49 protein-coding genes are annotated in these 46,247 nt (G+C 68.0%); 26 read left to right on the top strand and 23 right to left on the bottom strand.

All coding sequences use genetic code 11. The features are described 5' to 3' along the window. Window positions 1–42 precede the first annotated feature (42 nt). Window positions 43–258: a YgaP-like transmembrane domain gene (locus M1L36_RS11510; RefSeq protein WP_250873877.1), complete on the bottom strand. Its 216-nt coding sequence runs from the start codon at window positions 256–258 to the stop codon at window positions 43–45. A gap of 224 nt (window positions 259–482) precedes the next feature. Between M1L36_RS11510 and M1L36_RS11505 the strand changes: the two genes are divergently transcribed. Beyond that, window positions 483–1,421, top strand: a complete 939-nt coding sequence (locus M1L36_RS11505; RefSeq protein ID WP_250873876.1) for a phosphotransferase family protein — start codon at window positions 483–485, stop codon at window positions 1,419–1,421. Here M1L36_RS11505 and M1L36_RS11500 read toward each other — a convergent pair whose 3' ends face one another. Both M1L36_RS11500 and M1L36_RS11495 read right to left on the bottom strand, forming a co-directional pair. Next, window positions 1,422–1,790 carry a DCC1-like thiol-disulfide oxidoreductase family protein gene (locus M1L36_RS11500; RefSeq protein ID WP_250873875.1) on the bottom strand — a complete coding sequence of 123 codons (369 nt, stop codon included), beginning with the start codon at window positions 1,788–1,790 and terminating at the stop codon, window positions 1,422–1,424. 92 nt (window positions 1,791–1,882) lie between these two features. Further along, the gene (locus M1L36_RS11495) at window positions 1,883–2,359 is read right to left on the bottom strand and encodes a cupin domain-containing protein (protein WP_250873874.1); all 477 of its coding nucleotides are present in this window, start codon (window positions 2,357–2,359) and stop codon (window positions 1,883–1,885) included. Window positions 2,360–2,491: 132 nt separating this feature from the next. Between M1L36_RS11495 and M1L36_RS11490 the strand changes: the two genes are divergently transcribed. Then, window positions 2,492–2,830: a 4Fe-4S dicluster domain-containing protein gene (locus tag M1L36_RS11490; RefSeq protein ID WP_250873873.1), complete on the top strand. Its 339-nt coding sequence runs from the start codon at window positions 2,492–2,494 to the stop codon at window positions 2,828–2,830. Window positions 2,831–3,028: 198 nt separating this feature from the next. On the opposite strand, the gene M1L36_RS11485 is transcribed toward M1L36_RS11490, so the two are convergent. Then, window positions 3,029–3,193 (bottom strand): DUF6757 family protein, encoded by a 165-nt coding sequence (locus M1L36_RS11485; protein ID WP_250873872.1) that lies wholly within the window; start codon window positions 3,191–3,193, stop codon window positions 3,029–3,031. A 78-nt stretch (window positions 3,194–3,271) separates the two neighbouring features. Next, window positions 3,272–4,051 carry a PHP domain-containing protein gene (locus M1L36_RS11480; protein ID WP_250873871.1) on the bottom strand — a complete coding sequence of 260 codons (780 nt, stop codon included), beginning with the start codon at window positions 4,049–4,051 and terminating at the stop codon, window positions 3,272–3,274. A gap of 207 nt (window positions 4,052–4,258) precedes the next feature. Between M1L36_RS11480 and M1L36_RS11475 the strand changes: the two genes are divergently transcribed. Together M1L36_RS11475 and M1L36_RS11470 are read left to right on the top strand one after the other, a co-directional pair. Then, on the top strand, window positions 4,259–4,546 hold the full coding sequence (locus M1L36_RS11475) for a DUF5789 family protein (protein WP_250873870.1): 288 nt from the start codon (window positions 4,259–4,261) through the stop codon (window positions 4,544–4,546). A gap of 195 nt (window positions 4,547–4,741) precedes the next feature. Next, on the top strand, window positions 4,742–4,960 hold the full coding sequence (locus M1L36_RS11470; protein WP_250873869.1) for a hypothetical protein: 219 nt from the start codon (window positions 4,742–4,744) through the stop codon (window positions 4,958–4,960). A 27-nt stretch (window positions 4,961–4,987) separates the two neighbouring features. On the opposite strand, the gene M1L36_RS11465 is transcribed toward M1L36_RS11470, so the two are convergent. Next, the gene (locus tag M1L36_RS11465) at window positions 4,988–6,037 is read right to left on the bottom strand and encodes a DUF5784 family protein (protein WP_250873868.1); all 1,050 of its coding nucleotides are present in this window, start codon (window positions 6,035–6,037) and stop codon (window positions 4,988–4,990) included. 166 nt (window positions 6,038–6,203) lie between these two features. On the opposite strand from M1L36_RS11465, the gene M1L36_RS11460 reads away from it, so the two are divergent. Next, the gene (locus tag M1L36_RS11460; RefSeq protein ID WP_250873867.1) at window positions 6,204–6,377 is read left to right on the top strand and encodes a DUF5786 family protein; all 174 of its coding nucleotides are present in this window, start codon (window positions 6,204–6,206) and stop codon (window positions 6,375–6,377) included. 23 nt (window positions 6,378–6,400) lie between these two features. Here M1L36_RS11460 and M1L36_RS11455 read toward each other — a convergent pair whose 3' ends face one another. The 4 genes from M1L36_RS11455 to M1L36_RS11440 form a co-directional block, all read right to left on the bottom strand. Further along, window positions 6,401–7,147 carry a DUF7530 family protein gene (locus tag M1L36_RS11455; protein ID WP_250873866.1) on the bottom strand — a complete coding sequence of 249 codons (747 nt, stop codon included), beginning with the start codon at window positions 7,145–7,147 and terminating at the stop codon, window positions 6,401–6,403. Continuing rightward, a complete protein-coding gene (locus tag M1L36_RS11450; protein ID WP_250873865.1) occupies window positions 7,148–8,086 on the bottom strand; it encodes an NAD(P)H-binding protein in 939 nt (312 codons plus the stop codon). A gap of 84 nt (window positions 8,087–8,170) precedes the next feature. Continuing rightward, window positions 8,171–9,631, bottom strand: coding sequence for a M14 family zinc carboxypeptidase (locus tag M1L36_RS11445; RefSeq protein ID WP_250873864.1), 1,461 nt, complete (start codon window positions 9,629–9,631; stop codon window positions 8,171–8,173). A gap of 148 nt (window positions 9,632–9,779) precedes the next feature. Beyond that, a complete protein-coding gene (locus M1L36_RS11440; protein WP_250873863.1) occupies window positions 9,780–11,702 on the bottom strand; it encodes a beta-propeller domain-containing protein in 1,923 nt (640 codons plus the stop codon). A gap of 421 nt (window positions 11,703–12,123) precedes the next feature. Here M1L36_RS11440 and M1L36_RS11435 point away from each other — a divergent pair, with 421 nt between their 5' ends. Continuing rightward, a complete protein-coding gene (locus M1L36_RS11435; RefSeq protein ID WP_250873862.1) occupies window positions 12,124–12,336 on the top strand; it encodes a DUF7561 family protein in 213 nt (70 codons plus the stop codon). Window positions 12,337–12,409: 73 nt separating this feature from the next. Beyond that, window positions 12,410–14,140, top strand: coding sequence for a helicase C-terminal domain-containing protein (locus M1L36_RS11430; protein WP_250873861.1), 1,731 nt, complete (start codon window positions 12,410–12,412; stop codon window positions 14,138–14,140). Window positions 14,141–14,483: 343 nt separating this feature from the next. On the opposite strand, the gene M1L36_RS11425 is transcribed toward M1L36_RS11430, so the two are convergent. Next, window positions 14,484–15,599 carry a 60S ribosomal export protein NMD3 gene (locus tag M1L36_RS11425; protein ID WP_250873860.1) on the bottom strand — a complete coding sequence of 372 codons (1,116 nt, stop codon included), beginning with the start codon at window positions 15,597–15,599 and terminating at the stop codon, window positions 14,484–14,486. Window positions 15,600–15,713: 114 nt separating this feature from the next. Between M1L36_RS11425 and M1L36_RS11420 the strand changes: the two genes are divergently transcribed. After that, a complete protein-coding gene (locus M1L36_RS11420) occupies window positions 15,714–17,330 on the top strand; it encodes a gamma-glutamyltransferase family protein (protein WP_250873859.1) in 1,617 nt (538 codons plus the stop codon). A 68-nt stretch (window positions 17,331–17,398) separates the two neighbouring features. Here M1L36_RS11420 and M1L36_RS11415 read toward each other — a convergent pair whose 3' ends face one another. The 5 genes from M1L36_RS11415 to M1L36_RS11395 all read right to left on the bottom strand — a co-directional run bounded on the left by M1L36_RS11415 (window position 17,399) and on the right by M1L36_RS11395 (window position 24,282). After that, window positions 17,399–18,742, bottom strand: a complete 1,344-nt coding sequence (locus tag M1L36_RS11415) for an ABC transporter ATP-binding protein (protein WP_250873858.1) — start codon at window positions 18,740–18,742, stop codon at window positions 17,399–17,401. After that, window positions 18,735–19,922, bottom strand: a complete 1,188-nt coding sequence (locus M1L36_RS11410) for an ABC transporter ATP-binding protein (protein ID WP_250873857.1) — start codon at window positions 19,920–19,922, stop codon at window positions 18,735–18,737. The genes M1L36_RS11415 and M1L36_RS11410 overlap by 8 nt, the downstream gene beginning before the upstream one ends. Further along, window positions 19,922–21,319 (bottom strand): ABC transporter permease, encoded by a 1,398-nt coding sequence (locus tag M1L36_RS11405; RefSeq protein WP_250873856.1) that lies wholly within the window; start codon window positions 21,317–21,319, stop codon window positions 19,922–19,924. The genes M1L36_RS11410 and M1L36_RS11405 overlap by 1 nt, the downstream gene beginning before the upstream one ends. Continuing rightward, a complete protein-coding gene (locus M1L36_RS11400) occupies window positions 21,319–22,293 on the bottom strand; it encodes an ABC transporter permease (RefSeq protein ID WP_250873855.1) in 975 nt (324 codons plus the stop codon). Before M1L36_RS11400 ends, M1L36_RS11405 begins: the two co-directional genes overlap by 1 nt. A 75-nt stretch (window positions 22,294–22,368) precedes the next feature. Next, entirely contained in the window at window positions 22,369–24,282 is a 1,914-nt protein-coding gene (locus M1L36_RS11395; RefSeq protein ID WP_250873854.1) for an ABC transporter substrate-binding protein, read from the bottom strand. A gap of 257 nt (window positions 24,283–24,539) precedes the next feature. Here M1L36_RS11395 and M1L36_RS11390 point away from each other — a divergent pair, with 257 nt between their 5' ends. From M1L36_RS11390 to radA, 6 genes are all read left to right on the top strand, one after another. Continuing rightward, entirely contained in the window at window positions 24,540–25,802 is a 1,263-nt protein-coding gene (locus tag M1L36_RS11390; RefSeq protein WP_250873853.1) for an ABC transporter ATP-binding protein, read from the top strand. After that, window positions 25,799–27,097 carry an ABC transporter ATP-binding protein gene (locus tag M1L36_RS11385; protein ID WP_250873852.1) on the top strand — a complete coding sequence of 433 codons (1,299 nt, stop codon included), beginning with the start codon at window positions 25,799–25,801 and terminating at the stop codon, window positions 27,095–27,097. The genes M1L36_RS11390 and M1L36_RS11385 overlap by 4 nt, the downstream gene beginning before the upstream one ends. A gap of 81 nt (window positions 27,098–27,178) precedes the next feature. After that, window positions 27,179–28,039 (top strand): zinc metalloprotease HtpX, encoded by an 861-nt coding sequence (gene htpX, locus M1L36_RS11380; protein WP_250873851.1) that lies wholly within the window; start codon window positions 27,179–27,181, stop codon window positions 28,037–28,039. An 86-nt stretch (window positions 28,040–28,125) separates the two neighbouring features. After that, window positions 28,126–28,761, top strand: a complete 636-nt coding sequence (gene pspAB / locus M1L36_RS11375; RefSeq protein WP_250873850.1) for a PspA-associated protein PspAB — start codon at window positions 28,126–28,128, stop codon at window positions 28,759–28,761. Next, entirely contained in the window at window positions 28,762–29,196 is a 435-nt protein-coding gene (locus tag M1L36_RS11370) for a hypothetical protein (protein ID WP_250873849.1), read from the top strand. It abuts the gene before it with no gap. Between the two features lie 223 nt (window positions 29,197–29,419). Next, on the top strand, window positions 29,420–30,454 hold the full coding sequence (gene radA / locus M1L36_RS11365; RefSeq protein ID WP_250873848.1) for a DNA repair and recombination protein RadA: 1,035 nt from the start codon (window positions 29,420–29,422) through the stop codon (window positions 30,452–30,454). Between the two features lie 147 nt (window positions 30,455–30,601). On the opposite strand, the gene M1L36_RS11360 is transcribed toward radA, so the two are convergent. Further along, on the bottom strand, window positions 30,602–31,021 hold the full coding sequence (locus tag M1L36_RS11360; RefSeq protein WP_250873847.1) for an iron-sulfur cluster assembly scaffold protein: 420 nt from the start codon (window positions 31,019–31,021) through the stop codon (window positions 30,602–30,604). Window positions 31,022–31,197: 176 nt separating this feature from the next. Between M1L36_RS11360 and M1L36_RS11355 the strand changes: the two genes are divergently transcribed. Then, on the top strand, window positions 31,198–32,769 hold the full coding sequence (locus tag M1L36_RS11355) for an LVIVD repeat-containing protein (RefSeq protein ID WP_250873846.1): 1,572 nt from the start codon (window positions 31,198–31,200) through the stop codon (window positions 32,767–32,769). Between the two features lie 25 nt (window positions 32,770–32,794). Here the strand turns inward: M1L36_RS11355 and M1L36_RS11350 are convergent, their stop codons facing one another. From M1L36_RS11350 to M1L36_RS11335, 4 genes are all read right to left on the bottom strand, one after another. Beyond that, window positions 32,795–33,109 (bottom strand): hypothetical protein, encoded by a 315-nt coding sequence (locus M1L36_RS11350; RefSeq protein ID WP_250873845.1) that lies wholly within the window; start codon window positions 33,107–33,109, stop codon window positions 32,795–32,797. 260 nt (window positions 33,110–33,369) lie between these two features. Then, window positions 33,370–34,647 carry an aminotransferase class V-fold PLP-dependent enzyme gene (locus tag M1L36_RS11345; protein WP_250873844.1) on the bottom strand — a complete coding sequence of 426 codons (1,278 nt, stop codon included), beginning with the start codon at window positions 34,645–34,647 and terminating at the stop codon, window positions 33,370–33,372. Window positions 34,648–34,842: 195 nt separating this feature from the next. After that, entirely contained in the window at window positions 34,843–35,139 is a 297-nt protein-coding gene (locus M1L36_RS11340) for a DUF424 domain-containing protein (RefSeq protein WP_250873843.1), read from the bottom strand. After that, complete coding sequence (locus M1L36_RS11335) at window positions 35,140–35,904, bottom strand: tetratricopeptide repeat protein (protein ID WP_250873842.1); 765 nt, start codon at window positions 35,902–35,904, stop codon at window positions 35,140–35,142. Between the two features lie 58 nt (window positions 35,905–35,962). On the opposite strand from M1L36_RS11335, the gene thpR reads away from it, so the two are divergent. The 10 genes from thpR (at window position 35,963) to M1L36_RS11285 (ending at window position 44,913) form a co-directional block, all read left to right on the top strand. Continuing rightward, window positions 35,963–36,520: an RNA 2',3'-cyclic phosphodiesterase gene (gene thpR, locus M1L36_RS11330; protein WP_250873841.1), complete on the top strand. Its 558-nt coding sequence runs from the start codon at window positions 35,963–35,965 to the stop codon at window positions 36,518–36,520. Between the two features lie 96 nt (window positions 36,521–36,616). After that, window positions 36,617–37,465 carry a ZIP family metal transporter gene (locus M1L36_RS11325; protein ID WP_250873840.1) on the top strand — a complete coding sequence of 283 codons (849 nt, stop codon included), beginning with the start codon at window positions 36,617–36,619 and terminating at the stop codon, window positions 37,463–37,465. Between the two features lie 67 nt (window positions 37,466–37,532). After that, entirely contained in the window at window positions 37,533–38,732 is a 1,200-nt protein-coding gene (locus M1L36_RS11320) for a serine hydrolase domain-containing protein (protein WP_250873839.1), read from the top strand. 87 nt (window positions 38,733–38,819) lie between these two features. Further along, entirely contained in the window at window positions 38,820–38,972 is a 153-nt protein-coding gene (locus M1L36_RS11315) for a 50S ribosomal protein L39e (RefSeq protein WP_250873838.1), read from the top strand. Continuing rightward, window positions 38,969–39,244, top strand: a complete 276-nt coding sequence (locus M1L36_RS11310) for a 50S ribosomal protein L31e (RefSeq protein WP_250873837.1) — start codon at window positions 38,969–38,971, stop codon at window positions 39,242–39,244. The genes M1L36_RS11315 and M1L36_RS11310 overlap by 4 nt, the downstream gene beginning before the upstream one ends. 2 nt (window positions 39,245–39,246) lie before the next feature. Next, window positions 39,247–39,912: a translation initiation factor IF-6 gene (locus M1L36_RS11305; RefSeq protein ID WP_250873836.1), complete on the top strand. Its 666-nt coding sequence runs from the start codon at window positions 39,247–39,249 to the stop codon at window positions 39,910–39,912. A 67-nt stretch (window positions 39,913–39,979) separates the two neighbouring features. Further along, on the top strand, window positions 39,980–40,153 hold the full coding sequence (gene rpl18a / locus M1L36_RS11300) for a 50S ribosomal protein L18Ae (RefSeq protein ID WP_250873835.1): 174 nt from the start codon (window positions 39,980–39,982) through the stop codon (window positions 40,151–40,153). Next, window positions 40,150–40,617: a prefoldin subunit alpha gene (pfdA, locus tag M1L36_RS11295; RefSeq protein WP_250873834.1), complete on the top strand. Its 468-nt coding sequence runs from the start codon at window positions 40,150–40,152 to the stop codon at window positions 40,615–40,617. The genes rpl18a and pfdA overlap by 4 nt, the downstream gene beginning before the upstream one ends. Window positions 40,618–40,620: 3 nt before the next feature. Next, entirely contained in the window at window positions 40,621–41,919 is a 1,299-nt protein-coding gene (gene ftsY, locus M1L36_RS11290; RefSeq protein ID WP_250873833.1) for a signal recognition particle-docking protein FtsY, read from the top strand. Window positions 41,920–42,132: 213 nt separating this feature from the next. Continuing rightward, window positions 42,133–44,913, top strand: coding sequence for a lamin tail domain-containing protein (locus M1L36_RS11285; RefSeq protein WP_250873832.1), 2,781 nt, complete (start codon window positions 42,133–42,135; stop codon window positions 44,911–44,913). A 32-nt stretch (window positions 44,914–44,945) separates the two neighbouring features. Here the strand turns inward: M1L36_RS11285 and M1L36_RS11280 are convergent, their stop codons facing one another. Beyond that, a complete protein-coding gene (locus tag M1L36_RS11280; protein WP_250873831.1) occupies window positions 44,946–45,347 on the bottom strand; it encodes a hypothetical protein in 402 nt (133 codons plus the stop codon). Further along, on the bottom strand, window positions 45,347–45,805 hold the full coding sequence (locus M1L36_RS11275; RefSeq protein ID WP_250873830.1) for a DUF6069 family protein: 459 nt from the start codon (window positions 45,803–45,805) through the stop codon (window positions 45,347–45,349). The genes M1L36_RS11280 and M1L36_RS11275 overlap by 1 nt, the downstream gene beginning before the upstream one ends. A gap of 161 nt (window positions 45,806–45,966) precedes the next feature. Here M1L36_RS11275 and M1L36_RS11270 point away from each other — a divergent pair. Continuing rightward, the coding region (locus M1L36_RS11270; protein WP_250873829.1) for a hypothetical protein at window positions 45,967–46,247 on the top strand (281 nt) is incomplete at its 3' end.

Below are 46,247 nucleotides of genomic sequence, written 5' to 3'. Positions count from 1 at the left end.
TCGTTCCACTCGCACGGACGCTCCAGTACCACTATCGTTCGTTCACTCCTCGTCCGTCGTGTCAAGCCCCAGCGCGGCGTTCAGCCCGCAGAAGCAGGTGACGGCGTTGAACGCCAGTCCCGCGCTGGCGAGCAGGGTCAGCGCAGCGAGGCCGCGCCGACCACGCCGGAACGCGCCGAGCGTGAGGACGGCGAACAGCGCCGCGAGCACTGTTCGGCCGATTCGGTCGATACCACCGACGTTTCGGTCGAGGTCCATACCCGTGCCGTGGGCTCCGTCGCTGAAGTATCCACGCTCGCCGAGCGATTCCACTCGAAACGGCACCCTCGTTCGACAGTAGCTCCCGGGGAGTGTTCGACTCTACCGCGGTGCGACTTCGAACCGGTTAAGTCCACGATGTCCGTCGATTCGACCGTCTTCCGTCGGTCGGAGCGGCCGCGCCGGTCGCCCTCGACCGTCACCCCTCGTGACGGGGACCAACCATGACACGAGACGTCTCCGAGATGCTCGCACAGCACACCGACCAGTTCACCGTCGGCCGGGAACTCCACCGCGTCCCGCCACACGTCACCAACGAGGTGACCGTCGACGGCCAGCGCGCGGTCTGCAAGCGCGCGACCGACGGGGAGGGCGACCCGTCGACCGAGGCCGCGGTGATGCGGTTCGTCGCCGAGCACACCAGCGTTCCGGCACCCGAAATCCTTGGCTCCGGCGAGGACCACTTCGTCGCGCGGTGGTGTGACGGCCTCCCCGACCCGGTTCGCGACGACGAACGGTGGGCACGTGTCGCCGGGGCGGGCCTGGCGCGACTCCACGAGGGGACGGCGGGACGCTTCGACGCCCACGGCTTCCCCGCGGCGACCGACGAGGGTGACGGTCTCGTGGTCGGCGACGGGGGAGCGTGGCCCACCGTCGCGACCGCGTACCTCGACCGGAAACGCCGGTACCTGGCCGAGAACGGGCACGAGGCGGCGGCGACCGTCGCCCGCGAAGCGACGGTGTTCGCCCGCGACCATCCCAAACTGTTCGCGACGCCCGCTGCGCCCGTCCTCTGTCACGGGAACTGGCTGCCGGACCACGTCGGCGTCCGCGACGGACGGGTGCGCGGTGTCGTCGACTTCGAGCACGCGCTGGTCGCGCCGCCGGCGTTCGACGTCTGGCGCGTCGCGATGCCGGTGTTCGGCGGTCCGGACGGGTTCGACGACCGATTCGCGGCGTTCCGCGAGGGTTACGAGTCGGTACGGCCGCTGGCCGACGGGTTCGAGGAGCGTGCCCCGACGTTCTGGCTGCTGAACGTCGTCTCGTACTTCCGGTCGCTGTACCTGCAGGACGACCACGACGCCGACGAGACGGCGCGGCTGGCCGAGCACTTCGCCGAGCGCGCTCACGCCACCCTCGGTGCCCTCCGCGAGCGCGCCTGACTACGGCGAGTCGGCGCTCGCCAGTCTCCCCCACTCCCCGCGTCGGTCGGCGGCCCACCGGTAGCCACCCTCGCGGACCCGTTCGTAGCCCGGCAGACTCCTGAGCATCCCGACGGCGACGCTCGTGGGGACGTTCGACCGGGCGAGCGTCTGCTCGATGGCCTCGCCACAGGAGTACACCGTGCGGCCGACGACGAGGTGGGCACACGTCTCCCAGTCGTCGGGAAGCATCGCCCGCTGGTCGGCGGTGAGGTCGGAGAAGCCGACGGCCTCGACGGGTGCGACCCGGACCGCCCAGCGGGCACACCACGTGCAGAACCCGCAGTCGTCGTCGTAGACGAGCTGCGGAGTGTGACGACGGTCGCTCATACACGAGCTACGTGGTCGGCGGGCGAAAGTCCACCGGCGGCGGTGGTGCTCACCGGGAGGCGTGACCGACCCCCGAGACTCGTCGGGAGCGGTTACGGCCCGCTCGTGAACCGGCCGGTCTCCGCGCCACAGCCCTCACAGACGGTCACGAGCGCGTCTTTCTCCTCGGTCGGCTCGATGCGCTGGGGGGTGCGCTCCCCACAGTCCGCACAGTCCCGGAGGATCTCGGTCTCGCCGCTGTCCGCCGGCGCGCCCAGTGCGATAGCGACAACGCGTTCCTCGCCACGGTTCCACCCCTGCTGGAACTCGTTCGGTTCGAACCGGACGGCCTCGCCCGCCCCGACGACCGTCTCGCCGTCGTCGGTCTCGAAGGTGGCCTCGCCGCTCACGACGAAGAACACCTCCTCCTGGTCGGCGTGGCGGTGGTAGCCGAACGCGAACGACTCGCCTGGCGCGAGTTCGAAGTAGTTCATCGCCATCTGCTCGACGCCGAGTTCCTTCCCCAGCGGCCGGCGGACGCTCGCGGGACTCATCCAGGAGTCGATGTCCTCGGTACGGACGTGCTTCATACCTCTCGCTCGGAGTGCTATGGGATAGCGCTTTCCACACCCGTCGGCTCCCCCGCGGGTCGTTCGGTCTCTCGGGCCGCGTCCCTCCGCCGGCGCGAGGCGCTTAAGTGTGGCACCGACCAATCGCCGGACATGGCTATCGACCCCAACTTCGCCGAGTCGCGCGAACGCTCCTCCGTCGGCGACTGGCTGGACATCGACGCCGACTACGACGTCTGGGGGACGGTCGAACCGCCCGAGAAACTGGGTATCCACGGCACCCACGTCGCCGTCGACTTCGACATCTGTGACGGCTCCGGGCCGTGTCTGGAGAACTGTCCGGTCGACGTCTTCGAGTGGACCGACACCCCCGGTCACCCAACGAGCGAGCGTAAGGCCGCCCCCGTCAACGAGAGCCAGTGTATCGACTGCATGCTCTGTGTCGACATCTGCCCCGTCGACGCCATCGACGTGGACGGCTCTCGCGCCTGAGCGCACCGTTCTGCGGCGCGGTAGCGGTGCTGTGCGGCGTGGTCGGGCCAGTCCGTCGTACCGCGAGCGAGTGAAACGAGCGAGCGGGGTGACGACCGAACGGAGGCGCGGAGCGCCGAAGCGAGGGAGGAATCCTTTTGATCGAGCTTTTACACTGCCGGGGTGGCTCCGCCACCCCGGCGCGTGCATAAAAGGTCGCTAGTCGAACCGCTCGGTCTCGAGTTCGTCCTTGAGGTCGGCGAGCCACGCGTCGTCTTTCAGTTCGTCCATCCGGGCGCGGAAGTGAGGGCCACAGAGGCCGACTTTGACACCACCGCGCTCGACGGCGATGTCCGCGGGGTCGTCGCAGTAGTGGCACTGCATACCCACGGCTACGGGCGGGTGCTACTGAAGGGTTGCGGGCGCGGGAACGGTCGCCGCTGTCGAAGGACGTATACGCGCCTACAACGAGACGTGTTGTCGGAACGCACGGTACTCGTCGTGGTCGAGTCCCGCTCGGCCGAGCACCTCGTCGTGAGCGTCGCTCCCGCCGGTGACGACGAGGTCGTGGCGCTCGACGGTCCGTTCGACCGGTCGCAGGTCGACCTCCCGGCCGTAGTCGTAGTGGTACTCCACGGCGTCGAGGTCGGCACACAGGTCGAGTGCGGCCTCGGGGTCGCCGTAGCGAAGCGGGTGGGCGAGGCTGACGAGACCGCAGGCGTCGGCGAGCAACTCGACGCCGTGTTCGAACGAGGGGACCGCACGGGCGACGTAGCAGGGGCCGTCGTTGCCGATGAGGTCGTCGAAGGCGGCCTCGTAGTCGTAGGCGGCGTCGCTCTCGGCGATGGCGCGGGCGATGTGTGGGCGACCGACGCCGGGTTCGAACGTCACGTCCAGTTTCGCGCCCGTCTCCGCCTCGACGTTCGCGACGATCTTCCGGGCGCGTTCGACGCGGTCGGTCTGGATGCGGTCGGTCTCGGCGTCGAGCGCGTCGGTGTCGGTGACGCCGTAGCCGAGCAGGTCGACCTCCTGGTCGCCCGCGTCGACGCGCAACTCGATGCCGTGGACGACGGTGACGCCGTCGACGTGGGTGACGGGCGTGTTCAGGTCCGGGTGGGTCCGGTCGTGGTCCGTGACGGCGACGACGCGGACGTCGTACTCCCTCGCGGCCGCGAGGAGGCTGTCGAGCGTGAACGTCCCGTCGGAGTTCGTGGTGTGGGTGTGGAGGTCGGCGACGACCATGCACGGAGTCGGCGGAGCGACGCCTTCACGCCACCGACTCGGCGGAGCGACGAGAGGTCGGGGAGTGCCTGGCTGGAGAGCACCGTGGCCCGGGAGCGTCGCGGGGGTCACCGAAGGGGGTACTTCAGCGTGCCCCTTCAACGTCCTAATACAATCGATTATGAATTATAGTGAACGTTTATGAAGGACCTCGTGGTGGGTGGCTGTATGGGTCCGTTCACAGACGCGACCGACCGGTTCGACGCACACAGCTACCCTGCGACCGCGCAGGACCTCATCGAGGAGCACGGCGACATGGTGCTCGACCTGCCGAACGGGTCGGAGACGGTCGAAGAGGCGCTCGCCCCGCTCGGCACGACGACGTTCGAGGACGCCGAGTCCGCCCGCCTCGCGCTGTACGGGACGGTGTCGAGCAAGGCTATCGGACGGAAGTTCTACTCCGACCGCGACCCGACGGCGATGGGCGAGAACGGTCCCGACCCGGTGAGCTTCTGAACGGGCCGACGACGACCTGACGGCATCCGAGGCCCCTCCGGTCCCAGTCGTCGGGGTCTCGTTTCTGCGGTGACGCCCGCCCGCCCAGCGACCGCTTCGTCGGGTGTCGGCGAGAACGACACTCCTCACCGGTAGACGCTCATTCTGTCGGTGGACAGGCGACGGAGTTATTGTGCTGTGTTAGCAAGGGACAGTATGTCGCACGGGTTAGCCGACTCTCACGAGCGCGGCGGACGGGTACTGAGCGACCGACTGGAGCGGACGGTGGTGGCCTGTGACTGCGGGTTCGCCGACGGGTTGTTGCGCGGCGAGTGGGGGACACGCGTCGACCGCGCACCCCACTCGGGTCACCTCCGGTACCACCTGCGCTGTCCGGACTGCGCGACGGTGACCGTCGTCGAACTCAACCTCTGAGCCGCGAGCGACGAGCACGAGACGGGTTCAGACCCAGCGGACTGCACCGCTCAGGTCGACGGGAGAGTCGCCGTGGCGGTAGGCTTCGACCGAGCCGTTTGGGCGCATCCGGTAGACGATGGCGGGGGTGTGGGCGACCGGGGGTTTCTCCGCGCGGATGGCGTTCCACTGGTCGTCCTGGAACGACGAGCAGTCGATACACAACAGTGCGTTCGGGTGGGCGTCGAGCTGGTCGTCGGTCTTCGCGCTCGCCGTCGCCTTCAGCGCGGCGATGGGGGTGTCCGCGACCCGGTGAGAGGGCGGTCGCGGGCGGGTGACCTCGACGAGCGTGTCGCCGCGACGGGGGAGGCTCCGTCTGGGGGTGTCGCGGACGCCCTCGCCGACGACGAAGTCGAGCGCGTGGCCGCTGTCGAGGTCGATCTCGGGGACGAACTCGTTGCCCGACTCCGCGAGCAGTTTCGCGGCGTGGAACTCCGCCATCGCCGCGCCCATCCGGACGACGTCGACCTGTGGGCTGGTGCCGAGTTTCCCCGCCATCACCTCCCGAAACGGGTCGAGGTCGCCCGACGCGAACAGCGACTCGTAGAAGCTCAGGACGCGCTCGCGGTCGCCGTCGGGGAAGCCCGCGGCGTAGTCTCTGAAGAACGAACGGGTGCTCTCGCGGCCGTCCTTCGAGAAGAAGACGGGGAGGAAGTACCACGCGAGGTGCTCGTGGGCGGCGAGCCACGGGTCCTGGTCGGTGAGGTCGGCGAGCAGTTCGCGCTGGGCCCACCGGGCGACGCCGTAGGGGGCGTCGTCCCAGCCGACCTTGTCGGTGCGCCACAGCGTCTCGGGGGTCTCGGTGTTGCCCAGCCAGTAGGCGGCGGGTCGCTCGCCGTCCTCGTTGTACCACGCGAACAGCGCGAAGTCGCCGTTGTCCATGTCGATGCGAACGCTCGAGAACCGGTCGGGTGCGGGCGCACGGGTCTCGCCGAGCGTCGCCCCGAACCGGTCGTCGAGCGGTCGGAGCAGCGCCCGCCGGACCCGTCGCTCGGACCACGCCTCGTTCGACCGCCGGAATCGCAAGGGGCCTGCCACTACCTCGGAGTCGACTCGGTGGGCGGATAGCAGTTACGACCGCGCTCGCGGTGGACAGGTCGGTACACCGACCACCGACATCGTGCAGTCGAAATTAACACTTCGGGGTATCTGTCGAAATTATCCGTTACATTGATAATCAATAGTTCGCTAGGGTAGGTATACCATGTCAATGGGAGCCTATGACGAAGACGAGCACGAGCGCCGTGAGGCGAAAGCGGCCGCCGTCGACACGGACTTCGACGACGAGCGCGTCGAGTACCGTGGCAAACTGGAGTACGACTCCGGTGAGTCCGCCGAGGCCCTGCTCGACCAGTTCAAGCAGATGAAGTCACAGTAGCCGGAATCGCTTCTCTCGTTAACTCACTCCCGAGCGGCAGCGTTCGCGTCGGCCGTCGCCCCGTCGGCGGTCTCTGCCCTCGCGGTCACCAGCGCCACCGACAGCCCCGCGACCACCCAGACGGCGACGACGTGGCCGACGATGACGGCGACGATGACCGGCTGGTCCCGGACGAACGGGACGAGTATCAACTGCGCCGTCGAGAACGCGACGACCTCCAGGTCCGCCCGTCGGAGCGCCCGCGCGGTCGGTTCGTCGAAGCGGAACCGCACCGAGCGCCACAGCGCGACGACGGCGGCCCACCACGCCGTCCCGATGCGGTAACAGACGTCCCAGAGCACGAGCAGCGTCAGGTAGACGGCGACGACGGGTGGCTCCTCACCGAACAGTCGTTCGAGCAGCGAGGGGGCGTCGCTCGTCCCCGTCGTGAACAGGTAGGTGACGAGCGCGACGAACGCCAGCACCGCCAACACGACCTCGATGCTGGAGCCGAACAGCAGTCGCCCGTAGGAGTCGGGCAGGCGCTCGGCCCGGACGAGCCGCGAGATACGCAGCATCTCGATGCTCCCGAGCGTTGCGACGACGACGGCGGCCGTCCCCGCCAGCAGCGTCTCCGTCGGGAACTCGTAGACCCACCAGACGAGCGTGACGCCGACCTGGAAGGCGACGAGCTGGATGGCGATGGCGAGGGGCTTCGAGACGTCGACGCCGGGGAGCGCCGAGACGATGGACTCGTACACCCACGTCTCGCCGAACTCGACCTTCGCCATTCAGTGAGTGCCCCGCGGCTCTGCGGGTGCGGTTCGGTGGTCGTCGTCGTCCGGCGTCGCCCCGAGCGCGCGTCGAACCGCCTCGTCGAACGACGTCGGGTCGACGTCGACGACCGTCCGGATGCGCGTGTCGTCGACGACGACGGGGTTGTGCATCCCGTCGACCAGCGGGCCGGCGACGCTCATCTCCGCGTCGGTCGTCAGCGCCAGCCAGTACGACGACAGCCGGGGGGTGAGCACCGGCACCGGTACGACCAGCGGCCGGCGGCCCGTCGCCACCTCGGCCGTGCGTTCGATGAGTTCGCGGTAGGTCAGCACCTCCGGGCCGCCGATCTGGTAGGTGTTGCCCGCCGTCGCGGGCGCGTCGAGGACGCCGACGAGGTACGCCACCACGTCGTCGATGGCGATGGGCTGACAGTCGGTGTCGACCCACCGCGGGGTCACCATCACCGGTAGGCGCTCGGCTAACTGCCGGACGATGTCGAAGCTCGCCGAGCCGTCGCCGACGATGATGGCCGCCCGGAGGACGGTCACGTCGGCCTCGCCGTCCGCGAGGATACGTTCGACCTCCCGGCGTGACTTCAGGTGTTTCGAGAGACGGTCGCGGTCGTCGCCCAGACCGCTGAGGTAGACGACCCGTGAGAGGCCCGCCTCGTCGGCCGCGTCGGTGAAGTGACGGGCGGCCAGTCGGTCGCGCTCTTCGAACTCCGCGCCGGCCTGCATCGAGTGGACCAGGTAGTACGCCGCCTCCACGTCGGCGAGCGCGTGTTCGAAGCTCCCGACCTCCAGCAGGTCGCCCTGTTTCACCGTGACGCCCGTCGGGGCGTCGTACTCGCCGGGCGTGCGCACCAGCGCGACGACGTCGTGGCCGGCCTCGACCAGCGCCGGGACGAGTCGGCTCCCGACGAACCCGGTCGCACCGGTGACGAGAACTCGCATGGGAGAGCTACGCGCGGAAGCCGCTTAACGCTGGGCCTCCCGGCGGTCGGCGAGCGGGGCGGTCCCCTCCGAACGCCCGTCGGCTCAGACCTGTCTGGCGTAGTCGTCGCGGACCGGGGCGGTCGCCCGCGACCGGAAACGACCGCGAGCGGCCGCCCGGCCGGTCCCTTCGGGGTCGTCGACGGGGTAGTCGTCGCCGGCCAGCGGGAGGTCGAAGTAGCTCCCGGCGTCGACCGACGACAGTTCGGGGTCGGTCGCCAGTTCGAGGAACGTCTCCTCGAAGCCGACGCGCGACGCCTCGACCTTCAGCCCGTAGGCGCGCGAGCCGACGGCGTCGGACTGTCCCGAAATCTCGTACAGCATCCCCGCGGCGTTCGTCTGTGGGCACAGCGAGTCGAGGTACGACCCCCACAGCGTCGTGTAGCCGTAGCGCGTGACGGTGTCGAACTCGTCCCACGGCCCCGTCTCTTCGGCGAGTCGGTCGGCGACAAGTCGGTTGAGCCGCAGCGACCGGTCGCTGGTCGCCTGGTCGATGAACGGGTTGACGTTGTCCTCGACGGGGCTCTCGCCGTCGTAGAACGGAGCCTGTTCGAGGTAGTCGGGGCCGAACGCCGCCATGACGCTCATGATGGAGGGTTCGAGCGGGTCGGTGTCGGGCACCGACGGGATGCCCTGGTGGTGGTGGGTGATGGCGTAGTCGGGGTCCGCACGCAGGAACGACTCGGTGACCGCTCGGACCTCGGGGGCCAGTCGCAGCCCACTCGCCTGCAAGGTGTACCCCTCGTAGGGCATGTCGAGTCGGTAGCGCGTCTCGCCGTCGTCCTCGTAGCCGGTCCACCACTCCTCGGGAAGGTACTCTGCGGGCGCGTTGCCGTTGGTCTGGCCCTTCCCCATCCCGTTGCCCTTCCCCTTCCCGTTCTCGCTTCCGTCGCCCTCGCCCGGGCCGCCTCCGAGGTCGGTCCGGATGTTGAAGTCGCGGTTCATGTCGTAGCCAGAGGGCGGGTCGGGCGCGGGTAGGTCGTCGGTGCCGCTCTCGGCGTAGTGGTAGTACGGCTCGTACCGGGAGTCACGGTCGTCCCACGGCTGGGTGTTCTGGCGGCGGGTGATGCGGTCCTCGTCGCCGTCCTCGTCTGCGTCCCAACCGAACATCGCGCCATCGGGGTTGACCCGCGGGACGACGGTGATGGTGAGGTTCGCCAGCACGTCTTCGTAGCGGTCCGGTTCGGCGACCATCTGGCCCAGCAGCTTCACGATGGCGTCGGTGCCCGCGGGTTCGTCGCCGTGGATCTGGGTGATGAGGTGGACGTTCGTCTCGCCCTCCCCGACCGTCACCTCCCAGAGGGGGTCGCCCAGCCCGGCCGACCGCCCGATGCGCCGGAGGTCGACGAGGTCGCTGCGGTTCAACAGTCGGAGCTGCTGGTAGAGCTGTCTGTTCGTGAGATACGCGTTCGGGTTCGGAATCTCGTCGTCCTGTGCCGCGACGGTGGGCAACCCACAGGCCGCCACCGCGAGACCGGTCGTCGTGAGGAACTGTCGTCGTCTCATGTGTTGTCTGTCACCACTGTCCGTGGAGACGACCGCTGTTCTCACGTCTCTGCAATCAACCTATTTATAACCTCAGTTCTGTGAAATTAACGACGGTCGTCCGAAGATATCGACCAGTCCGGACCGTTGACAGTCGCGCCGAACTGGGTCAGCGGCCGTCGTTCGTCGGCACCGCTTCGTAGCGGTAGCCGTCGTTCGGCAGGTCGAGGCGGGCCACCTCGGTCCAGTTGCCCTGGTCGACGACGACGAGTTCGGACTGGCCGGCGACGTAGAGGTGCTCGCCGATGTACACCGCCCGGCGCGGCCGGTCGACGTCGACCTCGGCCACGCGGTCGAGCGAGTAGTCGAACACCTGCCCGCCGTGCTCCGTCGGCAGGAAGAACACCTCGTTGCGGGCGTCGAGCAGGAAGGCGTGGTGGTCGTGGGCCGCCTCCGACCAGCGGGCGTCGAGGACCGTCCCGTGGGCGATGGTCGGGTTCGTCGGGTCGCTGGAGTCGAAGACGACGAGTTTCACCTGGCCGTCCTCCTCGCCGACGCCGAGGACGCGGTCCTCACCCAGTGGGTGGAGGTACGTCGAGACGCCGGGCAGTTTCAACTCGCCCTCGACGGTCGGGTTCTGTGGGTCGGAGAGGTCGAGCACGTGGTACGGGTCGATGCGCCGGAACGTGACGATGTAGCCGCGGTCGCCGTCGAACCGGACGCTGTAGATGCGCTCGTTCTCGCCCATCCCGGTGGTCTCGCCGGTCACGTCGAGGGACTCGCTGTCGAGGACGTAGAGGTCGTTCTCGGACTCGGCGCTCCACCCGCCGACCGTCGTGGCGATGCGGAGGTGGCCGTCGTGTTCGTCGATGGAGAACTGGTCGAGCGGTTCGCCGGGGACCGACCCGGTCGCCTCGACGGCGAGGTCGTCGGTCGAGACGCGGACGAGGTGGGTGGTCGTCAGCGAGCGTTTGCGGTCGTCGAGGTACCGTTCGTACCCCTCGTAGACGGCTTCCTGACGGTCACGGCGTTCGTCGTCCGGGAGCGAGCGGAACCAGCCGTTCAGGGTGGCCTGCACCTCGGCAGCCTCCGCCTGCGACGAGAGGTCGTAGCTCTGGACCTCCTCCAGTCGCTCGACGACGCTGTCGGGGAGTTCGGAGCGGCCGTCGCTCAGCAGGTACGAGAGCATCGCCTCGCGGGGGTTCGTCCGCTCGGTGTAGGTGACGTACAGCGCGTTCTCGGACATCGAGACGACGGAGTCGTAGGTGCCGACGAACGAGACGCGGTCGCCCAGCGACCCGTCGTGGGGGTCGAGCGTCGCGACGGTGTAGGTCGCCGAGACCGGCATCGGTTCGCTCGGGTGGTAGACGTCGGTACAGGCCACGTCGGCCCCCTCGACGGGTTCGACGGGACACGCCTGCGGGGCCGTCGAGAGCACGAGGTAGAGCGTCCCGTCGCTCAACCGGGAGGTGCGGATGCCCGCCTCCAGGGTGCGGTCCCACCGTTCGACGGGGTTCTCGGGGTCGCTCACGTCGTAGCCCGTCACGTGGTCGTGACCGAGGACGACGAGCGTGTCGTTGACCAGGAACAGCTGCCCACCCTCGGGGACGCTGGCGACGTGGGCCGGCGAGTCGGCTGGTAGCGCCGCGATGACCTGCGTCGCGTCGGCGCGCGTCCCGGCGTAGTAGATATGCTTGCCGTCGGTCTTGATGACGTCCGCCTCGTCGATGCCCTCGATCTGGACGTTCGTCGAGGAGTGCTCGGGCGCGCCGCCGCTGGCCGCGCCGTCGGCGCTCGCCGCGCTCTCGGTGGCGGCCGCGACGGCGGTCCCGGCGGCCCCGCCGGTCTCGGCGGCGTCGCCGGTGCTAGCTTGGAACGCTACGTCGGCCCGCCCACCGTAGTAGCCGCCGTGCTCGGCGCTGTCGGCGAGGTAGGCGGCGTAGGACTCGGCGGAGTCGGAGGTGACCATCGAGAGCGGTTCGTCGTCGTCGGTCGCGTCGTCGGGGAGCAGTTCGGGCCCGACGAAGGCGGCGACGCCCACCGTCGAGACCACGAGCACGACGGCGAGCAGGGCGGTCGTTCGGGAACGCATACTCCTCACTCACCGTCGACCACCCTACTCGTTGTGAAGGCTCAAACGCGCGTTTGACGGTCGGTGGCGTCCGGTGGACGGCCGTACTGGCGCGACGACCTGGGGGCGACAGTGGTCTGTGGTCGGTGACCGAGCCCCGGCGACTGCTCGGCGGTCGGTCGTCGAGAGGAGGGGGCCCACCTGTGAGGGGGGACTGGAGGGGTGGCGGCGAGGGGCCGCCGGAGGGGACGCCCGTCGCGAGGGGGGCACGGCGGGCGTCGGGCGGGGACGGGGTCGGGGGACCGGGACGGCCGTGGTCCGGGGGGTCGGGTCCGGGCCTCGACCGGCGACTAACCGTTTGCGGGGTACTCATAAACAGATGCCGTAGGCTCAAACGCTCACTTGACCGACCACTGATTAGCGCCCGCCGCCTGTCGTCGGTATGGGAAAACAGACGTGCGACGGCTGTGGGCGGCGCGTGCGGGTCGCCGGCGGCATCGCCAACCTCTGGACGTTCGACCCCGGCCCCAGCGAGGGGTTGGCGCTCGAACTCGCCGACGGGTCGGAGTACTTCCTCTGTTTCGACTGTATCGACCGTCTCCCCGAGGACCGAGACGTGACCGCGAGCGACGTCGAGGCGCTGTCCGGGGACTGAGTCGCCACCGGTCGGCGGCGCGGACCGTGCCGTGACCGGTGAGGTTATTCCCGTCGCGTCGCAGGAACCGACAGTGAAACCGTCCCGCATCGTCGAGGAGTTCCCCGCGCCCTCGTTCCGCGGCACGCAGGAACAGGCGCTCGCGGACATCCGCGCGGCGTTCGAGGCGGGCAACGACGTGGTGCTGGTGCGCGCGCCGACCGGGAGCGGGAAGTCACTGCTCGCGCGGGCCATCGCGGGGTGTGCTAGACGCGCGGGCGAGGACGACCCCGCCAAACCGGTCGGCTCGTACTACACCACCCCGCAGGTCTCCCAGCTCGACGACGTGGCGGGCGACGACCTGCTCGACGACCTCTCGGTCGTCCGCGGGAAGGGCAACTACTCGTGTATCCTGCCCGGCGAGACGACGACGGCCGTCGACCAGGCTCCCTGCGCCCGGGAACGCGGGTTCGACTGCCCGGTCAAACACCGCTGTCCGTACTTCTCGGACCGGGACATCGCCTCCAACCGGGACATCGCGGCGATGACGCTCGCGTACTTCATGCAGATGGCCGGGTCGGAGGTGTTCGGCCAGCGCGACGTCGTGGTCATCGACGAGGCTCACGGCCTCGCGGAGTGGGCCGAGATGTACGCGACCATCGAGTTGGGGCCGGCGACGGTGCCGATGTGGGGGAAGAAACCCGCTCCCGAAGTCGAGGACAGCGAGGACGCCGCGAAGTACGCCGACGGCCTCGTCACGGTCTGTAAGCGCCGGCAGACCGAACTGCGGAGCCAGGTCGAACTCTCCGAGGAGGAGGTCGCCGAGCGCGACCGCATCGCCGAACTCGTCCGGGAACTGCAGTGGTTCGTCCAGGACGCCCGCGACCCAGACAGCGCGACGACGTGGGTCGTCGACCAGCACGACGGCGCGGGGTCGAAGGTGGTCGTCAAACCGATGGACCCCGAGCGCTACCTGAAACACACCGTCTGGGACCGCGGGAGCAAGTTCGCGCTGCTCTCCGCGACCATCCTCAACAAGGAGGCGTTCTGCCGCTCGTCGGGACTCGACCCCTCGCGGGTCGCGCTCGTCGACGTCGAACACACGTTCCCCGTCGAGAACCGCCCGCTGTTCGACACGACTCAGGGGAAGATGACCTACGAACACCGCGAGGAGACGCTGCCGAAGATAGCGCGTCTGGTCGTCCGCCTCATGCAGCGCCACCCCGACGAGAAGGGGCTGGTCCACGCCCACTCCTACGCCATCGCCGAGCAACTGGTGGGCCTGCTCAACGAGTTCGGCGTCGGCGAGCGCGTCCGGACCCACGACGCCGAGGGCCGGGACGCCGCGCTCGACTCCTGGAAGCGCTCGGACGGCGCGGACCTGTTCGTCTCGGTGAAGATGGAGGAGGCCCTCGACCTGAAGTACGACCTCGCGCGCTGGCAGGTGCTGTGTAAAGCGCCGTACCCCAACACGCGGGACTCGCGGGTCGCCCAGCGTCTCGAAGACGGCCAGTGGGCGTGGTACTACCGCGCCGCGCTTCGCACGGTCATCCAGGCGTGTGGCCGGGTCGTTCGCGCCCCCGACGACGCGGGCGCGACGTACCTCGCTGACTCGTCGCTGCTCGACCTGTTCGAACGCGCGCGCAGCGACATGCCGCCGTGGTTCGCCGAGCAGGTCGACCTGATGAGCACGCCCGACCTGCCGACGTTCGACCCCGCGGCCGCAGTGGGTGACGGAGACGGAGACGGACAGACCCAGAGTCGACGCAGTCGCTCGCGCAAGCGGTCGCTCGACGACCACCCGCTCGGGGACGTCTGGCAGTAGGCAGTCGGGTTACAGGAGGCTGATGAAGCCGATGACGGTCGACGAGAGCATCAGCAGTGCCATCAGGAGGGCGAACAGGCGCTGGCGTTCCATACCGGCATCAACGCGCCGAGACCCAAACCGGTTTCGACGGCGACGCAAGAGTTTTGTGCACGTCAGTCATTGACACGCGCATGGACCCGTTCCTGATGCTCGACGAGGCGGTCGAAGAACAGCTCGCGACGATTCGGGGCCGCGAACGGGCCGAAGACCCCGAACGCGAGCAGTAGTCGCACAGGAGGTGTCGTCACGGCTGCGGCCGGGGGAGCGCCGCGAGCAGTTCTCGGGTGGTACGACGACCGAGCTACTGCACCGCGTCCTCGGGGAGGACGTGCAGGCCGGCGCGACTCTTGAACACGGTGACGGTGTCGGCGTCGGGGTCGAGGTAGGATGGCCGGGCGACGGTCTTCGTCTCGAACGTGTCGGGGTCGAGCACCTGCACCGCGTGGTCGTCCTCGACGGCGACGAGCGTCGTCTCGACGCCGTCCGAGACGTGCCCGAGGCGGCGGGCCTCGGGGGTGACGCCCTCCTCGCTGGAGGCCTCGTAGCGCTCGCCCGTCGTCAGGTAGTCGCCCTTGAGGTTGCCGTGGGCCGAGCGGACGAGCACGGGGTCCTCGCCGTCGGGTTCGACGATGGTGCCCGCCGGGTACGGCGGCAGTCGGATGGCGAACGTGACGCGGTACACCTCGTTGCCGTCCTCGTCCTCGGTGACGAGCGTACGGGAGTCGGTGATGGAGCCACCGAACCGCCGCCGGACGCGCTCGGCGATGGCTCGGCCCATCTGACTCGTCGAAATCTTGATGTCGACGCCCTCCTTCCCCTCGTCGATCTTCGAGATGAACGCGTTGCGGTCGCCTTTCTCCTCGCGCTTCTCGATGTACTCCTCGGCCATCCGGATGGACTGTTTCACCTCCTCGTCGGTCGGGTTTCGCTCGGCGGCCCGAACCTGGACGACCGAGGCGTAGTAGTCGCCGGCGATGCGCGAACAGCGCGTGCAGGTCTCGCGGGAGAAGCGGACCCGGACGTCGACGTCCTCCTCCTGGACGGTCCCGCGGACCAGCCCCGAGAAGTGACAGTGCATCATGATGGTGTTCTGGTCGACCTGTTCGGGGTCGACCAGCCAGGACACCTCCTCGGCGTCGACGTGGACCCCCAGCGCCTCGCGGGTCTCTTCGACGGCGACGTCGGTGTAGTCCTCCGCGCCGACGTCGACCCAGCGGTTGCCTCGGTAGACGCCACCACAGCGAGCGCAGATGCGGACGCGCAGTTCGTCGTCGACGTCGACGAGTTCGAAGTCCTCGAAGTAGCACTTGTCACAGAGGTTCGCGTCGCGGCCGGCGGGGTCACCGGGGCGGGGGGCAGTCTCCTCGACGGGGTCGCCACAGCGCGGGCAGAACTCGCCCGACGTGCGTGAACTCATTGGCGAGGATAACGGGTTCGGACGGTTAACTCCCGCGTCACGACGGTGGGCGTCGAGGCGACGGTGCGGTTCCGGAACCACCGGAGCCTTGGTGGGTGTGTGCGTGTCACGGGTATGGACAGGGATGTCGATTCGTTCGGGTCGCGTCGCTCGACGGTGTACGCGACCAACGGTGTCGTCGCGACGAGCCAACCGCTGGCCGCCCAGGCGGGCGTCCGCGTGCTGGAGGAGGGTGGCAACGCGTTCGACGCGGCGGTCGCCACCGCCGCCGCGCTCAACGTCACGGAACCCACCTCGACGGGGCTCGGCGGGGACGTGTTCGCGCTGTACCGAACCGCCGACGGCGAGGTCGGCGGGATGCGCTCGTGTGGCGGTGCGCCCGCGGGCGCGACCCGTCAGAAGGTCCGCGAGGCCGTCGCGAGCGAGGACGAGGACACCACACCCGCCGAGGCCGAGATGCCGTTCACCGGTCCGCAAGCCGTCACCGTGCCGGGCACTGCCCGCGGGTGGGAGGCGACCGTCGAGCGGTTCGGTCGCCGCTCGCTGGCCGACGCGCTCGAACCGGCCATCCGCTACGCGACGGAGGGCTACCCGGTCAGCGAGGTCATCGCGAGCCACTGGACGAGCGCGGAGGACCTCTTCGAATCGGACCACGCGCGCGACGCCTACCTCGTCGACGGCGAACGCGCTCCCGAAGCGGGCGAGGTGATGCGCCTCGAACGGCTCGGCGAGTCGATGCGCGCCATCGCCGAGGAGGGCGCGGACGTCGTCTACGAGGGCCACGTCGGCGAGGCCATCGTCGAGGAGATTCAGGAACAGGGCGGGTTCATGACGATGGACGACCTCCGAGCGTTCGAACCGGAGTTCGTCGACCCCGTCTCGACGACGTACGACGACGTCGAGGTGTTCGAACTCCCGCCGAACAACCAGGGCCTCATCGCGCTCGAAGCGCTCAACATCGCGAGCGAACTCGACGCCGCTGGTGCGGAGGGCGTCGAGCGCTACCACCGCTTCGCCGAGGCGACGAAACGCGCGTTCCACGACGGCCACCGTTACATCACCGACCCCGAGTACGAGGAGATTCCACCCCTCGCCTCGAAAGCGTGGGCCGAGAAGCGCGCCGCGGACGTCGGCGAGGAGTCCAGCGACGTCTCGTTCGGCGTCCCCGACTCCCACGCCGAGGACGCCGACACCGTCCTGCTCTGTGTCGCCGACGACGCGGGCAACGTCGTCTCGTACATCAACTCCCGGTTCGCCGGCTTCGGCTCCGGTCTCGTCGCCGGCGACACCGGCATCGCGCTCCAGAACCGCGGCGCGTCGTTCTCGCTGGACGACGACCACCCGAACCGACTGGAACCGGAGAAGCGGCCGTTCCACACGCTCATCCCCGGCCTCCTGAAGTTCGACGACGACGACTGGGCGGCGTTCGGCGTCATGGGCGGGTTCATGCAGCCACAGGGCCACCTCCAACTCGTCACCAACCTCGTCGACGAGGGGATGACGCCACAGGAGGCGCTCGACGCGCCGCGCTGGCGATACCGCGAATCCGGGCGACTGGCCGTCGAGACGCGCGTCCCCGGCGAGATACAGAACGGGCTGGTTCGTCGGGGCCACGACGTGCAGGTGCTCCCGCCCGTGATGTTCGGGGGCGCACAGTTCGCACGCAACGCCGACGGCGTCCTCTCGGCGGCGACGGAGCCCCGGAAGGACGGCAACGCCACGGGGTTCTGAGCGACGCACAGGCGCGCCGCTCCGAGGGTGGTCTCGCGAAGGAATCGGCCGGCGAGGGTCGCCGGCGGTCAGTCGTTCTTCAGGCTCGGCGCGCTCTGGAGCGACGCCTGGTCGTTCGTGAGCAGACACTTCGAGCGGTGCCCGCCGCCGTGGTCGGCGTACGCTGGCTCTTCCTGCTCACACGGCGTGACGAACGCCTCGGCGAGCAGTTCCTGCGCTTCGCCGTACTCGCCCTCGACGAGGTGGTCGAGCGACTCGGAGAGCGTCCGTTCGGCCTGCTGGTCCGAGAGCGTCTCGGGCAGGTCGTACTCCTCGCGGAGTTCGGCGCGGAGTCTCGCGTCGGCGACGTCGACGTCCTCGTCCGCCGGGCCGGTCCGCAGCATCTCGCGAGTCGTCTCCACGTCGAGGGACTCCTCGACGACGCCGTCGCGGAAGTTCAACAGCGAGCGCCACTCGGACTGTTCGAGGTCCCACTCGTCGGGCTGGATGACGCGGTGACAGCGCGTGTGGAACCGACAGCCCGAGGGCGGGTTCGTCGGACTCGGGACGATGCCCTTGAGTTCGATGTCCTGCCGTTTCCGCCGCGGGTCGGGTCGCGGGACGGCCGACAGCAACGCCTCCGTGTAGGGGTGCTGTGGGTTCGTGAATATCTCCTCGGTGTCACCGATCTCGACGATCTCGCCGAGGTACATGACGGCGACGCGGTCACAGACGTCCTGCACGACGGACATGTCGTGACTGATGAACAGCATCGACAGCCCGTACTTCTCCTGCAGGTCGTTGATGAGCGAGAGGATCTCGGCGCGAATCGAGACGTCGAGGGCGCTGACGGGTTCGTCGGCCACGATGAGGTCCGGGTTGAGCACGAGCGCTCGCGCGAGTGCGATGCGCTGTTTCTGCCCGCCGGAGAACTCGTGGGGGTAGCGGTCGTAGTCGCTCGCCGAGAGGCCGACGTCCTCCAGGAGGTTCTGGACGATGTCGCGACGTCGCTGCTTGTCGGACATCCCGTGGACCTCGAGCAGTTCGGCGACCGAACTCCCGACGGTCATCCGCGGGTCGAGGCTCGAGGAGGGGTCCTGGAAGATCATCTGGGCGTCCCGGCGGAACGCCTTCAACTGGGCGTCGTCGAACTTCGTCACGTCGTTCGTCGCGTCGGCGCTCACGGCCGCGGAGTCCCGACCGTTGAAGATGACCTCGCCGCTGGTCGGCTCTTCGAGTCGGATGATGGACGTCGCAGCCGTCGACTTCCCACAGCCTGACTCGCCGACGAGTCCGAGGGTCTCGCCCTCCGCGATGTCGAAGCTGATGCCGTCGACGGCGCGTGCCGCCCCGACCTGTCGCGAGAGGATTCCCTGCGTGATGGGGTAGTGCTTCTTGAGGTTCCGCACCGACAGCAGCGGTCGCTCAGTCATCGGCGGTCCCTCCACTGGCCGCAGGGGTGGTGTCGTCGCCGGTGATCACCGACGCGTCGCGCCCCTCGTGGTAGTAGACACACGAGACCGAGTGATCGTCGGTCAGCGTCGCCTCCTCGGGCTGTCCACCGACGAAGCAGTCGTCGACGGCGTACTCACACCGCTCGGCGAACCGACAGCCCTCGGTCGGGTCGGTCGGGTCGGGCAACGACCCGCCGATACCCGCCGCCGCCCGTCCGCCACCGGGGAGACACTCCAGCAACGCCCGGGTGTACGGGTGTGACGGCTGCTCGAAGATCTCGTAGACGGTTCCACGCTCCATCACCTTCCCGGCGTACATGACGACGACGCGGTCGGCCACCTCGGCGACCACCCCGAGGTCGTGGGTGATGAACAGGATGCCCATCCCGTACTCCTCCTGCAGTTCGCTGAGGAGTTTGAGTATCTGGGCCTGGACGGTCACGTCGAGTGCGGTGGTCGGCTCGTCGGCGATGAGCAGGTCGGGGTTCGTCACCAGCGCCATCGCGATCATCACGCGCTGTTTCTGCCCGCCGGAGAACTCGTGGGGGTAGTCGTCGAGTCGGGCCGCCGCGTTGGGAATCCCGACGTCGTTGAGCAGTTCGATGGCGCGCTGTCGCGCCTCGCCCTTCGAGACGTCCTCGTGCATCTGGACGGCTTCGACGATCTGCCAGCCCACGGTGTAGCAGTGGTTGAGCGCGTCCTGTGGGTTCTGGAACACGTGGGCGATGTCTCCGCCACGAACCCGCCGGAGCGCCTTGTCGGGCGTCCGCGCGAGGTCGACGTAGCCCCGCGTTATCTCGCCGTTCCGGCGCTGCTCGACGACGACGAACTGCCCGTCGTCGACGGGACGTCCTCGGTCTTCGGCCGCCCCGTCCTCGGCGACCTCGAAGACGGCTTTGGGGAAGGCGTCGGCGAGCTCCCGGACCGTCTCCAGGTCCCGGAACTCGACGCTGCCGGTCACCTCGCCGGGTGGCGAGGGGACGAGTCTCGTGATGGACTCGCTGGCGACGGTCTTGCCGGAGCCGGACTCCCCGACGATGCAGACCGTCTCCCCTTCGTAGATGTCGAAGTCGATGCCGCCGACGGCGGTGAGCAGTCCCGCGTCGGTCTTGAACGTCGTGGTGAGGTCCTCGACGGCGAGGAGTGGTGTGTCGGTCATTATGATTCAGCCTCCGCCTGCGCCTCGGGGTCGAGCGCGTCGAGCGCGGCGTCCCCGATGAACGCGAACGCGAGGATGGTGAAGAACAGGACGATTCCCGGCGCGAGCGTGATCCACGGGGCGAACGAGAGGTCGTTTCGACCCACGGAGATGAGCACGCCCCACGAGGCGATCTCCGAGTCCCCCAGACCGAGGAACGCCAGTTGCGCCTCGGCCAGCAAGAACGCGGGGATCAGCAGCGTGAGGTCGGTGACGATACTGCTCGCGGTGTTCGGGATGATGTGTCGCCGGATGATGCGGTAGAGGCTCGCCCCGCTGAGCTGGACGGCCTTGATGTACTCCTCCTGGGACTTCGCGAGCGCGTTCGACCGCACGTAGCGTGCGGTCCCGCTCCACGAGAAGAACCCGAGCAGCAGGATGAACAGCGTGAGGTCCGCCCCGAAGATGTAGAGGATGAGCAGGTAGAGGATGAGCGTCGGGAACGACTGCATGATGTCGACGTAGCGCATGAGCACCTCGTCGACGAGCCCACCCGCGTACGCGCTGATGGTCCCGACGGCCGTCCCGACGCCGATGGCGATGAGCGTCGTGACGAACGCGATCTTCGCGCTGATCTGCATCCCGTAGATGATCATCGTGAGGATGTCACGGCCCTGGTTGGTCGTCCCGAGAGGGTAGTCCCACGTCCCGTGACAGACGCCGTTGGCCTGCTGGCCGACGCACTCTAGCACGAAGTTCATGCTGACGGTCGCGAACACCGGCGGCTGGTACTTCCGGAAGAACTCCGCCTCCGGGTAGTTGATGAACAGCGGGCCGACGATACCGACCCCGAAGATGAACGCGAGGAACACGAGGCTCACCATCGCCGGTCGGTTCTTCCTGAACTCGCTCCAGTAGTAGCTCGTCATCCGCGGGTTCTGGTACAGCGGCAACGCCGCGTAGAACGCGAAGACGAGCAGTGAGAACCCGAACAGGTAGTCGAGCCCCGTCACGTCGTAGTTCCAGCCGATGGCCGAGAACGTCGGCACGGCGTTCGCGAGGTAGATGCCGTCGTAGATGATCACCGCCAGCATCGCGCCGGTCGCGACGACGATGCCGGCGAAGTTCGCCGAGGCGTGACCGCGGTTCCGAACCAGCGGTAACAGCCCCAAGAACGCGAAGCTGAGCAGACTGAACGCGAGCACCCAGTGGAACAGGGGGACGTCGTAGCTCACGCCGACCGCGGCGAACGTCGCCTCGCCGCTCGCGACGACGAGGTCGTAGACGAACAGCACCGCCAGCAGTCCCAGCGCCGCGAGGTACGCGCGCGTACTCGTCCCGTTGCCGTCGGGGGCGTTGGCCGCGATCTCGTCCCAGTCGACGGTGTCGAACCGTTCGGATGTGTTTTTCGTTGCCATTATCGATCGTCGAAGCTGATGCGTGGGTCGAGCACGGTGTACACGATGTCCTGAAGGAGGTTGCTGATCGTCGCCAGGAAGGTGAAGAACAGCGTGAACCCGAGGACGACGCTGGTGTCCTGTGCGATGATGGCGGCGTAACTCAGCCGCCCGATGCCCGGAATCCCGAAGACGATCTCGACGAGCAGCGAGGAGCCGACGAACAGCGCCAGCAGCTGCCCGACCATCGTCGTCGACAGCGGCACCATCGTCGGTCGGAGGACGTGTCGTGCGTAGATACGGTACCGAGAGACGCCCTTCGCCTTCGCCGTCTTCACGAAGTCGGCGTTCATGTACTCGGAGGACTCGTTACGCGAGACACGCATGATGCCGCCGATAGAGCCCGTCACGAGGACGAATATCGGCAAGAACAGCTGTTTCGCGTTCGCGAGGCTGAAGACGGGGACGTCGGTGTTGTACAACACCGGCACCCACCCGAGTTGGACCCCGAAGATCAACAGGAGGACGATCCCGAAGAAGAAGTTCGGAATCGCGTACCCGAAGAACGTGATACCGGTCGCTACGTGGTCCTTCCAACTGTACTGGCTCGCCGCGGAGTACAGCCCCGCGATGGGACCTAACGTGATCGTCAGCAGCGTCCAGGGTATGGAGTACTGCGCGGTGTAGTACAGCGCCTCGAACACGGACTTCGTGACCGGTTCGTTGTTCATCGTCGACCAACCCCAGTTGAGTGTGTAGACGCCGGTGACGTACTCGAGGTACCGCTCGGTGAACGGCTTGTCGAGTCCGCGAATCATTCGGATACGTTCTTCGGCTTCCGCCGGATTGTCACCTTGGAGCGCGGCCTGTGTAGCTGCCTTCGCCACTTCCGGATTCGGCGCTGCCGAAAGCAGGATGAACGTGACGCTCACGATGATGAGCGTCACGACGAAGGTCCAGGCGACCCGGCGGGTGATGTACCATCCCAATCCCATGTGTGTGTTGTTGTTTATCGAATAAAGGTTAATGTGTTGGACTGTGCCCCGCGAACCGAGCGACGACCTGGTGGTCTACTCGTTGCGGTACCAGGTCGAGAAGTTCCAACCGTTGAAGAAGTTCTCCTCGGGGCCTTCGATGCCCGTCCGGTAGCCGATGGTGTCGTCGGCGAAGACGAGCATCCCCATCGGCTGGGAGTCGGCGACGTTGACGAAGATCTCGGTGAGCGCCTCCTGGACGTCCTCCTCGGTCTCTGCGGTCGACGCCTGGTTGAACAGCTCCTTCGCGTTCCACTCGGGCTGGTAGCCGTACGGGTTGTAGTACGAGTCCTTCATGAAGAACACGTCCGCGGTCGTCGGGTTCAGCGGGTAGGTGTTGAGCCCGTAGACGATGGACATGTCCCACGACTCGGAGCTGGTGACCTCGTAGGGGCCGGCGTTGTAGCCGCCGTTGCTCCACTCGTACTCGTCGGGGTTCTCCGGGGTCTCCTGGACCCAGTACTTGTCACGGAACGTCGTACCCTGAATCTGCTCGAGCTTGACGTTGATACCGGCGTTCTTGGCGAACTCCTGCTTGACGAACTGCGCGATGGACTTGTTCGTGCTGGAGGTCGTCGTGTAGTACAGCGACAGTTCGACCTGGTTGCCGTCGGGGTTGACGAGCTGGTCGCCGTCGTAGCTGTAGTCGGTGTCCGAGATGGCCTCCTCGATGCGGCTCTGGGTCGCCTCCTTGCCGTAGAGGTCGCCGGAGCCGAACTGCTTGATGTCGGCGTTGTCGGGGTACCACTTCGACCACTCCGGCTGCCACGTGTAGTGGGGCTTCGCGTAGCCGTTGTAGATGCCGTCGGCGATGGCCTGTTTGTCGATGGCACAGCCGATACCCTGGCGGAACTTCTTGTTGCGGAAGAGGTTCCCGGGCCCGGTGGTCCAGCCGTTGTCACGGTGGTTGTACGCCATGACACGGTTGTACGGCTGCGGGACGACGTTGACGTACGTCCCGTCGTTGTTCTTGAACTCGTTGACGCGGTTCTTCGGCAGTCCGGCGGTGTCGATCTCGCCGTTCTTCAGCGCACCGAGCCGCGAGGACTGTTCGGGGACGACGCGAACTTCGAGGTTCTCGAAGTACGGCGCGTTGCTGAAGCGCCTGTCGATGCCGTCGACGTTACGCAGGTAGTAGTCCTCGTTGCGGGTGAACGTGATCTTGGCGTTCTTGTCCCACTCCTCGAGCTTGTACGCGCCCAGGTTCCCGGTGAACGAGAGGTTGAGCAGCTCTTCGTCCTGCTGGAACCCTTCGACGTCCTCCTCCTCGACGTACGGCTCCATCAGGGCCTTCGGGACGGGGTAGATGTACGGGTCGTACGACGCGGGGTAGAGCGGGTTCACCTGCGGCAGTTCGATGGTGAACTCGTACTTGCTCTTCTCCTCGATGGTCATCTCCTCGGTCCAGCTCGCGGCGTCGGCGGTCCCTGCCCACTCGCTCTTCTGGACCTCGTTGATCTGGTAGACGAAGTCCTCGGCGGTGACCTCACCGTAGGGGTCGCTGAACGTCAGCCCCTCGGGGATGGTCGCCGTCCAGGTCTTGTTGTCCTCGGAGCTGAGGTCGAAGATGCGCGGGAAGTACTCGCTGCCGGGCTTGAAGCCGTAACTCCCGTCGAGGGCGTAGCCGATGACGCCGCCCGCCGTGCTCTCGGTGTTGTACAGCGGGTTGAGCGTCCCGAGCGAGTTGCCGATGGCCGTGGTGTACGTGCCGCCGACCTCTGGCAGTTCGCTGCCGTCGTCGGTGCTCGTGCCCTGAGTCGTCCCCAGCGGGTCGCTGGTGTCGGTGCTGTCGGTCTGGGTGTCGTTGCCGCCCGGAGTGTCCTCACCGTCCCCCCCGGAGCTACAACCTGCCAGTGCAGCGGCACCAGCGACGCCGATCCCCTTGAGCCAGGCGCGCCGGTCAATCTTCTTGTGCCGGTTGTCATCACGCCGTTCGATATTACGTGACATATTACCTCGGAAAGGTATAGCATTTTATTAGTCTTACGATGTGGTGGTTGGCGTTAGGACGCTCAACGGGGCTAAAATTTCGATTTCACTCACCGACGCGTTTATACGTTTGAGGATATTCAACCAACGCCGATTGCTCATCGTTCTCTTCAACTTCCCGTCCTCCCCCCGGCGACGGGTTCTCCGTTGATAGCTGAAGCGAGCGTCGTCGTCACACCAACCCTTATACTCCTCCACGAGAGCCGACACGTATCCACATGGACGACCGACTGCTCGCGATTCAGGACCTCCACACGCAGTTTCGGACGAGCGACGGAGTCGTCCACGCCGTCGACGGTATCGACTTCGACGTCCGCCGCGGCGAGACGGTCTGCATCGTCGGGGAGTCCGGCTCCGGCAAGACCGTCACCAGCGAGTCCATCACCAAGATCATCCAGATGCCTCCCGGTGCCATCCCCGAGGGGGCCATCGCCTTCCGGGACCTGGAGACGGTCCGGGAACTCGCCGACGCCTTCCCCACGGCCGTCTTCGACGTCGCGGACGACTCTCCCGCCGACCTCGCGGCCGGCGACGACGACCAGTTCGTCGTCGTCGAGGAGCGAGACGGCGACGAGATAGCTCGGGGCTACGTCGACGTGGTCCGGGCCCCACCGGCGGCACTCCGACACATCCGTGGCGGGGACATCGCCCACGTGTTCCAGAACCCCCAGAGCGCACTCGACCCCGTCTACACCGTGGGCTGGCAGATCGTCGAGGCCATCCAACTCCACGAGGACGTCTCGAAGACCGACGCCCGCGACCGTGCCATCGACCTCCTCGACCGGGTCGGAATCCCGGACGCCGCCGACCGGTTCGACGACCACCCCCACGAGTTCTCCGGGGGGATGAAACAGCGGGTCATCATCGCGATGGCGCTCGCTTCGGACCCCGACCTGCTCATCGCCGACGAGCCGACCACCGCACTCGACGTCACCATCCAGGCCCAGATTCTCGACCTGCTCAAGGAGATACAGCGGGACCTCGACATGGCCATCCTGTTCATCACCCACGACCTCGGCGTCGTGGCGGAGATCGCCGACCGCGTCGTCGTCATGTACGCCGGGAAGGTGATGGAACGCGGGGACGTCTTCGACGTGTTCGAGACGCCAGCGCACCCCTACACCCGGGCGCTGCTGGAGTGTCTCCCGGGTCGTGGCGACCGGATGCTCTCCATCGGCGGGTCGCTCCCGAGCGTCACCGACCCGCCCGAGGGCTGTCGGTTCGCCGACCGGTGTCCTCACGCGGTCGACGACTGCGTCGCAGGCGACCAACCCCCGCTGCACGCCGTCGACGGGAGCGACCAGCGCGTCTCGTGTGTCTACTACGGCGAGGGGTACGACGAGACGACGGTCCAGACCGGGTTCGCTGCGGCCCGCGAGGGGGCGACCGCCGACGGGACCACCCGCGTCGACGGTGGTGACCCGCCGACGTCCGCCGAGACCCGAGCGAACGGCCGGTCGCGGTCGGAGGGCGACCGATGAGCGACCGCCCGCTGCTGGTCGTCGAGGGGCTCCAGAAACACTACCCGATAACCTCGGGCGTACTGAAGCGCGAGACCGGTCGGGTCCGGGCGGTCGACGGCGTCGACTTCGCGGTCAGTCCCGGCGAGACCCTCGGTATCGTCGGCGAGTCAGGCTGTGGGAAGTCGACGGTCGCCACCTCCCTGCTGCGTCTGGAGGAGCCGACCGCCGGCGAGGTGTCGTTCGACGGCGAGGACATCACCGACTACGGGAAACGCGACCTGAAGCGGTTCCGTCGCCGCGCCCAGATGATCTTCCAGGACCCCACCGCGAGCTTCGACCCGCGGATGACCGTCGGGGAGTCGGTCGCCGAACCGTTGCGCATCCACGGCATCACCGACCGACAGCGCCGCCGGAACGTCGTGAAGGACCTGCTCGGGCGGGTCGGTCTCTCGCCCGAGGACGTCGACCGCTACCCCCACGAGTTCTCCGGCGGGCAGAAACAGCGCATCGCGCTGGCTCGCGCGCTGGTCGTGAACCCCGACCTGCTCGTCGCCGACGAACCCGTCAGCGCCCTCGACGTCTCCATCCAGGCGGACATCCTGGAGCTGATGAACGACGTCCAGCGCGAGTTCGACCTCGCGATGCTGTTCATCAGCCACAACCTCGGCGTCGTCCGGGAGGTGTGCGACCGCGTCGCCGTCATGTACCTCGGCGAGATAGTCGAGATAGCGCCGACCGAACAGCTGTTCACCGACCCTCAGCACCCCTACACCCGGGCGCTGCTGGGGTCCATCCCGCGGCCCGACCCTCGCCGTCGCGGCGAGTCCGTGACGCTCTCGGGGGACGTACCCAGCCCGGCGAACCCCCCCGAAGGGTGTCGGTTCCACACGCGCTGTCCGGAGGTCATCCCGCCGTCGGACTACGACTTCGACCAGCGCGAGTGGCGGGCCGTCCAGGACCTCCGGCAACGACTCCACCGGGAGCCGCTCGACCTCGAGACGGTCCGGACGGCCCACACCGAGACCGACGGGGCCGACGCGCCCGACGACGAGACGCTCGCGGCCGGCGTCCGCGAGGAGTTCGGCGTCCCCGCCGAACTGACCGACGCCGACGCCGAGCGGGTTCTCGCCGAGGCGCTGGCGGCCGAGGTCGACGGCAACCACGACTGCGCCCGCGAACGGCTCGACGAGGCGTTCGTGACGCCCTGTGAACGGACCCACCCCGACCTCCAGGAGACCGACGCGGGGTGGGCGGCCGCGTGTCTCCTCCACGACGACCAGCGCCGGGCGGTCGAGCAGGCCGCCGACGACTGACCCAGCCGACGACGACGCCTCGGTATCTGACCACCGGTCGCCGACGGTGACGTTTAACTCTCCGGTCTCCAATACGTGTGTATGGAGTGGAAACCCGACTGGGGACTGCGTGGGCGGATGGTGCTCACCATGTTCCTGCTCTTCGCCCTCTACATCGTCTTCGCGGCGATACTGTTCCAGTACGCGGGACTGGCCATCATGGTCGTGTTCATGGGGCTGTTCTCGCTCGGGCAGTTCTTCTTCAGCGACAAGCTGGCGCTGTACTCGATGGGTGCCAGCGAAGTCTCCGAAGAGGAGTACCCCGAACTGCACGCGATGCTCTCGCGGCTGAGCCAGCAGGCCGACGTCCCGAAACCGAAGGTCGCCGTCGCCGACTCGCGCGTCCCGAACGCGTTCGCGACGGGACGTTCGCCGAGCAACTCGGCCGTCGCGGTGACGACGGGCATCATGAACACGCTGACCGAGGAGGAGTTGGAGGGCGTGCTCGCCCACGAACTCGCCCACATCAAGAACCGCGACGTGATGGTGATGACCATCGCGTCGTTCCTCTCGACGCTCGCGTTCCTCGTCGTCCGCTTCGGCTGGTGGTTCGGCGGCGGTCGGCGCGAGAACGGCGGCGTCATCGTCGCCATCGTCGCCTCGCTGGTCGTCTGGGTGGTGTCGTTCGTCCTCATCCGGGCGCTCAGTCGCTACCGCGAGTACTCCGCCGACCGCGGCGGGGCGGTCATCACCGGCAACCCCGCTGCGCTCGCCTCGGCCCTGCTGAAGATATCGGGTCAGATGGACCGCGTCCCACAGGACGACATGCGCGAGCAGGCGGAGATGAATGCGTTCTTCATCATCCCCATCAGGAGCGGATTCATCGGGCGCATCTTCAGCACCCACCCGAGCACCGAGAAGCGCGTCGAGCGCCTCCGTGCGCTCGAACAGGAACTCGCCTGAACGGTCCACCGACCCCGTCTCCTCTCGTCCGTTTCGCCGACGCGCGAGTCGTGTGGCTCTAAGACACCGGCGAGCGTAGCCGGCGTATGGGCATCTTCGACTCCCTCCGCTCGGCGCTGGGTATCAGCGCCGAGACCGACGCCACCCGAGCGGCGTCGCCGGAGGACCTGTTCGGGATGAGTACGGCGCACATGACGATGCAGGCCGACCTCCGGTACGACCCGACCGGCGAGGCGGCGCTCTGTTTCTCGAACGTCGACTCGACGGCGTTCGCCGAGACGATGGAGGAGGTGGAGGCCATCCTCGAAGCCGGCGAGATAGAGACGGGGACACGGGCACGCTTCGTCGGCGACAGTCACGGCTACCAGTGGGTCGTGCTCGAAGACGACGACTTCGAGGACCTCGTGACGAGTATCCACTTCGCGGCGGACACGTTCGTCGAGCAGGGGTTCGGCTCGCGACTGCTCGCCGCGCTGTTCAGCTTCGAGAAGGCGACGACGGGACCGGGTGCTGGCCCCGCCAGCGAGGGGCAGGTCGTCTACTGGGTGTACTCGTTCCGCCGCGGCGCGTTCTACCCGTTCGCGCCCTCCGGGGGCCACGAGCGCGACAGCGCCGTCGAGTTCAAACTGGAGAGCGTGCTCGACGGCGAACTCACGGTCGAAGCGGAGAAGGAGTACTGGTACCCGCTGTGGCCCGAGGGTGACGGCCGCCCGTGGGGGTAGATGGTCGCCCCCTACGACCACGTCCGCGTTCCCGCCGACGCCGAGACGCTCCCCGCGGGCGTCTACCGCGTCGTCGGCAGCGACGCCGACCGCGTCACCCTGCTCGCGGTCGGCGACGAGACCGGCGCGCGCGTCCACACCGGACGGGTCGAACGCGTCCCCCTGCCGACGTTCGACCAGTTCGAGTCCGCCGAGTCGCCCGACCCCTCGGGTGGACTGACGCGCCTCCGAGACGTCCTCGGTGGCCTCGCGCTCACCGCCCGCCTGGCTCCGCGGCGGATGGCCGGCAGACCGCTCCAGACGCTCGTCGGCGTCGTGCTGGTCGTCGTCGAGTCACTCGGTCCGGCCACCGTCGGTGTCTCCGAGAGCGTGCTGACGGTCGCGGGCGTGTTCGGCATCCTCGCCCTCACCGGGGCCGCCCTCGACATGCCCTGAGACTCCGCGGTCCGACTCCTCCCGTTCGCTCATCGCTCGGCATCGACCGTTCACTTTCACTCGCTCGACTTCCTCGTCCGAGTCGGTCTCCAAGGAGTCGACTGCACTCGCTTCCCTGATACACTCTCGGAGACGTGGGAAATCACACACGCGCAGTCTGGCGGTTTCACTTTCAGTGTGCTGTTAACGAGGGTTTATACCCGGAGGAGCGCAAGCCACGTCCATGGCAGGACCAGCAGACCTCGAGAACCTCCCCGGCGTGGGTCCGGCGACCGCAGAGAAGCTCAAGGAGAACGGCTACGAGTCCTATCAGGGCATCGCCGTCGCCTCCCCCGCCGAACTGTCGAACACCGCCGACGTGGGCGAGTCGACCGCTCACGACATCATCCAGGCCGCCCGTGAAGCCGCCGACATCGGCGGGTTCGAGACCGGTTCGCAGGTGCTCCAGCGCCGCGAACGCATCGGCAAGCTCGAGTGGCTCATCCCGGAGGTCGACGAGATGCTCGGCGGGGGCGTCGAGACCCAGTCCATCACCGAGGTGTACGGCGAGTTCGGGGCCGGCAAGTCCCAGATCACCCACCAGCTCTCGGTGAACGTCCAGCTCCCGCCCGAACAGGGTGGGCTCGGCGGCAGCGTCATCTTCATCGACTCCGAGGACACGTTCCGTCCCGAGCGTATCGAGGAGATGCTGTTCGGTCTCGAAGACGACGTGCTCCAGGCCGCGATGGACCAGCGCGAAATCGAAGGCTCCATCGACGACGAAGAGGCACGCGACGAACTGCTCCAGTCGTTCCTCGACAAGATTCACGTCGCGAAGGCGTTCAACTCCAACCACCAGATCCTCCTGGCCGAGAAAGCCCAGGAGATCGCCAGCGAGTACGAGGACAGCGAGTTCCCCGTCCGACTGCTCTGTGTCGACTCGCTGACCGCTCACTTCCGTGCGGAGTACGTCGGTCGTGGCGAACTCGCGAACCGTCAGCAGAAGCTCAACAAACACCTCCACGACCTCGACCGCGTCGGCAACCTCTACAACGCCGCGGTCGTCGTCACGAACCAGGTCCAGTCGAACCCCGACGCGTTCTTCGGCGACCCCACGAAGCCCATCGGTGGGAACATCCTGGGCCACAAGTCGACGTTCCGGATGTACCTCCGGAAGTCGAAGGGCAACAAACGCATCGTCAAACTCGTCGACGCGCCGAACCTCCCCGACGGCGAGGCCGTCATGCGCGTCACCGGCGAGGGTCTGAAGCCCGAATAGCGCGCCGAACGACCCGCTTCATGCTCGCGGGTTCGTCCCCGCCCGTTTCCTGTTTCGTGCTCGTCGCCGAGTGTCGACCACTCGGGTCGTCGTCTCTCCCGTAGCCGTCGCTCCCGGTCCGAGAACCACCGCGAGAGAACTGCCCGACTACTCCTCGGTCTTCGTCCGGTCGATCTCGAGTTCGCCGGTGTGTATCTTCGCGCCGTCCTGAGCGACCTTCTCGGCGAGGACGGCACACTTGATGCGCATCGGCGAGATGTCGACGCCCAGCATGTCGACGATATCGTCGCGGTCCATCGCGTCGAGTTCAGAGAGCGTCAGCCCCGGTAACTCCTGGGTGAGGAGGCTCGCGCTGGCCTGCGAGATGGCACAGCCGTCACCGGAGAACGCGACCCGTTCGATGGTCTCGCCGTCGTCGGCGAGGCGCACGTCCACCTTGATGGTGTCCCCACACGTCGGGTTCTCGCCGACGTGGGAGAACGTCGCGTCCTCGAGTTCGCCGTAGTTCCGCGGGTTCTTGTAGTGGTCCAGTATCTGCTGCCGATACATGTCCGAGCCGAGTCCCATCGTTGGCGACGTTACGAGAGTCCGGGGGAAAACGGTTCCGGGCGGTCGCTCAGAGCCACCTTTCACTCACGGGTGGAGTTATTAGTTATCAGTAGTGACTGTACGAAGGAATGATGGCTCCTCCACGTTCGTTCGACCGACCGCACGACCACGACCACCCGGCCGAGGTGCGGTGAATGCGTCGCAGAGCGCTCTTGACCGCTGTCGGGTCGCTGGCCGCCGTCGGCACCGCCGGTGGCGCAGTCTCCGGCCGCGTGGCGGCCCGCTCGCAGGGCGACGCGTTCGGTCCGACCGGCACGCTCGCGATTCCGGGAACCCAGGACACCGCCGTCGCCGACGACGGCGAGACGGTGTTCGTCGCGACCGGCGACGGGTTCGCCGTCGCGGACGTCTCGGACCTCGCGTCGCCGGAACTGCTCGCGGAGCGCCGCTCCATCCGTGCGGACCACGAGGACGGTCCGCTGTCGGGTATCTGGGACGTCGAGTGCTCGGGGTCGAACGTGCTCGTCGCCGGGCCGGCCGGTCCCAGTCAGACCGACCTCCAGGGGGCGGCGCTGTTCGACGTCTCCACGCCTGACGACCCCGAACTCGTCTCGTTCTACGAGGCCGACCACGGCGTCCACAACGTCGCTCTCGACGGGACGACGGCGTACCTCACCGGCAGCGGCCGCCACGACGAACCGGTCGTCGTCGTCGAGATGGACGACGGCGGCGAGGCGAAGAAGGTGACCGACTGGTCGCCCGTCGACGCCGCCGACCGCCTGTCGATGTTGGACTCGAACCTCCGGAACTGCCACGACCTGACGGTCGACGGCGAGCGACTGTACGCCTCCTACTGGGAGACCGGGACGTGGGTGCTCGACGTGAGCGACCCCGCCACCCCGTCGACCATCGCGCGTATCGGTGGCCGGCCGCTGGAGGAACTCCGCAACCTCCCGCGGTCGGAGACTCGTCGAGCCCTGTTGAACCCGCCCGGCAACGCCCACAACGCCGCGTTGAACGACGACGGCCTGCTCGCCGTCAGTCACGAGGCGTTCGGCGAGGGCGTCGAGGGGATGGGCGGCGTGACGCTGTGGGACGTCTCTGACCTCGAATCCGGTCTCGTCGAGGGCGAGGAGGCGGTCCCGACCCTCGACACCGCCCGCCGACGAGCCATCCTCGCGCCCTCGGCTCCGGACGCCGAGAGCGGGAAGACGCTCACCACGGCCCACAACTGCGCGTTCCGCGGCGACCGCCTGTACACCTCGTGGTATCTCGACGGCGTCCGGGCGTACGACGTCGCCGACCCCGCCAGTCCCGGGTTGCTCGCGGGGTGGGCCGACCCGTCCGAGGCGAACTTCTTCGACGCGGTCCCGGTCGCGGGCGGGTTCGTCGCTCCGAACCTCGGCGTCGCCGAGGAGCGCGGCGAACCCCCACAGAACGCGGGGCTGTACACGTTCACGGACCCGCCCGCCGACGCCGACACGTCGCCGGCGGCGACGCGGACGCCGGTCGCCGTCGACGCTTCGGTGACGACGACCGCCCCGACGACCGAGGAGACGCCCGCGACGAGCACCTCCGTCTCGACGCAGGCGGGGACCGACACGCCGCGACCGTCCACGGCGGCGGCCACCTCGAACACGACGGCGACGACCGCGACCGACGGGACGACCGGCGGGAGCGGCCCCGGGTTCGGCGCGTTCACGGCGCTCGCGGGCGGTGCGCTGGCGACGTGGCGACTGCTCGGGGGTGAGCGCTCGGAGGAGTGAGTTCGGCAGCGAGTCGGTCGCGCGGTCAGTCGGCGCTGGCGGCGTGTGCGTCCGACCCGGCGGCGTGTGTTCGGCCGGCGGCCCCGGAGTGGTCGTCGTTGAAACGGTGTGGCGAACGGAGGTAGGCGATGAGGCTCCACATGACGCCCGTCAGGAGCGACCCGGCGGCCGAGAGCTCCATACCGAGCGTGAAGAACGTCGTCCCGTAGACGAGGCCGATGGTCGCGGAGGGGAGGGTTGTCCCGAGCGGGACGCTGGCCATCGAGTCGCGGAGCGTCGGAACCAACACGACCAGCGAGAAGACGCTCCCCGCGAGGAACACCACGTCCTGCCACATCATCGTCGAACCTGTGCTACTGCTGTTCGGTTGGCGCGTAGTACAACGGTCACAACAGCGGTAGCCGAGAGCCGAGTTTAAGATTTACTACTTATCGAGTAAATACGTTCATGAGCGTTCGATTTGTGAGCGTGACGCACACGAGGCGGCGAGCCGTGGCATCGACGACCAGGGTGTCGTCCAGAAGTCGTCGTGCGCTCTCCGGGGTCGGAGTGTGGACGGGTGAAGCTACGTCTGGTGGGGGACGCCCCGGTTCGGGGCGACTACGCGAACAGCCGTCGGGCGTCGTCGACGGCGTCGACGAGCACGTCGACCTCCTCGCGGGTGTTGTAGAGGTAGAACGACGCCCGGACGGAGGCGGGGACGCCCATCTTCTGGTGGAGCGGCTGGGTGCAGTGGTCGCCGGCGCGGATGGCGACGCCGTGGTCGTTGACTATCGAGGAGAGGTCGTGAGCGTGGACGCCGTCGAGGTTGAACGCGACCAGTCCCCCGCGGTCGTCGCCCGGCGGGCCGTACACCTCGACGTCGTCGAACTCGGTCAGGCGGTCGTAGGCGTACGCCGTGAGCATTCGTTCGTGGGTCTCGATGCGTTCGAGGCCGACCTCGTCGAGGTAGTCACACGCTTCGGCGAGCGCGATGCCACCGGCGATGTTCGGCGTGCCGGCCTCGAACTTCCAAGGGAGGTCCTCCCACGTCGAGTCCTCGTAGGTGACCTTGCGGATCATGTCGCCGCCGTAGAGGTACGGCTGCATCTCCTCCAGGATGTGCTCGCGGCCGTACAGCGCGCCGATGCCCGTAGGCCCGCACATCTTGTGGCCCGAGAACGCGAGGAAGTCCGCCCCCAGGTCGTCGACGTCGACGGGTCGGTTCGGGACCGACTGGGCGGCGTCGACGAACACGTAGGCGTCGTGGTCGTGGGCGAGGTCCGCGAGGTCGGCGATGGGGTTGACCGTCCCGAGCGTGTTCGAGACGTGGACGACGCTGACCATCTTCGTGTCGTCGGTGACCATCTCGGCGGCAGCGTCCATGTCGAGGTAGCCCTGTTCGTCGACGGGGATGTACTTGACCTCCGCGCCGGTGCGCTTACAGAGCTGTTGCCACGTCACCAGCGAGGCGTGGTGTTCCATCTCCGTGAGCACCACCTCGTCGCCGGGACCGAGTTCTGCGAGGCCCCACGCGTAGGCCACGAGGTTCATCCCCTCGGTGGTACCCGGCGTGAAGACGATCTCCTCGCGCCCGTTCGCGCCGACGAACTCCGCGACCCGGTCGTGGGCCTCCTCGTAGGCGACGCTGGCCTCCTGACTCAGGCTGTGGATACCCCGGTGGACGTTCGCGTTGTACGAGCGGTAGTAGTCGGCGATGGTGTCGACGACGCGGTCGGGTGTCTGGCTCGTCGCGGCGTTGTCCAGGTAGACCAGCGGCGTCTCGTCGCCCGGTCCCTCGCCGGGCGTCGTCACGTCACCGCCGACACGGCGCGAGAGGATGGGGAACTCGTCGCGGATACGCTCGACGTCGAGCGGGGTCGTGTCCTGTGTACTCATTGGCTATCCGTCGGTGCTCGTGGGGTAACACACCTTCGGTTAGCGTGGTTCGGAGCGAACGGAGTGAGCGAGAACTACCGGCGAACGGCGAGTGAGACGAGCCGTGAACGGACGATGGGAACGAGTGGGGAGCGTCACGACGCACGAGCCGCGCAGCTACCCGGCGTGTGAGGGGACGGGAGGACGGTCGGCCCGTTACAGCCGCAGGAGCTGTGCGTGGCGGGTCTCGCCGAGGTCGAGGACGGTCGACTCGTCGACGAACCCGTGTTCGACGGCGACCTCGACGGCTTCGCGTCCGACGATGTTGGCGACGGCAGCACGCGCGAGCGCGCCGGCGACGGCCTCCTCGTCGGCCTCGGCGGCGTCCTCGGCGTAGAACTCCTCCTCGACGGTGAGCGAGAACTCCCCGGCCTCGAACGTCTCGCCGAGCACGTCGCGGTCACACACCGAGACGAGCAACCCTTCGTTGGTTTCGCGTTCTGTCAGCAGCATCTACTCTACCAGTCGCTGTTCGGCGCGCTTCCGTATCTCTTCTGCTTCCTCGGCGATGCGCTCGGCTTCCTCCTCCTCGCCCAACTGTTCGAGGGCGGCGGCCTTCTCCTCGAGCACTTCGGGGTTGTTGAAGCCGAGGCGGATGGCGTTGTCCAGGCAGTTCACCGCGTCCTGGTTGAGGCCGCGTTCGGCGAGGAAGAACCCGCGGTTGTACCACGCCTGGCCGAATCGGGGGTCGACCTCGACGGCGCGTTCGGCGTGTTCGAGCGCCTGTTCGGTGCGTCCGGCCTCCCACAGCGCGTACGCGAGGTTCGTCTCGGCGGTGGCGGCGTGCTCGGAGTCGTCGTCGATGTGCAGCGCCTCGCGGTACGCGCCGATGGCCTCGTCGTACTCCTCCAGTTCGGCGTGGGCCGCGCCCTTGTTCACCCACGCCTCCTGGGCGGTGCCGTCGTCGTCGGTGAGGCGAGCGGCGCGTTCGAGCGTCTCGGTCGCCTGCTCGTAGCGGTTGATCTGGATGTACTCCAGGCCGACGTCGACCAGTTGGTCGGCGTCGACGGCGTCGCTGGGTACCTGCCGTTCGTCGAGCATGTCCGTCAGCGCCCGGGAGTCCACCGGGTCGACCTTCGAGAGGTCGACGTCGAGTTCCGGCGGGTCGAGGTCGAACCCCTCGTAGGGGTCCTCGAACCCCTGCCCTTCGGAGAACCGGTGGGGGCGGCGCTCGCCGTCTCCCGCGTCGCGGTCGTCGCGGTCCGAACCGTCGGTCATGGCCGGGTTTGGCGACTGGCAGGGTTAAGGGCTACGCACCCGAACCTCCGGGTTACTCATGCGCGCGTTCGTCAGCGTCGACTGTTCGGCGGCGAGCGAGGCGATTCGACGCGCCCAGGAGCCGTTTCGGGGACTCGACGGACTTCGACTCACCGACCCCGCCCAGGCCCACGTCACGCTCCAGTTCCTCGGCGACGTGCCCGACGAGGACGCCGAACTCGACACGCTCGTCACCGCGCTCGACGGGGCCGTCGCGTCGAGCGGCGTCGACCCGTTCGACTGCACGCTCGGGGGCTACGGGACGTTCCCCGGGGGAGACTACATCGCGGTCGTCTGGCTGGGTGTCGAGGACGGCGCGGCGGAGCTCACGCGACTCGCGACCGCCGTCGAGCGTGCGACGACCGACCTGGGGTTCGACCCCGACGACCACGCGTTCACCCCGCACGTGACGCTCGCGCGGATGGACCACGCCGCCGAGAAAGAGCGCGTCCAGCGAGCGGTCGCCGGAACAGACACCGGAACCACGGCGCTGCACGTCGACGCGGTCCAGCTCACCGAGAGCACGCTCACGAACGAAGGGGCGCGGTACGAGTCGGTCGCCACGTTCTCGCTCTGAGAGCAGTGGACCGATTCGCCACCGCCCGTGGTTTAGGCCCGCCAAAACTTATCGCGTTTCTGATACGTTTATGGTCGCTCGACGCCTACCGCGTCCGTGGTCGAACTGGCCTATCTCGCGTTCGTCTTCCTCGCCGGGTTGGTCACCGCGCTGGCGACGGGTGTCGGGGCGCTCCCCTTTTTCGTCGTCGACTCGGTGTCCGACCGGTGGAACGTCGTGCTGTGGGGGTTGGCGTCGGGAATCATGGTCGCCGCCTCGCTGTTCGGTCTCGTCGGCGAGGGGTTGGCGGCGGCCGAACCGTGGACGCTCCCCGTCGACCTCGGTCTGTCGCCGACCGCCCGGACGTGGCTCCCGCTCGTCGTCGGCCTGCTCGCCGGCGTCCTGCTGGTCGTCCTCGCCCACGACGTCATCGAGGGGGCCGAGGTCGACCCCAAACAGTACGAGGAGGCCGACTACCGCAAACTGCTGCTCATCCTCGGCGTGTTGACGGTCCACTCGTTCCCCGAGGGCGTCGCCATCGGCGTCTCGTTCGCCGAACTGGGACTGGGGAACGGCGGGATACCGGTGGTGGGCGTCACCGTCCCGTTGCTCGCGGTGTTCATGACCGTCGCCATCTCCATCCACAACGTCCCCGAAGGGCTGGCTATCTCCATCCCGCTCCAGGCGATGGGCGTCTCGCGCTGGCGGATGGTGTGGTGGGCCGTCTTCTCCAGTCTCCCACAGCCCATCGGTGCGGTCGTCGCGTTCTACTTCGTCCGTATCGCCCGGGAGTTCCTCCCGGTCGGCTTCGGGTTCGCGGCGGGCGCGATGATCTACCTCGTGCTCTCGGAGTTCATCCCCGAGGCGCTGGACGTCGGCGAGGGGTTGCCCTCGCGGGGCTACCCCGAACTCGCCGCGGGCGTGACGGCGGGCGTGTTGTTGATGGTGCCGTTGACGCTGGTGTGAGCGATGTGGCGGTGGGCGTGGGGCACCACTCCCGTAACGATATGTCGACCGCGACGAACTACCGCGCATGGTCACCCGGACAGCCCCCATCCGTGGCACCGTCGCCGACGGGTTCGAACCGGTCCTCGCCGCGTTCCGCGAGAACGTCGCCCGACGCGGCGAACTCGGCGCGGCCTGCGCCGTCTACCACCGTGGCGAGTGCGTCGTCGACCTCTGGGGCGGCTACCGGGACGCCGACCGAACCGAGCCGTGGGCCGCGGACACGCTCGTGCTCGTCTTCTCGACGACCAAGGGCGTCGCCGCGACGACGATGGCCCACGCCCACGCGCAGGGGCTGTTCGACTACGACGACCGGGTGGCCGACCACTGGCCGTCGTTCGGCGTCGCCGGGAAGCGAGAGGTTACCGTCCGTCAACTGCTCGCCCACCGGGCCGGCGTCGCCGCCATCGACGAGACGCTGACGCCCGAGCGCATCGCCGACCGGGAGAACCTGACGACGCTCCTCGCCGGGAAACGCCCGGACTGGCCGCCGGGCGAGCGTCACGGCTACCACGCCTGGTCGCTCGGCTGGTACGAGAGCGAACTGCTCCAGCGGACGGACCCCGAGGGACGGACGCTCGGTCGGTACTTCGCCGAGGAACTCGCCGCGCCGCTCGACGTCGAGTTCTACGTCGGGCTCCCCGACGACGTGGCCGAAGAGCGTGTCGCCGCCATCGAGGGGTTCGGTCTCACCGACCTCCTGACGAGCGTCGACACGTTCCCGCCTCGTCTGCTGCTCGCGCTGGCGAACCCACGGTCGCTGTCGAGTCGGGCGCTCAGTCCGTTCGCGATGTCCTCGCCGGCGGAGTTGAACGACCCCGCGTACCGCTCGCTGGAGGTTCCCGCGGGGACCGGCGTCGGACGGGTTCGGGACGTCGCCCGCCTCTACGGCCTGCTGGCGAGCGACCCCGCATCGGTCGGACTGGACGAGGAGACGGTGGCCGAACTCCGGCGGCCCGCCCGGCCACCGTCCGGTGGCGCTCGCGACGTGGTCCTGAAGACCGACACCGCCTACACCGCGGGGTTCTGGAAGCCTACCGAGGGGTTCGCGTTCGGGAGTCCAGCGGCGTTCGGCGCGCCGGGAGCGGGCGGGTCGTTCGCGTTCGCCGACCCCGCACGTGCCCTCGGCTTCGCCTACGCGCCCAACCGGATGGGGACACACCTCTGGGACGACCCACGTGAGCGGGCGCTCCGCGACGCGGTGGACGACTGTCTGGCGGCGTTGTGAGGTCCCGAACCACCGTACGCGAGACCGTCACGGTCTGCCGGACAAAGGAACAACCATTTATGCTCGCCGGCGGAACTCCCTGCCAGTATGAGCAAGAAGTCCAAGGCCAAGAAGAAGCGCTTGGCCAAGCTGGAGCGCCAGAACAGTCGCGTGCCGGCGTGGGTCATCATGAAGACCGACCGCGACACGATGCGAAACCCGAAGCGCCGCAACTGGCGGCGGAGTGACACGGACGAATGAGCGCCAACGACTTCGAGGAGCGCGTCGTCACCGTCCCGCTCCGTGACGTCAAGGCCGAACCGAAACACAAGCGCGCCGACAAGGCGATGACGCTCGTCCGTGAGCACCTCGCCAAGCAGTTCGCCGTCGAGACGGGCGAGGTCCGCCTCGACAGCTCGGTCAACGAGGCCGTCTGGAAACGCGGTCGGAAGAACCCGCCGAGCAAACTGCGCGTTCGTGCGGCCCGCTTCGAAGAGGACGGCGAGCGCGTCGTCGAAGTCGAGACGGCGTAGGCGTGCTTCGCGCGGCACTCTTCGGGTCCTCGTACGTCGGCGTCTTCGCGTGTGCGACCGACGACTGCCTACTGGTGAGACCGGACGCCGACGACGACCTCGTCGCGTCGTTCGCCGAGGAACTCGACGTCACACCCGTCGAGACGACCATCGGTGGCTCCTCGACCGTCGGCGCACTCGCCGTCGGCAACGAGAACGCCCTGCTCGTCAGCGGCCGCATCGAGGACTACGAACGCGAGCGCATCGAGGACGCCACGGACGTCCCCGTCGAGACGTTCCCGGGGCGCATCAACGCCGCGGGCAACGTCGTGCTCGCGAACGACTACGGCGCGTACGTCCACCCCGACCTCTCGCGAGAGGCCGTGATGGCCGTCAAGGACGCGCTCGACGTCCCCGTCGAGCGTGGCGAGATCGCCACCGTCCGGACCGACGGGACGGCCGCCGTCGCGACGAACGACGGCGTGCTCTGTCACCCGAAGGCGACCGACGGCGAACTCGACTACCTCGAAGACCACCTCGACGTCCCCGCCGACATCGGCACCATCAACTACGGTGCGCCGCTGGTCGGGTCGGGACTCGTCGCGAACACGACCGGCTACGTCTGCGGTCAGGAGACGACCGGGCCGGAACTCGGGCGCATCGAGGACGCGCTCGGCTTCATCGACTGAGCGAGCCTCCCGGGGTACTGACCCCGGAACAGGAACTTTCTTCCCGCTCGCCACCGCATCGTGGCGTATGAGTCAGTTTACTGTGAGCGGCCGGTTCCAGGGCCGCGACGGATGGGAGGAGTTCTCCAAGACCATCGACGCGGTCAACGAGTCGGTCGCCCGCGAGCACACGCTCGCCGACTTCGGTTCGAAACACGGCCTGAAGCGCACCCAGGTCGAGATCAGCGAGATCGAAGCATGAGTCTGGGTGGTGGCGGCGGCGGTCAGATGCAGGAGCTTCAGCAGCAGATGCAGGCTATCGAGCAGGAGATCGAGTCCCTCGAAGAGGAGATCTCGGAGTTCGAGACCGAGAAGGGCGAGGCCGACGAGGCCATCGAGGCCGTCGAGCGTCTCGACTCCGGCGACACCGTGCAGGTGCCGCTGGGCGGCGGCGCGTACGTCCGCGCCGAGGTCGCCGACATCGACGAGATCGTCGTCGAACTGGGCGGTGGCTACGCCGCCGAGCGCGACCAGAACGGGGCCGTCGAGAGCCTCAACCGCCGGAAGGACCTGCTCGACGAGCGTATCGCGGGCGTCCAGGAGGATATCGCCGAACTCGAAGCCGAGAGCGACCAGCTCGAACAGCAGGCCCAGCAGATGCAACAACAGCAGATGCAACAGCTCCAGCAGCAGATGCAGCAGCAAGACGACGGCGACGACGAGTAAGCGATGTTCGACGGACTGAAGGAGAAGCTCGGCCGGTTCCGCAAGGACGCCGAGGAAGCCGCCGAGGAGGCGGCCGAGGAGGAAGCGCAGGCAGCCGACGCCGAGGCGGACGCGGCAGCCGACGCCGAGGCGGACGCGGCAGCCGACGCCGACGCCCCTGCCGAGGCAGACACGTCGCCGGAGCCGGACGCGCCGTCCGAACCCGGCGGTGCGACCTCGGGGACGGAGGCCGTCACCGAGGCGGACCCCAGCCCCGAGTCCGACTCCGAACCCGTCGGTGAGGAGTCGGTCGACACCGCAGCGACGGTCGACGCACACGCCGACACCGACCAGTCCGTCAGCGAGACGTCGGAGTCGGCCCCGGCGCGGCCGGGTGAGACCTCCCGGTCGACCGAGGAGGAGCGCGACGACTTCAAGGCCGGCTTCGGTCAGCGTGCGAAGGCGTTCGCGACGGGTGGCGTCATCATCCGGCCCGAACACCTCGACGAACCGCTCGAACAGCTGGAGCTGGCGCTGCTCTCTTCGGACGTGGAGATGAGCGTCGCCCAGCAGATTCTCGAGACCATCCGCGAGGAGGTCGAGGGGACGACCCGCGCCCAGGTCCAGTCGACCGGGCAGGTCGTCGAGTCCGCGTTGCGCGAGGCGCTCGTCGACGTCATCAGCGTCGGCCAGTTCGACTTCGAACGGCGCGTCGAGCAGGCCGACAAGCCGATGGTCATCATCTTCACCGGCGTCAACGGCGTCGGGAAGACGACGAGCATCGCCAAACTGTCGGAGTGGTTCGAACAGCGTGGCGTCTCCTCGGTGCTCGCCAACGGCGACACCTACCGCGCGGGGGCGAACGAGCAACTGCGCGAACACGCCGAGGCGCTCGACCGGAAGATCATCACCCACCAGCAGGGTGGGGACCCGGCGGCGGTCATCTACGACGCCGTCGAGTACGCGAAAGCGAACGACGTGGACGTCGTCCTCGGCGACACCGCCGGGCGACTCCACACCTCGAACGACCTGATGAGCCAGTTGGAGAAGATCGACCGCGTCGTCGACCCGGACATGACGGTGTTCGTCGACGAGGCCGTCGCCGGACAGGACGCGACCCAGCGCGCCCGCCAGTTCAACGAGGCAGCGGCCATCGACGGGGCCATCCTCACGAAGGCCGACGCCGACTCGCAGGGTGGCGCGGCCATCTCCATCGCCCACGTGACGGGCAAGCCCATCCTGTTCCTCGGAACGGGCCAGGGGTACGAGGACCTCGAACGGTTCGACCCCGAGCGCATCGTCGCCCGGTTGCTGGGCGAGTAGCGCGGGTCGCCCGACAGACGGGTCGGTGACCCACCACTTCCCGACCACTCGTTCTCGGTTCGAGAGCCACTGCTCCGTCGCGACCCCTCGGCGACGGTCCGGAACGACGCTCGCCACCGGTTCTCAATGCAGTCCTGTGCAACTTTGATTATCTCCGACAGTTCTATAGAAGAAATACGAAGCATTATGTAACAAACACGCTGGTGGTGTGGTGTGCAACGACGCACGTTCCTTTCGACGGTCGCGGGGACAGCACTCGGGAGCAAACTCGTGGGGACCGACGCGGTGGGGCGCGTCGAGGCGGCGACGACCGTTCCGCCGCTGGTGTTCGACTCGACGGCGAGCCTGCTCGACGCCTCGGGGGGCACGCTGACAGACGACACCGTCGCGGTGTGGGCGGAGTCGACGGCGACGAACACGGACGCGGACGGCAACGGGGACGCCGTCTCGTACCCGAGTTCGACGGACATACCGCTGGTCGCGGTCGACGGCGGGGTCGTCGGCATCGGGTGTCCGCTCGTCGCGGGCGGCACCGACTGGCAGTCCGGCAACGAGGAGTTCCTGCTCAACGTCTGGGACGACCTGCTGGGCGGGTCGGGGACGGTGTACTGGGACTCGGGTCACGGTCAGTACTACGACCTCTCGCAGGTCGCGAAGTTCGAGGACTACGCGGAGTCCAACGGCTACCTCGTGAAGGGGACCTCGGACCTCGTCGGTAACCTGTCGGACGCCGACGCCGCGGTCGTCACCTCGCCGAGTACGGCGTTCACGGGGAGCGAACTCGACGCGCTGTCGAGTTTCGTCGCCGGCGGTGGCGTCCTCTTCCTCCACGACCAGGCCGACTACTCCGACTACGACGAGACGGCCAACGCCAACGCCGTCGCCGACGCCGTCGGCGCTGGCTTCCGGTTCAACGACGACCAGGTGACGGACGCGACGAACAACGCCGGGGCGACCTACCAGCCGACGACGACGAACTTCGACACGTCGTTCGACTACTTCGCGGACCGACCGGGCCTCGAACTCGACAAGTCGAAGACGTACGCCGCGCCCGTCACGGAGGTGCTCGACGGCGACACCGCGAAGGTCGAGATCGACGGCACCGTCGAGTCGGTCCGACTGCTCGGCATCGACACGCCCGAGAAGTCCGCCAACCAGCAGTACGAGCGCACCCAGGAGTGGGAGGGTATCGAGGACCTGACGACGCTCGCCGACTACGGTCAGCAGGCGACCGACTACGCGAAGGCGCGCCTCTCGAACACGACGGTCGACGTCGTGTTCGACCCCGAAGAGCCGACGCGGGACACCTACGGTCGCGTCCTCGCCTATCTCTACTACGACGGCGACGGCTCCGGGTCGCGCGACACGCTGTACAACCGCGAGATCGTCACCGACGGCTACACCCGCGTCTACGACTCCGGCCTCTCCCGGCACGACGAGTTCCGCGCCGAAGAACAGGCCGCCCGCGACGCGGACCTCGGACTCTGGTCGGCGTCCGACCCCTCGGCGTCCAGCGAGATTCGCAACCGCACCGTCGACGACCTGTTCTTCCCCGCGCCCGCGACCGTCCGGACCGATTCGGGCGCTGTCGACACCTCGCGCGTCCCGGTCAGCGCCGAGTCGACCGCGAGTCAGACCGTCTACAGCGGCGGGCAGTCCTACAGCGGCGACCTGCCGCTGGCGGCCCTCGACACCGCCGCGAGCGTGGCGATGGTCGGGTCGCCGTTCGTCGACGAGTCCTACGAGTCCGGGGAGGGCTACGCCGTCGACACCAGCGGCTACGAGAACTTCGTCTTCCTGACGAACCTCCTCGACTCGCTGACCGACCGGACGGGCGACGTCTACGTCGACGGCGGCCACGGGCAGTTCGGCGCGGACTACGCGCTCTCGGTCGAGGACGCCGCCTACTACAAGCGCTACCTCGAAGGCGTCGGTCTGGGCTTCGAACAGGTCAACGACCTCGACACCACGGACCTCTCGGGGGCGCGGGCAGTCCTCGTGACGACCCCGCCCGAGGCGTTCACGCAGGCCGAACTCGACGCGCTCGCGGCGTTCCGCGACGCGGGCGGTGCGGTCGTCCTGCTCGGTAGCGGTGAGGTGTTCTCCGGACCGCGGGACAACCTCAACGCCGTCGCCAGTGCGCTCGGCTCCGACCTCCGACTCAACGCCGACAGCGTCACCGACGCCTCCAGCAACGTGAACGGTGACTCGTCGGTGCCGGTCACGACGGCGTTCGACACCTCGTTCTCGCTGTTCTCGGCGTACAGCGACACGAACGACGGCGGCGGTGACACGGGTGGGTCGGGCGACGGCGTCACCGTCGCGACGGTCAACTACGACGCCGCCGGCAACGACGGGAGCAACCTGAACGACGAGTACGTCGTCCTCGACAACACCGGGACAGCGAGCGCCGACCTCACGGGGTGGACGCTCTCGGACGCCGCGGACCACGTCTACACGTTCCCGACGTTCACGCTCGATGCGGGTGCGACCGTGACGGTCCACACCGGCAGCGGCAGCGACACCGCGACCGACCTCTACTGGGGCAACGGGTCGCCGCTGTGGAACAACGGTGGCGACACGGCGACGCTTTCAGACGCGAGCGGCGCAGTCGTCGACGAGTACACCTACCCCGACGGTGGCGACAGTGGCGGCGACTCCGGAACCGGCGAACTCGCCATCGCCCAGATCCACGAGGACGCCCAGGGCAACGACCGCGACAACATGAACGACGAGTACGTCGTCTTCGAGAACGTCGGCACCGCCGCGCTCGACCTGACGAACTGGCAGGTCGCCGACGCGGTCGGTAAGACCTACACGTTCCCGTCGTTCTCGCTCCCCGAGGGCGCGCAGGTGACGCTCCACACCGGGAGCGGCAGCGACACCGCGACCGACCTCTACTGGTCGGCCAGCGGTCCCGTCTGGAACAACGGCGGCGACACCGTCACCGTCACCGACGACTCGGGGACGACCGTCACCTCGACGACGTACTGAGCCGACTCACTGCCACTTTCTTCGCTGCTCGCTCAGGCCAGCCTCGACTCTCGCAGCAGGTCCGCGAGGACGTGGGCGTAGACGACCACGGCGTTGTAGACGGCGATTGCCGGCGAGAACAGCCAGAACGCGAGTGTCGTCACGCCGCCGATGACGACGTGCGAGAGCAGTCGCTGGAAGTCGATTTCGACGCCCTCGAACACGTCGTCCTGCTCGACGAACGCCCACTTCGGGTTCGTCACGGCGCGGGTGAGGTGCGACCAGTCGCCCTCCTGGAGCCGTGCCCAGGCGAAGTGGTCGAGGTCGATGAACACGCTCACCAGTAGTCCGTAGCCGAACAGTGCGAGCCGCGTCTCGAGCGAGCAATCACGAAGCGACAGGACGCCGACGGCACTGACGACAGCGCCGATAGCGGCGTGTTCGGATGACTCCATCAGTCCCCGCTACTCGCGGTCTCGACTTCAGTGGACGGGGCAGGTGTGCGAACCAGTGGCACCGTCACGCCCACCGCGACGGCGACGTGCATCGCGCCGAGCACGGCGAGCAGTTCCGTCGTCGCTCCCGGTATCGTCGGTCCGACGACCGCCAGCGGGACGAACGACAGTACCAGCACGGCGACCGCGACGCGGACGAACCAGCGTTCGGGACGCGCGGTCGTCCGGGCGAGGACGGTGAACGCGACCGACCCACAGACGCCGGCCAGCGTCGCGACGCCGACGAGCGAGGGCCACGACAGCGGGTCGAATCCGTCGGGGACGCCCAGCAGCGCCCCGGCTACCCCGCGCCCGAGGGCGACGGCGACGATGGCGAACAGGATGGCGGCGACGCCGCGACTCGCCAGGTCTCGACCGCTCGGGACCGACCGCGGTGTCGTGACTGACTGAGAAGCCACGGTGTGTGTATGGCTCACACGGAGATAATCTCGCGTACAGGAAACCGTGGCTGTCCGCCGCGTCGTCCGCGGCCGACCGTGTCGCCGAGTGTGCGGACCGCATCCCCGCCGGATTTTTGTGGTGGTGTCTCGTGGGGGCAGGTATCCGTACCGAGCCAGCCGTGACCGAATCCAGCGTCCTCTACGCCACCCCGGACCCGACGAGCGCCGGCGCAGAGACGGTCGTCTCGACGTTGACGGCCGAACTGGACGACGTCCCGGTCACCCCGGTCGCCACCGTCGAAGGCTGCCGCGCCGAACTCGACGCCGCCGCCGTCGGAGCGGTCGTCGTCACCGGCGCGTTCGACGGGGCCACCGGGACGGCCATCGTTCGCGCGGCCCGCGAGCATCGGCACACGCTGCCGGTGGTGCTGTTCGCCGACGACCCGTCGGCGGGGGGGGG

Source organism: Halomarina rubra, assembly GCF_023699475.1.
Taxonomy (GTDB): domain Archaea; phylum Halobacteriota; class Halobacteria; order Halobacteriales; family Haloarculaceae; genus Halomarina; species Halomarina rubra.
Note: the sequence above shows the minus strand (reverse complement) of the source record. Positions and strands in the feature narration are given on the sequence as shown.

Bases quoted from the DNA above. Each gene is read 5' to 3' on its own strand.
- M1L36_RS11480 (WP_250873871.1), bottom strand. From the start codon at position 4,051: ATGGTCGTCGCCGACCTCCACACCCACACCACGAACTCCGACGGGACG.
- M1L36_RS11500 (WP_250873875.1), bottom strand. From the start codon at position 1,790: ATGAGCGACCGTCGTCACACTCCGCAGCTCGTCTACGACGACGACTGC.
- M1L36_RS11475 (WP_250873870.1), top strand. From the start codon at position 4,259: ATGGGTCCGTTCACAGACGCGACCGACCGGTTCGACGCACACAGCTAC.
- M1L36_RS11495 (WP_250873874.1), bottom strand. From the start codon at position 2,359: ATGAAGCACGTCCGTACCGAGGACATCGACTCCTGGATGAGTCCCGCG.
- M1L36_RS11510 (WP_250873877.1), bottom strand. From the start codon at position 258: ATGGACCTCGACCGAAACGTCGGTGGTATCGACCGAATCGGCCGAACA.
- M1L36_RS11405 (WP_250873856.1), bottom strand. From the start codon at position 21,319: ATGGCAACGAAAAACACATCCGAACGGTTCGACACCGTCGACTGGGAC.
- M1L36_RS11310 (WP_250873837.1), top strand. From the start codon at position 38,969: ATGAGCGCCAACGACTTCGAGGAGCGCGTCGTCACCGTCCCGCTCCGT.
- M1L36_RS11425 (WP_250873860.1), bottom strand. From the start codon at position 15,599: ATGAGTTCACGCACGTCGGGCGAGTTCTGCCCGCGCTGTGGCGACCCC.
- M1L36_RS11355 (WP_250873846.1), top strand. From the start codon at position 31,198: ATGCGTCGCAGAGCGCTCTTGACCGCTGTCGGGTCGCTGGCCGCCGTC.
- M1L36_RS11340 (WP_250873843.1), bottom strand. From the start codon at position 35,139: ATGCTGCTGACAGAACGCGAAACCAACGAAGGGTTGCTCGTCTCGGTG.
- rpl18a (WP_250873835.1), top strand. From the start codon at position 39,980: ATGAGTCAGTTTACTGTGAGCGGCCGGTTCCAGGGCCGCGACGGATGG.
- M1L36_RS11370 (WP_250873849.1), top strand. From the start codon at position 28,762: ATGGTCGCCCCCTACGACCACGTCCGCGTTCCCGCCGACGCCGAGACG.
- htpX (WP_250873851.1), top strand. From the start codon at position 27,179: ATGGAGTGGAAACCCGACTGGGGACTGCGTGGGCGGATGGTGCTCACC.
- pspAB (WP_250873850.1), top strand. From the start codon at position 28,126: ATGGGCATCTTCGACTCCCTCCGCTCGGCGCTGGGTATCAGCGCCGAG.
- M1L36_RS11335 (WP_250873842.1), bottom strand. From the start codon at position 35,904: ATGACCGACGGTTCGGACCGCGACGACCGCGACGCGGGAGACGGCGAG.
- M1L36_RS11445 (WP_250873864.1), bottom strand. From the start codon at position 9,631: ATGAGACGACGACAGTTCCTCACGACGACCGGTCTCGCGGTGGCGGCC.
- M1L36_RS11315 (WP_250873838.1), top strand. From the start codon at position 38,820: ATGAGCAAGAAGTCCAAGGCCAAGAAGAAGCGCTTGGCCAAGCTGGAG.
- M1L36_RS11415 (WP_250873858.1), bottom strand. From the start codon at position 18,742: ATGACTGAGCGACCGCTGCTGTCGGTGCGGAACCTCAAGAAGCACTAC.
- M1L36_RS11470 (WP_250873869.1), top strand. From the start codon at position 4,742: ATGTCGCACGGGTTAGCCGACTCTCACGAGCGCGGCGGACGGGTACTG.
- ftsY (WP_250873833.1), top strand. From the start codon at position 40,621: ATGTTCGACGGACTGAAGGAGAAGCTCGGCCGGTTCCGCAAGGACGCC.
- M1L36_RS11420 (WP_250873859.1), top strand. From the start codon at position 15,714: ATGGACAGGGATGTCGATTCGTTCGGGTCGCGTCGCTCGACGGTGTAC.
- M1L36_RS11450 (WP_250873865.1), bottom strand. From the start codon at position 8,086: ATGCGAGTTCTCGTCACCGGTGCGACCGGGTTCGTCGGGAGCCGACTC.
- M1L36_RS11505 (WP_250873876.1), top strand. From the start codon at position 483: ATGACACGAGACGTCTCCGAGATGCTCGCACAGCACACCGACCAGTTC.
- M1L36_RS11400 (WP_250873855.1), bottom strand. From the start codon at position 22,293: ATGGGATTGGGATGGTACATCACCCGCCGGGTCGCCTGGACCTTCGTC.
- M1L36_RS11320 (WP_250873839.1), top strand. From the start codon at position 37,533: ATGGTCACCCGGACAGCCCCCATCCGTGGCACCGTCGCCGACGGGTTC.
- pfdA (WP_250873834.1), top strand. From the start codon at position 40,150: ATGAGTCTGGGTGGTGGCGGCGGCGGTCAGATGCAGGAGCTTCAGCAG.
- radA (WP_250873848.1), top strand. From the start codon at position 29,420: ATGGCAGGACCAGCAGACCTCGAGAACCTCCCCGGCGTGGGTCCGGCG.
- M1L36_RS11395 (WP_250873854.1), bottom strand. From the start codon at position 24,282: ATGTCACGTAATATCGAACGGCGTGATGACAACCGGCACAAGAAGATT.
- M1L36_RS11390 (WP_250873853.1), top strand. From the start codon at position 24,540: ATGGACGACCGACTGCTCGCGATTCAGGACCTCCACACGCAGTTTCGG.
- M1L36_RS11455 (WP_250873866.1), bottom strand. From the start codon at position 7,147: ATGGCGAAGGTCGAGTTCGGCGAGACGTGGGTGTACGAGTCCATCGTC.
- M1L36_RS11350 (WP_250873845.1), bottom strand. From the start codon at position 33,109: ATGATGTGGCAGGACGTGGTGTTCCTCGCGGGGAGCGTCTTCTCGCTG.
- M1L36_RS11485 (WP_250873872.1), bottom strand. From the start codon at position 3,193: ATGCAGTGCCACTACTGCGACGACCCCGCGGACATCGCCGTCGAGCGC.
- M1L36_RS11435 (WP_250873862.1), top strand. From the start codon at position 12,124: ATGGGAAAACAGACGTGCGACGGCTGTGGGCGGCGCGTGCGGGTCGCC.
- M1L36_RS11490 (WP_250873873.1), top strand. From the start codon at position 2,492: ATGGCTATCGACCCCAACTTCGCCGAGTCGCGCGAACGCTCCTCCGTC.
- M1L36_RS11440 (WP_250873863.1), bottom strand. From the start codon at position 11,702: ATGCGTTCCCGAACGACCGCCCTGCTCGCCGTCGTGCTCGTGGTCTCG.
- M1L36_RS11360 (WP_250873847.1), bottom strand. From the start codon at position 31,021: ATGGGACTCGGCTCGGACATGTATCGGCAGCAGATACTGGACCACTAC.
- M1L36_RS11345 (WP_250873844.1), bottom strand. From the start codon at position 34,647: ATGAGTACACAGGACACGACCCCGCTCGACGTCGAGCGTATCCGCGAC.
- M1L36_RS11460 (WP_250873867.1), top strand. From the start codon at position 6,204: ATGTCAATGGGAGCCTATGACGAAGACGAGCACGAGCGCCGTGAGGCG.
- M1L36_RS11385 (WP_250873852.1), top strand. From the start codon at position 25,799: ATGAGCGACCGCCCGCTGCTGGTCGTCGAGGGGCTCCAGAAACACTAC.
- thpR (WP_250873841.1), top strand. From the start codon at position 35,963: ATGCGCGCGTTCGTCAGCGTCGACTGTTCGGCGGCGAGCGAGGCGATT.
- M1L36_RS11280 (WP_250873831.1), bottom strand. From the start codon at position 45,347: ATGGAGTCATCCGAACACGCCGCTATCGGCGCTGTCGTCAGTGCCGTC.
- M1L36_RS11410 (WP_250873857.1), bottom strand. From the start codon at position 19,922: ATGACCGACACACCACTCCTCGCCGTCGAGGACCTCACCACGACGTTC.